This is a genomic window from Pseudoalteromonas sp. G5_S1_14_S5 (assembly GCF_054968605.1).
In genome coordinates, this window is sequence record NZ_JBQKUM010000017.1 from 1 (window position 1) to 57,671 (window position 57,671).

Annotated in this window: 53 protein-coding genes and 2 pseudogenes; 25 read left to right on the forward strand and 30 right to left on the reverse strand. The window is 43.2% G+C overall.

Features of this window, described 5'->3' with window-relative positions:
* Nucleotides 1-339 (forward strand): hypothetical protein (locus tag ACTRWI_RS07155; protein WP_499130116.1); only part of this gene is annotated, 339 nt, incomplete at its 5' end.
* Nucleotides 340-507: 168 nt separating this feature from the next.
* A complete protein-coding gene (locus tag ACTRWI_RS07160; protein ID WP_499130118.1) occupies nt 508-1,011 on the forward strand; it encodes a hypothetical protein in 504 nt (167 codons plus the stop codon).
* Between the two features lie 190 nt (nt 1,012-1,201).
* On the opposite strand, the gene ACTRWI_RS07165 is transcribed toward ACTRWI_RS07160, so the two are convergent.
* Nucleotides 1,202-1,456, reverse strand: coding sequence for a hypothetical protein (locus ACTRWI_RS07165; RefSeq protein ID WP_499130120.1), 255 nt, complete (start codon nt 1,454-1,456; stop codon nt 1,202-1,204).
* Between the two features lie 44 nt (nt 1,457-1,500).
* Nucleotides 1,501-2,232, reverse strand: a complete 732-nt coding sequence (locus ACTRWI_RS07170; protein ID WP_499130122.1) for an AAA family ATPase — start codon at nt 2,230-2,232, stop codon at nt 1,501-1,503.
* Nucleotides 2,233-3,384: 1,152 nt separating this feature from the next.
* On the opposite strand from ACTRWI_RS07170, the gene tpx reads away from it, so the two are divergent.
* Both tpx and ACTRWI_RS07180 read left to right on the forward strand, forming a co-directional pair.
* Entirely contained in the window at nt 3,385-3,888 is a 504-nt protein-coding gene (tpx, locus tag ACTRWI_RS07175; protein WP_499130123.1) for a thiol peroxidase, read from the forward strand.
* Nucleotides 3,889-4,497, forward strand: a complete 609-nt coding sequence (locus tag ACTRWI_RS07180) for a redoxin family protein (RefSeq protein WP_499130124.1) — start codon at nt 3,889-3,891, stop codon at nt 4,495-4,497.
* Between the two features lie 641 nt (nt 4,498-5,138).
* On the opposite strand, the gene ACTRWI_RS07185 is transcribed toward ACTRWI_RS07180, so the two are convergent.
* On the reverse strand, nt 5,139-5,708 hold the full coding sequence (locus ACTRWI_RS07185; RefSeq protein WP_499130126.1) for a porin family protein: 570 nt from the start codon (nt 5,706-5,708) through the stop codon (nt 5,139-5,141).
* A gap of 384 nt (nt 5,709-6,092) precedes the next feature.
* Between ACTRWI_RS07185 and ACTRWI_RS07190 the strand changes: the two genes are divergently transcribed.
* The 4 genes and pseudogenes from ACTRWI_RS07190 (at nt 6,093) to xthA (ending at nt 8,351) form a co-directional block, all read left to right on the forward strand.
* Nucleotides 6,093-6,383: a hypothetical protein gene (locus tag ACTRWI_RS07190; RefSeq protein ID WP_499130127.1), complete on the forward strand. Its 291-nt coding sequence runs from the start codon at nt 6,093-6,095 to the stop codon at nt 6,381-6,383.
* 397 nt (nt 6,384-6,780) lie between these two features.
* Nucleotides 6,781-6,921: pseudogene (locus ACTRWI_RS07195) on the forward strand (phage integrase); the annotation flags it as partial.
* 5 nt (nt 6,922-6,926) lie between these two features.
* A pseudogene (locus ACTRWI_RS07200) lies at nt 6,927-7,418 on the forward strand (tyrosine-type recombinase/integrase); the annotation flags it as partial.
* Nucleotides 7,419-7,544: 126 nt separating this feature from the next.
* Nucleotides 7,545-8,351, forward strand: coding sequence for an exodeoxyribonuclease III (gene xthA / locus ACTRWI_RS07205; protein WP_499130129.1), 807 nt, complete (start codon nt 7,545-7,547; stop codon nt 8,349-8,351).
* A gap of 72 nt (nt 8,352-8,423) precedes the next feature.
* On the opposite strand, the gene ACTRWI_RS07210 is transcribed toward xthA, so the two are convergent.
* The 4 genes from ACTRWI_RS07210 to ACTRWI_RS07225 all read right to left on the reverse strand — a co-directional run bounded on the left by ACTRWI_RS07210 (nt 8,424) and on the right by ACTRWI_RS07225 (nt 11,624).
* Entirely contained in the window at nt 8,424-9,089 is a 666-nt protein-coding gene (locus ACTRWI_RS07210) for an ABC transporter permease (RefSeq protein ID WP_499130130.1), read from the reverse strand.
* A gap of 14 nt (nt 9,090-9,103) precedes the next feature.
* A complete protein-coding gene (locus ACTRWI_RS07215; RefSeq protein WP_063524191.1) occupies nt 9,104-9,844 on the reverse strand; it encodes an ABC transporter permease in 741 nt (246 codons plus the stop codon).
* 79 nt (nt 9,845-9,923) lie between these two features.
* The gene (locus tag ACTRWI_RS07220; RefSeq protein WP_499130132.1) at nt 9,924-10,694 is read right to left on the reverse strand and encodes an ABC transporter substrate-binding protein; all 771 of its coding nucleotides are present in this window, start codon (nt 10,692-10,694) and stop codon (nt 9,924-9,926) included.
* A 159-nt stretch (nt 10,695-10,853) separates the two neighbouring features.
* Entirely contained in the window at nt 10,854-11,624 is a 771-nt protein-coding gene (locus ACTRWI_RS07225) for an ABC transporter ATP-binding protein (protein WP_499130134.1), read from the reverse strand.
* Between the two features lie 784 nt (nt 11,625-12,408).
* On the opposite strand from ACTRWI_RS07225, the gene ACTRWI_RS07230 reads away from it, so the two are divergent.
* From ACTRWI_RS07230 to ACTRWI_RS07255, 6 genes are all read left to right on the forward strand, one after another.
* On the forward strand, nt 12,409-13,950 hold the full coding sequence (locus ACTRWI_RS07230; protein WP_499130135.1) for a DUF3360 family protein: 1,542 nt from the start codon (nt 12,409-12,411) through the stop codon (nt 13,948-13,950).
* 308 nt (nt 13,951-14,258) lie between these two features.
* Nucleotides 14,259-16,535 carry a formate C-acetyltransferase gene (pflB, locus tag ACTRWI_RS07235; RefSeq protein WP_499130137.1) on the forward strand — a complete coding sequence of 759 codons (2,277 nt, stop codon included), beginning with the start codon at nt 14,259-14,261 and terminating at the stop codon, nt 16,533-16,535.
* A gap of 200 nt (nt 16,536-16,735) precedes the next feature.
* Nucleotides 16,736-17,737, forward strand: a complete 1,002-nt coding sequence (locus ACTRWI_RS07240; protein ID WP_499130138.1) for a lipid A deacylase LpxR family protein — start codon at nt 16,736-16,738, stop codon at nt 17,735-17,737.
* Between the two features lie 163 nt (nt 17,738-17,900).
* Nucleotides 17,901-18,641 carry a pyruvate formate lyase 1-activating protein gene (gene pflA, locus ACTRWI_RS07245; protein ID WP_499130140.1) on the forward strand — a complete coding sequence of 247 codons (741 nt, stop codon included), beginning with the start codon at nt 17,901-17,903 and terminating at the stop codon, nt 18,639-18,641.
* A 221-nt stretch (nt 18,642-18,862) separates the two neighbouring features.
* On the forward strand, nt 18,863-19,363 hold the full coding sequence (locus ACTRWI_RS07250; RefSeq protein WP_499130142.1) for a YfbU family protein: 501 nt from the start codon (nt 18,863-18,865) through the stop codon (nt 19,361-19,363).
* A 393-nt stretch (nt 19,364-19,756) separates the two neighbouring features.
* Nucleotides 19,757-20,326, forward strand: a complete 570-nt coding sequence (locus ACTRWI_RS07255; RefSeq protein WP_499130143.1) for an outer membrane beta-barrel protein — start codon at nt 19,757-19,759, stop codon at nt 20,324-20,326.
* A gap of 143 nt (nt 20,327-20,469) precedes the next feature.
* On the opposite strand, the gene ACTRWI_RS07260 is transcribed toward ACTRWI_RS07255, so the two are convergent.
* Nucleotides 20,470-21,225: a MipA/OmpV family protein gene (locus tag ACTRWI_RS07260; RefSeq protein WP_499130145.1), complete on the reverse strand. Its 756-nt coding sequence runs from the start codon at nt 21,223-21,225 to the stop codon at nt 20,470-20,472.
* Nucleotides 21,226-21,573: 348 nt separating this feature from the next.
* Here ACTRWI_RS07260 and ACTRWI_RS07265 point away from each other — a divergent pair, with 348 nt between their 5' ends.
* From ACTRWI_RS07265 to ACTRWI_RS07275, 3 genes are all read left to right on the forward strand, one after another.
* Nucleotides 21,574-23,508, forward strand: coding sequence for a PrkA family serine protein kinase (locus ACTRWI_RS07265; protein WP_499130147.1), 1,935 nt, complete (start codon nt 21,574-21,576; stop codon nt 23,506-23,508).
* Between the two features lie 101 nt (nt 23,509-23,609).
* Entirely contained in the window at nt 23,610-24,881 is a 1,272-nt protein-coding gene (locus ACTRWI_RS07270; protein ID WP_499130149.1) for a YeaH/YhbH family protein, read from the forward strand.
* Between the two features lie 11 nt (nt 24,882-24,892).
* Nucleotides 24,893-26,455: a SpoVR family protein gene (locus tag ACTRWI_RS07275; protein WP_499130151.1), complete on the forward strand. Its 1,563-nt coding sequence runs from the start codon at nt 24,893-24,895 to the stop codon at nt 26,453-26,455.
* 172 nt (nt 26,456-26,627) lie between these two features.
* On the opposite strand, the gene sohB is transcribed toward ACTRWI_RS07275, so the two are convergent.
* A complete protein-coding gene (gene sohB, locus ACTRWI_RS07280; RefSeq protein ID WP_499130220.1) occupies nt 26,628-27,689 on the reverse strand; it encodes a protease SohB in 1,062 nt (353 codons plus the stop codon).
* Between the two features lie 107 nt (nt 27,690-27,796).
* On the opposite strand from sohB, the gene ACTRWI_RS07285 reads away from it, so the two are divergent.
* Together ACTRWI_RS07285 and ACTRWI_RS07290 are read left to right on the forward strand one after the other, a co-directional pair.
* The gene (locus tag ACTRWI_RS07285; protein WP_499130153.1) at nt 27,797-28,573 is read left to right on the forward strand and encodes a YciK family oxidoreductase; all 777 of its coding nucleotides are present in this window, start codon (nt 27,797-27,799) and stop codon (nt 28,571-28,573) included.
* A 215-nt stretch (nt 28,574-28,788) separates the two neighbouring features.
* Nucleotides 28,789-29,028 (forward strand): OB-fold nucleic acid binding domain-containing protein, encoded by a 240-nt coding sequence (locus tag ACTRWI_RS07290; RefSeq protein ID WP_499130155.1) that lies wholly within the window; start codon nt 28,789-28,791, stop codon nt 29,026-29,028.
* A 380-nt stretch (nt 29,029-29,408) separates the two neighbouring features.
* On the opposite strand, the gene ACTRWI_RS07295 is transcribed toward ACTRWI_RS07290, so the two are convergent.
* Together ACTRWI_RS07295 and mlc are read right to left on the reverse strand one after the other, a co-directional pair.
* On the reverse strand, nt 29,409-30,350 hold the full coding sequence (locus ACTRWI_RS07295) for a chemotaxis protein CheV (protein ID WP_499130157.1): 942 nt from the start codon (nt 30,348-30,350) through the stop codon (nt 29,409-29,411).
* A gap of 166 nt (nt 30,351-30,516) precedes the next feature.
* Complete coding sequence (gene mlc, locus ACTRWI_RS07300; protein WP_499130159.1) at nt 30,517-31,734, reverse strand: sugar metabolism global transcriptional regulator Mlc; 1,218 nt, start codon at nt 31,732-31,734, stop codon at nt 30,517-30,519.
* A 319-nt stretch (nt 31,735-32,053) separates the two neighbouring features.
* Here mlc and pyk point away from each other — a divergent pair, with 319 nt between their 5' ends.
* Entirely contained in the window at nt 32,054-33,499 is a 1,446-nt protein-coding gene (pyk, locus tag ACTRWI_RS07305; RefSeq protein WP_499130161.1) for a pyruvate kinase, read from the forward strand.
* A 133-nt stretch (nt 33,500-33,632) separates the two neighbouring features.
* Here the strand turns inward: pyk and ACTRWI_RS07310 are convergent, their stop codons facing one another.
* Nucleotides 33,633-34,847, reverse strand: coding sequence for a patatin-like phospholipase family protein (locus ACTRWI_RS07310; protein WP_499130163.1), 1,215 nt, complete (start codon nt 34,845-34,847; stop codon nt 33,633-33,635).
* Nucleotides 34,848-34,888: 41 nt separating this feature from the next.
* Nucleotides 34,889-34,978, reverse strand: coding sequence for a cytochrome bd-I oxidase subunit CydH (gene cydH, locus ACTRWI_RS07315; protein WP_499130165.1), 90 nt, complete (start codon nt 34,976-34,978; stop codon nt 34,889-34,891).
* A 145-nt stretch (nt 34,979-35,123) separates the two neighbouring features.
* Between cydH and ACTRWI_RS07320 the strand changes: the two genes are divergently transcribed.
* On the forward strand, nt 35,124-35,717 hold the full coding sequence (locus tag ACTRWI_RS07320) for a hypothetical protein (RefSeq protein WP_499130167.1): 594 nt from the start codon (nt 35,124-35,126) through the stop codon (nt 35,715-35,717).
* 73 nt (nt 35,718-35,790) lie between these two features.
* Here ACTRWI_RS07320 and ACTRWI_RS07325 read toward each other — a convergent pair whose 3' ends face one another.
* The 15 genes from ACTRWI_RS07325 to yceD form a co-directional block, all read right to left on the reverse strand.
* Nucleotides 35,791-36,195, reverse strand: a complete 405-nt coding sequence (locus tag ACTRWI_RS07325) for a hypothetical protein (RefSeq protein ID WP_499130169.1) — start codon at nt 36,193-36,195, stop codon at nt 35,791-35,793.
* Between the two features lie 219 nt (nt 36,196-36,414).
* Entirely contained in the window at nt 36,415-37,845 is a 1,431-nt protein-coding gene (gene ptsG / locus ACTRWI_RS07330; protein ID WP_499130171.1) for a PTS glucose transporter subunit IIBC, read from the reverse strand.
* 444 nt (nt 37,846-38,289) lie between these two features.
* Nucleotides 38,290-39,057, reverse strand: a complete 768-nt coding sequence (locus ACTRWI_RS07335) for a TatD family hydrolase (protein WP_499130173.1) — start codon at nt 39,055-39,057, stop codon at nt 38,290-38,292.
* The gene (locus ACTRWI_RS07340) at nt 39,048-40,013 is read right to left on the reverse strand and encodes a DNA polymerase III subunit delta' (RefSeq protein WP_499130175.1); all 966 of its coding nucleotides are present in this window, start codon (nt 40,011-40,013) and stop codon (nt 39,048-39,050) included. Before ACTRWI_RS07340 ends, ACTRWI_RS07335 begins: the two co-directional genes overlap by 10 nt.
* Nucleotides 40,014-40,019: 6 nt before the next feature.
* Nucleotides 40,020-40,652 (reverse strand): dTMP kinase, encoded by a 633-nt coding sequence (gene tmk, locus ACTRWI_RS07345; protein WP_499130177.1) that lies wholly within the window; start codon nt 40,650-40,652, stop codon nt 40,020-40,022.
* Nucleotides 40,653-40,662: 10 nt separating this feature from the next.
* Nucleotides 40,663-41,679 (reverse strand): endolytic transglycosylase MltG, encoded by a 1,017-nt coding sequence (gene mltG / locus ACTRWI_RS07350; RefSeq protein WP_499130179.1) that lies wholly within the window; start codon nt 41,677-41,679, stop codon nt 40,663-40,665.
* Entirely contained in the window at nt 41,676-42,518 is an 843-nt protein-coding gene (pabC, locus tag ACTRWI_RS07355; RefSeq protein ID WP_499130181.1) for an aminodeoxychorismate lyase, read from the reverse strand. The genes mltG and pabC overlap by 4 nt, the downstream gene beginning before the upstream one ends.
* A gap of 102 nt (nt 42,519-42,620) precedes the next feature.
* Nucleotides 42,621-43,865, reverse strand: coding sequence for a beta-ketoacyl-ACP synthase II (gene fabF / locus ACTRWI_RS07360; RefSeq protein WP_499130183.1), 1,245 nt, complete (start codon nt 43,863-43,865; stop codon nt 42,621-42,623).
* A 93-nt stretch (nt 43,866-43,958) separates the two neighbouring features.
* A complete protein-coding gene (gene acpP / locus ACTRWI_RS07365; protein WP_004737381.1) occupies nt 43,959-44,192 on the reverse strand; it encodes an acyl carrier protein in 234 nt (77 codons plus the stop codon).
* 166 nt (nt 44,193-44,358) lie between these two features.
* Nucleotides 44,359-45,096, reverse strand: a complete 738-nt coding sequence (gene fabG, locus ACTRWI_RS07370) for a 3-oxoacyl-ACP reductase FabG (RefSeq protein ID WP_499130187.1) — start codon at nt 45,094-45,096, stop codon at nt 44,359-44,361.
* Nucleotides 45,097-45,117: 21 nt separating this feature from the next.
* Nucleotides 45,118-46,041 carry an ACP S-malonyltransferase gene (fabD, locus tag ACTRWI_RS07375; RefSeq protein WP_499130189.1) on the reverse strand — a complete coding sequence of 308 codons (924 nt, stop codon included), beginning with the start codon at nt 46,039-46,041 and terminating at the stop codon, nt 45,118-45,120.
* A gap of 80 nt (nt 46,042-46,121) precedes the next feature.
* A complete protein-coding gene (locus ACTRWI_RS07380) occupies nt 46,122-47,072 on the reverse strand; it encodes a beta-ketoacyl-ACP synthase III (RefSeq protein ID WP_499130190.1) in 951 nt (316 codons plus the stop codon).
* A gap of 5 nt (nt 47,073-47,077) precedes the next feature.
* Complete coding sequence (plsX, locus tag ACTRWI_RS07385) at nt 47,078-48,103, reverse strand: phosphate acyltransferase PlsX (RefSeq protein WP_499130191.1); 1,026 nt, start codon at nt 48,101-48,103, stop codon at nt 47,078-47,080.
* Between the two features lie 9 nt (nt 48,104-48,112).
* Nucleotides 48,113-48,283 (reverse strand): 50S ribosomal protein L32, encoded by a 171-nt coding sequence (gene rpmF / locus ACTRWI_RS07390; protein WP_004737376.1) that lies wholly within the window; start codon nt 48,281-48,283, stop codon nt 48,113-48,115.
* A 35-nt stretch (nt 48,284-48,318) separates the two neighbouring features.
* Nucleotides 48,319-48,846 carry a 23S rRNA accumulation protein YceD gene (gene yceD / locus ACTRWI_RS07395; protein WP_499130195.1) on the reverse strand — a complete coding sequence of 176 codons (528 nt, stop codon included), beginning with the start codon at nt 48,844-48,846 and terminating at the stop codon, nt 48,319-48,321.
* Nucleotides 48,847-48,995: 149 nt separating this feature from the next.
* Here yceD and ACTRWI_RS07400 point away from each other — a divergent pair, with 149 nt between their 5' ends.
* Complete coding sequence (locus tag ACTRWI_RS07400; protein ID WP_499130197.1) at nt 48,996-49,577, forward strand: Maf family protein; 582 nt, start codon at nt 48,996-48,998, stop codon at nt 49,575-49,577.
* A gap of 314 nt (nt 49,578-49,891) precedes the next feature.
* Here ACTRWI_RS07400 and rluC read toward each other — a convergent pair whose 3' ends face one another.
* Nucleotides 49,892-50,836 (reverse strand): 23S rRNA pseudouridine(955/2504/2580) synthase RluC, encoded by a 945-nt coding sequence (rluC, locus tag ACTRWI_RS07405; RefSeq protein WP_499130199.1) that lies wholly within the window; start codon nt 50,834-50,836, stop codon nt 49,892-49,894.
* Nucleotides 50,837-51,455: 619 nt separating this feature from the next.
* Here rluC and rne point away from each other — a divergent pair.
* Together rne and ACTRWI_RS07415 are read left to right on the forward strand one after the other, a co-directional pair.
* Nucleotides 51,456-54,614 (forward strand): ribonuclease E, encoded by a 3,159-nt coding sequence (gene rne, locus ACTRWI_RS07410; RefSeq protein WP_499130201.1) that lies wholly within the window; start codon nt 51,456-51,458, stop codon nt 54,612-54,614.
* 258 nt (nt 54,615-54,872) lie between these two features.
* Nucleotides 54,873-56,420, forward strand: a complete 1,548-nt coding sequence (locus ACTRWI_RS07415; protein ID WP_499130203.1) for a SulP family inorganic anion transporter — start codon at nt 54,873-54,875, stop codon at nt 56,418-56,420.
* A 102-nt stretch (nt 56,421-56,522) separates the two neighbouring features.
* Here ACTRWI_RS07415 and ACTRWI_RS07420 read toward each other — a convergent pair whose 3' ends face one another.
* Nucleotides 56,523-56,972 carry a low molecular weight protein-tyrosine-phosphatase gene (locus tag ACTRWI_RS07420; protein WP_499130205.1) on the reverse strand — a complete coding sequence of 150 codons (450 nt, stop codon included), beginning with the start codon at nt 56,970-56,972 and terminating at the stop codon, nt 56,523-56,525.
* An 84-nt stretch (nt 56,973-57,056) separates the two neighbouring features.
* Between ACTRWI_RS07420 and cobO the strand changes: the two genes are divergently transcribed.
* Entirely contained in the window at nt 57,057-57,662 is a 606-nt protein-coding gene (gene cobO, locus ACTRWI_RS07425) for a cob(I)yrinic acid a,c-diamide adenosyltransferase (RefSeq protein ID WP_499130206.1), read from the forward strand.
* The last annotated feature ends 9 nt before the right edge of the window (nt 57,663-57,671 follow it).

A 57,671-nucleotide genomic window follows, 5' to 3' on the forward strand; every position in this document is an offset into this window, starting at 1 on the left:
ACACCTATGTTGTCAAAGAGCCTTCCAGTTGTCAGTGTTTATTTCGACTTGAATAATGATGGGAAGTTTGATTCTTTAGAAGATCTTGTTTTGAAAACTAAACATATCAATGAATTTTCTAAGTTTGGTCAGTATGGGATCAAAGATTTTCATTTCACTAAAATAAATTACTCTTACGATGAAATGATGTTCTTTACCTTCAATTTCGATATGAAGGACAAGTCAAAAAACAAAGGAACACAGGCAGATAACACTTTTTCGGACGCGACAAATAACCCAATTCGACTTGGGCGTGATGACAAAGGTTTTCATTTTCAAATTAGCGACAAATTGGGCTGAGATCAGTTTCTACGAAGTATAAAGGCAATCTAGAGTTTTTTCAGTACAGATCCGTACCCAAGTGGGGTATCTCACCCTCACTATCCAGTAAAATTTTATTTCACGCCAACCCAGTCGTTCCTTGAACAATATGATTCCAAAATACCAGCTCCTTCAAAACACCCTGTAATGATACAGAATGCTGAGGGGGCTGAAGCCACACTTGATGGTTTTAAAGCATCTGAAAACCTGGGTTTAAATAAGACGCTATGGGAAAAACTCGTTCCTATCCCTTACCCTGATTTAAATAATTTATGTAGTGATGGTTATTCCAGCAGTTGCACAAAGTTCCCGTTTAATTTCTATTTCGCAACACAAAGCCAACGTGAACAATTGATAGGGATTTTAGGTCAACCAAAACACAGTTTGTATTATAACACTAATCAAAGTGGTGATTGGGTGCTAGGTTTTAAGAGCACTATATACACAAAAGCGGATGCACCTGCACCGTTTAAAGCTCTTGAAAACAAGGTTAAATCCATTCAAGATACAACGAACGTCAAAATCGTAATTGGTAACAATAAAAATGCTAATGATGAATCATATCAGTGGCACCAATTAGGAAGTAATCAAGGTATCTTTTATCCAGCCAACTCTATAGTTCGTGAAATAAAAGTAATGGTTAAAAAGTGAATTACCGATTCTCAACTCAAGTTATACGGCAACCAAAATTAAAGCTAAATCACCTGCGATTTTATATTAATTTCTAAGGTGTACAATGTGTAATAAGGCAGCATTTGCTGCCTTTTTCATACCCGTAATATACTCAGGTATAGAGTGTTTCGCGTTTATTTTGTATAAGGGTGATGAACCCAATTGCAGTCTAATCTTTACAAAGCTCAGTATTTACTTCTATAACATTACACGCACAAGGTGTCACTTGTAGCAACGAATATGCTCTATCAATTTCTTTGCTATTACTATGTTCTGATATTGTAATACCACTATCACTTTGCCTATGAGAACTTGAAATGGTTAAAACTTGCTCATTAACTAAGTGTATATTAATTTCTGATAAACTCAGTTTTATCTGTTCATTATTTTCACTTACATAGGAAACTGTGATTTTATTTTTCATTGACAAATCCATCTTTAAATTAGCTCATTGATTTAAGTAATAAACTACGGTTTCATTAATATATTCATCATCTGTTCATGACGCTCTAGGAAGTTTTTAGTAACAGCATAATGTTCAGTGTCTTCATAAGCCACTTCATATATTCCAGTTTCTGAAAACTGATATATTTTAGCTCTAGGGTACGCTAATAAAATTGGAGAGTGCGTAGCGATTATAAACTGAGAATGCTCTTCTACTAGTTGATGTATGGCAGATATCGCAGCCATCTGGCGTGCAGGTGATAGCGCAGCCTCAGGTTCATCCATGATGTATAAACCGTTACCACGGAGCTTATTTATTAGTGTTGCCATAAATGATTCACCGTGAGATTGCTGATGAAGAGATTTCCCCCCATAACCTGTTAAATACCCAGTTTCATCCATCAATGTAGCGACATTATAAAAGCTCTCTGCTCGAAGAAAATAGCCATCTCTAGGATGCTTAAAACTCTTTATAGATTTGATAAATTTGTGCAGTTGTGAATGTGTATGACTCGTCGAAAACGTTGAATTCTTAGTCCCTCCCTCTGGGTTAAACCCTTGTGCAACTGCGATCGCTTCGATAAGAGTAGATTTCCCTGTCCCATTCTCACCTACGAAGAACGTGACATCAGGATGAAATTCTAGATGGTCCAACTCCTTGACGGCTGGAATGCAAAAAGGGTAGTCATCAAAGCTATCAATATCATCTCGCTTTAACTGTATTTCCCTTAGGTAAGGTTTATCTTCTAAAAGCATTTTTTCCTTGAACCAAGTCCTATTCACTTGTTAGTTTATGTTGAGAACGCAGAGTTCAGCTTAATATTAATTTAAGTAGGCAAAACATTACATAAAATTCAACTTTCAACTACTCTTCCTTCTGTTATTTACACAGCTGAGGGCGTTGGATTTTTGGCGAATACTACATTGAAGTATATGTGTATTTGGAGGCTATGACATATGGTTTAACTCATGTCCTTTTGCACTTTATAGCTCCCGGCTGAGCTGCCGCATGTGTCTTCCACTTGAGCATTCTGTGTGATTTCATCCACTATCGCGTTGGCTATCACCTCCTCATCAACCCAACAGCTCAGAGAACCACGGTTGATTAAGGCTTTATGTACTGCTTCCAATGAGTTGTTTTGTATCGAGATTGAGGTATAAGGCTACGATGATTAACTAATATAGCCGATCAGATCGTAACTTCCTGATTTAGTTCCATCGAATTACTCATCAAAGCCCTTAACACTCACAAAGTACGAAGAATGAGTGTCAGTGTGCAATTCTTGACTCAAATGACCTCGCAAATTCTTGCCCTGTAAATCACTCAGAAAACGCCACAAAATTTCATGGCGAAATTGTACATACAGCCTTCAACAAGTGTTCAAAAGATTCGCTTAGAGTGCTCCAGACGCCTCACGGGTTGTTTTCGATAGCAAAATCTTATATTTGCCATAACAGGGAAAATGTATACCGAACTTTTTGTGGTTTGCTAAAGATTTTCTTTCAGGCTGATATGCAGTTTTACTGGTGAAGATTATCTTGGTGATAATCCAGAATGAGACAATAAACAGCTCCCCAAAGGGATCTGTTCTTCGGTATGGAGCCACGAAATTGAACGTAATAGGAATAATGTTCAACAAAAAAAGATGTCGATTTTTCCCGATATTGTAAAGTTATTCTCTCTATTGTGTATGTAAGCTTTTCTTTCCGAATTATACATCAAATCCATTTTCAATGGCTGAAGAATCACTTTTACCTAATAGAGATAATAAGTACATGTTTTTTAAGGTTTAAGCCAAGAGTGGTCTGATGTGTCGTTTTAAGTTGACACCAAATTAATATTAAGTTTTTATGATACGCCCCTAATGTATTTACATGGCTATTAAATAATAAACAAATAAGGCAGATATGATGCAAGTAACTTTCCAAGGAAACCCAGTAAAAGTTGTAGGTTCGATCCCAATGACAGGTGAGAAGGCTAAAGAGTTCACTCTAACTGCTTCTGACTTATCAGATCTGACACTTTCATCACTAAAGGGCCAGAACGTGATCATCAACATATTCCCAAGTATTGATACACCTGTTTGTGCTGCTAGCGTTAAGAGATTTAATGAAGAAGCTTCGAAACTTGAAAACACAACTATTTTGTGTGTTTCAGCTGACTTACCCTTTGCTGTAGGCCGCTTCTGTGAAATTGAGGGAATCGCTAATGTTCAACATGCGTCTACTTTCCGAAGTGAAGGTTTCGCAGAGTCATACGGAGTGGCTATTCCTGAAGGCGCTTTGAGAGGTTTAACAACCCGTGCAATAGTATGTGTGAATAATGAGGGTGTAGTCACTCACAGTGAGTTAGTATCAGAGATTACAAATGAACCAAATTACGACGCTGCAATCAAAACATTGGTACAATAAATGAACAAGTTATTATTAGCAGCATCTTTGGTTATTTCAACAAATGCTTTTGCACAATTTAGTACTACAGATTCAAATGCTGAATTTGGTAAAGACCAGGTAGTAACTTTAGAAAAAACAAATAAGTTCAGCTTGTCTGGTGAAGGTATCAAGGTCGGAGATTACATGCCATCAATTCAATTGGTGACATCTGAGTTAAAGCCATTTGATACTAGCTCGAACAATAAATCTGTGAAGATTTATAGCGTATTGACCTCAGTAGACACGCCCGTTTGTGTTCAACAAGCTATTGACTTAGATAAGTACTTTTCAGAAAATCAAACTGACTTGAGCGGTATTGAACTATTTGCAATTAGCGCTGACACACCATTTGCTCAACAGCGTTTTCTTAAAGACCATGATTTACAAGGTATTACATACCTTTCTGACTCGTCAAAGCATCAGTTTGGTTTGAAAACAGGTTCTCAGATTGAACAATTAGGTTTGTTAACACGAAGCATTATTGTTGTTGATAAATCCAATAAAGTTGTTTATACGCAAAGGGTTCCAGAGCTGACTACAATTCCGGACCTTAAAGAAGCGGTACGAGCAGCAAAGGCATACTTATAAGCTGATATCATAGTACTCATTTATATGGGTTGTGAGCGCAAAAACCACTCTTATATGAGAGTGGTTTTTTCATTTCTGTATACCTTAAATGATTCAAGAATTGCTATTATAATACTTTTCGAAAACAACTTTAGTCTAAAGACGTGCTGACGCCGATCTCGGCAAACACGTCTTTACCTCATTATTGCTTTCGCCCAAACGCCTACGCCATCTACTGGGTGAATCTTGACCATACATAAATAATCCGACACCCCAAACTCATAAAGAATGAAAAATGGTTATCAGAGTACAGTTCTTTGCTCAAATGAACTCGCTTAGAGCCTTTGAGGCAGTCTGAGATTTATTTTTGGTGGCAAAGTCATACTCTTTTCATAATAGGGATTATGAACAACGTTTTTTAGCGACTGAAAGCATTTGCCCTTTAGTCTGATGTCCGGTTTCACTGGTGCAGAGCACCCACGTATAAGTAGCCATTTGGGTTGTCCAGAAAGGTATGATGGTCTTAGGAGTTGAAACACGCAGATATAAAAATCGGCCTCAACAATGCTGAGGCCGATTATGAAATCTTTTGAGGCTTGCTCAAATACTTGAAACGTTCGGCAGTAACCAATAGGTTGCCTTTTCACGCCCTAAACTTCTCATTAGAAGTTGTAGCTAGCACCAAAGTAGACGGCATCAACGGTATAGTCTTGGGTGTAGTAACCCGTTGTTTCTACCTCAAACGTATCTGCTTCGTACGCGAGGCGCAAAGTTAAACCATCTATAGACTTAGGCGAATATTCAACACCCAGGCCAGCATGGACACCCGTTCCCGTATCACTGTCAAAGCCTGCTGATTGTTTTGTATCTAGATCAACTGATGACAAACCAATAATCGCAAACGGGCGCCATCCGCTGTCGAAGGTATAACCTAGGTTAGCAGATAGAGAAATACTGGTAGGTGAGGCCGCGGTTTGACCTCCTTGCTTATAGTTCAGATCGCCGTAATAGTTATAAGCCATCTCTGCACTCACGATTCGGTTGAACTGGTAGCCACCGTACATCTTCAGTGCAGTACCGTCAGGTTTAACGTTGGTTTCATAACCGTCAATGTCAAAGCCTGTGCTACCCACACCACCACCAAGATACCAGCCCTCAGCTAGTTCGCTTGAGTTAGCAAAAGATGAAATTGACGCAAGTGCCAAAGTTACGAGTACTACTGCTTTTTTCATTAGAGATCCTCTTGAAGTAACATTATTTAACCATATGTTATGGTGCGTAGCATTCTATTCACTGTACACATAAATGCAAGTGAAAGCACAAAGCGAAACGTATCTAATTAAATTTAGTGTAATTTGTGATCCTAACGTTGTCTGTCAGACATATTTCACTCAATACGCACCTAAAGCAAACTCTTTGCTAGTGCGATCATTTTCTAGCTCAAAAGCACCCATTCCTTCTTAGCGCGAGAATCAACTCATACTCAATAGCTAAAAATAAGCTATTGAGTATTGGTTGAGATTTCATTGAAAAGGCTGCATTGTAGAATCACAAGTGACGGCGCAAAATCGTATAGCAAGCGTTATGTTTTCGTAGCAAATAAATTTGGAGCTTTGATGATTGAAATTGATTACTTGGTTCATGTGGTTGAAATTCCAGACGATTTGATAGAAGCGTCGAGGGATACCAATTCAGATTTATATCGAACTTATAAGATTTATGAAATTCTTGTTCAATCGAATTTATTATGGCGAGTTTGGTATATCGATGAGTATGGGAAAATATGGCTTGAAGTAAACTTAGTCAATGATGACGGTGACTCAGAATTTCATACGATAGCTTTAGATGAAGGTACTTACTTAAAAGTTAGCGCTGAATGTTATGAGGCTTTAGATGAATTAAAATAGTGCCAAACATACAAGCGTTCAAGGCACTTTTTCTAATCTAAATTACCCACGTTAAAAACCATACTCTGACGTGTTTTTGTCCAAAAACTTGCTAGAGAACGATCATACTAAGTGTGATCACACTTAGTTTACCAGCGTGCAAGAACTGTTCAGCATGGCCCCCGCAAAGCAGCTGTCGTGTAAAATTCACGAGAGCCCTTCAATTAGCATTGTTTGCATATAAGTATTTAAAACATTACCTATAAAAACCACCCGAATTGAACTGTGTTTATAACCAGTTTTTTCGGACTTTTTATGTCTATCAGAAACCTAAAAGGCGGCAGCAAGAAACCTAAAAGGCGGCAGCAAGAAACCTTGGCTTTGCGAGTGCAACCCCCAAGGCCGTAAAAGCAGCCTTTCCATCAGCTCAAACAATGGTGATATTGCCTGGTTAAAGTCTATATTCAACAAGTTAATCAAGTTCAAGGAATGGAAGTTACCTAACCCTATTGATGGTGTAGAGCCCATTAAAAGAGCAGAATCTGAAGTTACTTTTTAAGTGAAGAGCAAATCATGCACTTGTTTGAAGTTATTAAAGAAAGCAAAGTCAGTGAAGAGCTCACTACCATTTTCAAAACCTGTTTAGCGACTGGGGCACGTATCAATGAGGTAGTCGAAATGAGAGGAAGCCAATTGCTTAAGCACAAGCTGACTTTCACTCATACTAAAGGTCAAAGAAACCGAACCGTTCCAATATCAAACAAGCTTTACAAAGAGCTTCACAAGCCAACAAATGATAAGCTTTTTAGCTGCGGTTATGGTGTCGCGCATAAGTGGCTAACAAAAGCCCTACCCGACTTACCAAAGGGTCAAGCCACTCATGTTTTGCGCCATACTTTTGCCAGCCATTTTATGATGAATGGTGGTAATATTTTAGTTTCGCAAAATATTCTGGGGCATCAAAAAATTGAGAAAACCATGATTTATGCTCACTTTTCCCCGAACCATTTAAGTGACGCAATCACCTTTAACCCCGTCACTCAATACAGCCTATAGCACCCTCAAAAAGTGGCGATGGAATTTACTAAGCATGGTTAAATACGGTTAACCATGACATTCACTAAATCAACAAACCCTTGATAAATAAGTAATCATAAGGGTTTGCAAGAGGTATAAGAATAAATGAAAGTAATTAGCTTCAACATCAATGGCCTAAGAGCGCGCCTTCACCAACTGCAAGCGGTTATCGACAAACACCAACCTGACGTGATTGGTTTACAAGAGATCAAAGTACACGACGAGGCCTTCCCAATTGCAGATGTAGAAGCAATGGGCTATAAGGTCTACTTCCATGGCCAAAAAGCACATTACGGTGTCGCGATGCTGTGTAAGCAAGAGCCTATCTCTGTGCAGAAGGGTTTCCCAACAGATAATGAAGACCATCAAAAACGTATGATCATGGCGACGTTTGAAGATGAAAATGGCGAAAAGGTTACTGTGCTCAATGGCTACTTCCCTCAAGGGGATAACATCAAGCATGAAACCAAATACCCATACAAGCGTGAATTCTACAAAGACTTGATGACCTACCTGAACGACAATCACAATAAAGATGAGCAAATCATCGTGATGGGTGACATCAATATTAGTCCTATCGACGCAGATATCGGTATCGGTGAACCAAACGCTAAACGTTGGTTGAAAACAGGTAAGTGTTCGTTCCAACCAGAAGAGCGTGAATGGCTAAAAACATTGATGGATTGGGGTTTTGTGGACAGTTTCCGTTTACTGCACCCTGAAGTTAATGATCAATTCTCGTGGTTTGATTACCGTTCAAAAGGCTTTGTAGACAACCGCGGCCTCCGTATTGACGTGGTACTAGCAACTCAAAAACTTGCTGATAAGTGTACTGAAGCAGGCATCGATTACGAACTCCGTGGTATCGAAAAACCCTCCGATCACGCACCGATTTGGTCAACGTTTAAGTAACCAGTTAAACGAACTCTTATAATAAAAACGGCGCTTCAATAAGCGCCGTTTTGTTAACTATGCAGAATGCTATTAACTAAGTGGTCTTAGGTAGGCGAGGAAACGTTTCTCTGCATATTTGAAGATAGCAATGATAATAAACGTTAGCGCCATGTAGAATAGACCAGCTGTTAAGAACGACTCAAATGGAGCATAGTAGCGTGAGTTAACCAAACGCGCTGCGCCTGTTAAATCCATGATGGTTACGATACCTGCTACCGCAGAGCCGTGAAGCATGAAGATAACTTCGTTACTGTAAGCTGGCAGTGCACGACGTAAAGCACTCGGTAGAATGATACGACGGTAAGTCTTCGGTGTACTCATGCCATATGCTTTTGCCGCTTCCACCTCACCTTTAGGTAAGCCGTTGATTGCACCACGGATAATCTCAGCCGTGTAAGCAGAAGTATTCAGGATAAATGCCACCAACGCACAGAACCAAGCGTTTTCCCACAAGGTGTCTTTCACTGGGAAGAACTGATCCATGCCGTAATAAATCAAGTAAAGCTGTACCAGTAAAGGGGTGCCACGGAAGAAATAGATAAACGACCACGCAGGTGCGTTAATCAACATATTGTGGCTGTTGCGAGCGATAGCTAATGGTATGGCAACAAACAAGCCAATAATTAAAGCGACGCAAACCATCCAAGCCGTTGTCCATAGACCACCAAGGTAAATCGGTAGGCTTTCAATTATCAATGAAAAGTCCATAACTACCTCGCGTGGATGCTAAATTTGCGTTCAACAAGTTTAAGTAAACCAGTCGATACACTAGTGAAGAACAAGAAGATAAGTGCCACTGCCATGTAGAAGGTAAATGGCATCTTAGTTGAACCGGCAGCTAGTGCGCTAACACGTACCATATCTTCTAGGCCAATAATGGAAACCAAAGCCGTGGTTTTAAGTAAAACTAACCAGTTGTTACCAAAACCAGGTAAAGCGTGACGAATCATTTGTGGTAGCAGAATACGACGAAAAGCTAACACAGGGCTCATACCATAAGCCTTTGCTGCTTCCATTTCACCGCTGTCGACAGCCATGATCGCACCACGGAACGTTTCTGCCATGTAGGCGCCAAAGATGAAGCCTATGGTTAAGACACCAGCAACAAAGGGGCTGACATCAATATAATCTGGTAAGTAAGAGGTCCACTCATGGTTAGGATCACTGGACGTGAACCACTCATTGAGCCACTCATTGATGGAATACAAACTGTTGTTTAAAAGGATCTGTCCACCAAAGAAAATCAGCATCATCAACACGAGATCGGGAATGCCTCGAATGACGGTTGTGTATAGAGTTGCAATAGCACGAGCCCAGCGATATGGCGCAAGCTTTGCCAAGGCTCCTAACATACCGAGCACCATAGCTAAAATGAGCGACAGCAAAGCAACTTCGATTGTAAGCAACGCCCCTTTCAGGATCGATACTTCATATCCTTGTAAATCAAACATAATGAATTCCAACAGAACTGCGAAAAAGTTGGTAAGACAGGGAGAGGATTGCCTCTCCCTTAAGAATTGACGCTAGGGATTACTGACCGTATACGTCGTAGTTGAAGTATTTAGCCGCGATATCTTGGTAGATGCCTTTTTCACGCAGAGAAAGGATTGCCGCATCTAGCTTCTTGGTTAGGTCTTTATCTTGCTTACGTAGAGCAATACCAAAACCTTCACCGAACCACTTAGGATCGGTTAGTGATGGACCAACAAACTCGTACGCTTCACCGCCCGCTTTGTTCAGTACACCTTCTTCTAGAGCAGAAGCATCACCTAGTACAGCGACAACTCGGCCGTTTGCTAGATCAAGGTAAGCTTCGTCGAAAGAACCGTAACGAACGATTTCAACCGTGTCACCGTAGTTGTCTGTTAGGTATTTATCGTGAGTTGTTGCACGTTGAACGGCAATTTTTTGACCGCTTAGGTCATCGAAGTTAAGGCCTGCACCTTTCTTAGCGATGAACTTGTTTGGAATAAGTGCATATTTGCCAGTGAAGTCGATTTTCTTCTTACGCTCTTCAGTGATAGACATTGCCGCGATGATCGCATCATATTTACGAGCAAGTAGGGAAGGGATGATACCATCCCAGTCTTGTGCAACGATCTTACATTGCACCTGCATTTCAGTACAAAGCGCGTTAGCCATGTCTACGTCGAAGCCTTTTAGTGAACCATCTGCTTCTGTCCAACTAAATGGAGGGTAAGCACCTTCAATACCAAAGCGTACTGTTTTCCATTCTTTCGCTTGAGCTACACCTGTTGCCGCTGTTGCAGCAAGTGCCGCGACTAATAACCACTTTTTCATATCCCTACTCCTGTGATTTAGGTTTTTATGTTTTGCTAGTTTTAATATTGTTTTGCGTATTGAACTGTGTTGTTGTGTTTCATTGTTTACATAACTGCCATTCACCTTAGCAGTAATGTTTCAATTCTGTTCTATTTCGCCTTTCACTGCCAAGACCAATTAATAGATCGAGGAGATAAATTGTTGTAATCGCTCAGACTCTGGGTTCGTAAACAGTTTAGCTGGATCGCCCTGTTCTTCCACTAAGCCTTGATGTAAGAACATCACATGGTTTGACACGTCACGAGCAAAAGCCATTTCATGTGTTACCACAAGCATGGTTCTTCCTTCTTCTGCTAGATCACGCATTACGCCAAGCACTTCCCCAACTAATTCAGGGTCAAGTGCAGATGTTGGTTCATCAAACAGCATTACTTCAGGATCAACCGCTAACGCTCTTGCAATCGCAGCACGTTGTTGTTGTCCACCAGATAAGTGACCCGGATAGTAATCTTTACGCTCATACAGGCCTACTTTCTTAAGTAGTAGCTCTGCATTTTCAATAGCTTGTGCTTTAGGTACACCCAATACTTGGACAGGTGCTTCAATAACATTTTCGAGAACGGTCAGATGAGACCAAAGGTTGAAGCCCTGAAAAACCATCGCCAAACGAGAACGGATTCGTTGAACTTGTTTTTCATTAGCAGGGACAGATACACCTTGGCGGTTATTTTTCATCTGAATTACTTCACCATTAACCCAAATCTCGCCTGCTGTAGGTGTCTCTAGAAGGTTGATACATCTAAGGAAAGTACTTTTACCCGAACCTGAAGATCCGATAATCGATACCACATCGCCTTTATGCGCAGAAAGTGAAATTCCCTTTAAAACTTCATTTTGACCAAACGTTTTGTGTAGATCCTTTATGTCCAGCGCCGGTACATCTTTCATGCGCTTTCTCTCCCAAGTTTGTGAAAATGCAAGGTACTCCGACCTTTTCATGCGATACAAATTAGCACCACACGGATTAACATGCAACAAATTATTAACCTAACAATTGAGAATAAATAGCACTTAATCCTGACTAACTATGTAAAAGACAGCGCTTTCAGCTCAATTTTATGAATATATTCTATCAACAAGCTATAAATCCGACGCTTACATTGTTTAAATAAAGTTAACCAAAATGAGATTCTCGTAACCCAATGTCTCACAAGAAAAACAAGTTTGGTGAACAAAGAAGTGTCGTTGAAAGCGAAACCATAAATGCGGATTCAGTAAGCGACACACTCTATGAGCCACAATTATTTTAACGCTCCCGTATTGTAAACGGTTGACCTAGGTATGGTTGAAGTAATTAAAAATGAAATAACTCAATAATAACCAGTCAGGCACTCCGCCAATAGCTATGCTTTATAAAAGGAAGGAAACATCAATTTATGAAAATAAATTACACGATTCATCAAAATTACGTTAATTGAACACTGCATTCTGTAGCTTTCTTTCATAAATACTCATAAAGTGATCAAGATCAATCACCCTAAAGGGTAAGCTTGTTAGACTCCTCAACACACAATAAGGCATCAAAAATGCCATACATCTCTATTAACTTAGCTGCATAAATCACATCAACACCGTGTAATAAATGTTAATGAGTTACAACTAAGAAATAACACCATTACGCGAAATTATAGAATTCAATTTTGAATTACTAACATAAAAATATGAGGAATCTATGTCAGACGTTGTCAATAATTCGAACTCTGAAGTAGATGAGAAAAGCTATAAAGAGCTACACCGTCCTGCTTCTGAATTTGAGAACCGCTCAAATTATCTAGATCACGAACTTCAAATCATGAAGCCTCGTCGCTTTGGCCTAAACCTTCCAGGCCGTGATTTCCGCTTTGAACTCGAAGACCTTATTCCTGCACTGGCTGGTACCATTGGTATCATCGCGATGTACTCTGCAGTAATGATGTCTTGGGCCGAAGGTCTAACTCAAGCTTGGGATCACGTAAACCTTGGTAAAGAGTTTGCTATCGAAGTTGCTCGTGTAGAAATGCTTATCCCTGCACTGCTATTTTGTATTCTTGCTTCTGGTTTCTTCAACCCTAAAGCAAACCTCGCCGGTAACCACGGCCCAATGATTCCTCTTATCGGTACCATCGCTCTCGCTGGTGCTCACCCTCTTGCATTGGCAATCCTAATCGGTGTCTTCGGTCTTATCCTAAGCTTCCTTAAAGGTGGGTCTAAGCTCGTCAACCTGACTTCTGAAGGTACTGCGGGTGGCTTGCTCATCTTCTTGGGTCTAACCGGTACAATGAGCCAAATCAACTCAATTCAAGCTTGGGCAGTTGATCTTCAGTCTGACACTGTTGCCGCTGGTAGCATGGGTTACATTGGTTTGATTGTTCTTGCCGTTACCATCGGCCTTTACGCATTCCTTGCTAAAGTAAACAAGCGTTGGTTAGCAATCCCTGTTTGTGCTTTCACTGGTCTAGCTATTGCTTTAGTACTTGGTGCTGGTTTCGATATAAAATTCGTAACTGAAACAGGTATTCCAAACTTAAACCCAATCTACTGGTGGGGTTCGACTGAAGAAGGTTGGATGCTTGGTTTACCAAACGTTGAGCACTTCATCGCTTCTCTACCATTTGCAATCCTAGCGATAGCAATGTGGTCACCAGACTTCCTAGGTCATCGTATCTTCCAAGAACTGAACTACCCTAAAAAGTCTGAAAAAGTTCTGATGGATGTTGATGACACAATGACTATGTGTTCAGTTCGTCAAGTGGTAGGTACAGCAGTTGGTGGTGGTAACATCACTTCATCTTGGGGTACTTACATGATCCCAGCGGCTATCGCGAAACGTCCAATCCCTGGCGGCGCAATCTTGCTTGGCTCTCTATGTATTATTGTTGCGATTCTTGGCTTCCCAATGGACGTAGCAGTATGGCCACCAGTGATGCGTGTTGCTCTACTTGTAGGTGTATCCCTACCTTTACTTGAAGCGGGTATGCAGATGGTTAAAGATTCAAAAGATTCTCAAGCAGCTGGTATCTGTATCTTCGGCTCTGCGGTCGTTAATCCTGTACTAGCATGGGCACTGACTATGCTCCTAGATAACAACGGTCTAATTGGTGATAAGGAGCGTGCTAAGCGTCTATCATTCGTAGACAAGATTGTTATCCCAGTTAGTGTTTTGGTTATCTGTCTAGTAGCAATGCTTGCAGTTGGTATGCTAGAAAACCAATATGGTCTAAAAGCTTGGCTATAATCTCCTTTACTACACAAAAGTAGTAACCGGATTAAAAAAAAGTTTGGGTGCCCCCCCCCCTGTCACTCAAATTTTTTTAACTTTCTTTAGCATTTATTGATTTAGTTTAAGGTTTGCAGAAATTTTTTAGCGTAGTCTTGATTACATAGAGTAAAGACAACATATAAAAAGTAGTGACAATATATATAACCATATGAAGCACATATGCTCATATATATTGTTATTAATAGAGTGTACTACCCTTACGAGGGGCGCTGGCTCAACAGTGTTAATGTACGTGTTTTTTCTACTAAAAAGGTAGGTATGTCATGGCAGAGCAATTTGCTAAAGCTTGGGAAGATTTTGCTGCAGGTGAGTGGCAAAGCGAAGTAAACGTTCGTGATTTCATTCAAAAGAACTACGCGCCGTATGAAGGCGACGAGTCTTTCCTAGTTTCTGAAGGTACTGAGGCTACTAACAAGCTTTGGGCTTCGGTAATGGAAGGTATCAAACAGGAAAACGCAACTAAAGCACCTGTAGATTTCGATACTTCTGTTATCTCTACCATCACTTCTCATGATGCGGGTTACATCGAAAAAGATCTAGAAACTATCGTTGGTCTTCAAACAGAGAAACCCCTTAAGCGTGCGATCATCCCTAACGGTGGTATTCGTATGGTTGAGGGTTCTTGTAAAGCATACGGTGAAACTCTGGATCCAGCTGTTTCTAAAATCTACTCTGAATACCGTAAAACACACAACGCGGGTGTTTTCGATATCTACACACCTGACATCCTAAAATGTCGTAAGTCTGGTGTTCTAACTGGTCTTCCAGATGCTTACGGCCGTGGTCGTATCATCGGTGACTACCGTCGTGTAGCTCTATACGGTATCGACTTCCTAATGAAAGACAAGCAAGCTCAATTTGCTTCTCTTCAAGAGCAATTCGAAAGCGGCGAAAACCTAGCAGAAACAATGCAACTTCGTGAAGAGATCTCTGAGCAACACCGCGCTCTAGGTCAAATCAAAGAGATGGCTGCTAAATACGGCTTCGATATCTCTAAGCCAGCTCAAACTGCTCAAGAAGCTATCCAGTGGACTTACTTCGGTTACCTAGCGGCTGTTAAGTCTCAAAACGGTGCTGCAATGTCTCTAGGTCGTACTTCGACTTTCCTAGACATCTTCATCGAGCGTGATATCGCTGCAGGCAAGATCACTGAAGTTGAAGCTCAAGAGATGATCGATCACTTCGTAATGAAGCTACGTATGGTTCGTTTCCTACGTACTCCTGAGTACGATGAGCTATTCTCTGGTGACCCAATCTGGGCTACTGAGTCTATGGGTGGTATGGGTATTGACGGTCGTACACTTGTTACACGTACTAATTTCCGTTTCCTAAACTCTCTATACACAATGGGGCCTTCTCCAGAGCCAAACATCACTGTTCTTTGGTCAGAGCAACTACCTGACGGCTTCAAGCGTTTCTGTGCGAAGGTATCTATCGATACTTCTTCTATCCAGTACGAAAATGATGACCTAATGCGCCCTGACCTAGAGTCTGATGATTACGCTATCGCTTGTTGTGTATCTCCAATGATCGTTGGTAAGCAAATGCAGTTCTTCGGTGCTCGTGCTAACCTCGCGAAAACAATGCTTTACGCAATCAACGGCGGTGTAGATGAGAAGCTTAAACTTCAAGTAGGTCCTGTTTCTGACAAGATCACTGACGAAGTTCTTAACTACGATGACGTAATGGGTCGCCTAGACACATTCATGGACTGGCTAGCTAAGCAATACGTGACTGCACTAAACAGCATCCACTATATGCACGACAAGTACAGCTACGAAGCGTCTCTAATGGCTCTTCACGACCGTGACGTTCGTCGTACTATAGCTTGTGGTATCGCTGGCCTATCTGTTGCGGCTGACTCTCTGTCTGCAATTAAGTTTGCTAAAGTTAAGCCAATCCGTGACGAAGACGGCATTGCAATCGATTTCGAAATCGAAGGCGATTACCCTAAATACGGTAACAACGACGCTCGTGTAGATGATATCGCTTGTGAACTAGTTTCTACGTTCATGAACAAGATCCGTAAGCTTAAGACTTACCGTAACTCTATCCCTACACAGTCGGTTCTTACTATTACATCTAACGTTGTATACGGTAAGAAAACAGGTAACACTCCAGACGGTCGTCGTGCTGGTGCTCCTTTCGCTCCTGGTGCTAACCCAATGCACGGTCGTGATGAGAAAGGTGCTGTAGCGTCACTAACGTCTGTAGGTAAACTACCGTTTGCTGATGCACAAGATGGTATTTCGTACACGTTCTCTATCGTACCTAACGCTCTTGGTAAAGATGCTGAAGGTCAGAAAGCGAACCTTGCAGGCCTAATGGATGGTTACTTCCACCACGAAGCTGGCATTGAAGGTGGTCAACACCTTAACGTGAACGTTCTTAACCGCGACACTCTAGAAGACGCAGTTAAGCACCCTGAGAAATATCCTCAGCTAACAATCCGTGTATCTGGTTACGCTGTTCGCTTTAACTCTCTAACTGCAGAACAACAAGCTGACGTAATCGCACGTACATTTACTGAATCTCTATAAGCTCATGCACGATACACAGTAAATAACAATTAGCCTCGCCAATGTGCGGGGCTTTTTTATATCTGATACTAATTCCAGTATCTTCAACATTCTCCCAAAATGTTCGATTGAACCAAAAAGGCCTTTTCCGTTCACTTTTTTCTACAAATCCGTACAAATTACGGTAATATCGCGGTTCATAATTTAAGAGTAACTGCTCCATGAAATACCTTCGTTGTTTACCCCTGATTCTTCTCTCTTTTTCATCTTTGGCGTCTGAACGCTCTACGGTCACTTTCGCACTAGACAATGATGGCGTTTTTGGCGTTGACCAAGACTATACCAACGGACTGTTTCTGGGTTACACATCATCAAGCATTACGCCATACGATTGGGTAAAACCCTTGAGTCTTTCTTACTGGGGCGCAAGCTCTTTAGATAAATGGGAAATCACCCTTGGCCACAAAATGTACACCCCTTCTGATATCGAAGTAGAAACGCCATCAGCGAATGACCGCCCATACGCAGGTTACTTGCATTCAGAATTCAACTACATCAGTTTGAGCCCACAACAAGCTCAGCGTTTTAACATCACTTTTGGTACCACCGGTGAACGAGCGCTTTCTGAAGATGCTCAAAAACTGGTTCACTCAATCACTAAATCAGATGAGCCTCTGGGTTGGGAATACCAAGTTGATGATGAGTGGGCAGGCAGCGTTGGTTACCTAAGCCACTTCAATCTCATGCGTAATCAAGCGTTAGCGAATACTGATTTCGAGATTTCTAACGTTTCAGAAATTAACGTGGGTAACTTTAGAAGTGATATTTCAACAGGATTTATGTTCCGTTGGGGTACTGACCTAGGTGGTAACCTTGGTGCGGCTAATATCACGAGCGAAAATCCATTTAGACCAGGTATGATCGGCGCATCGAACAGCGGTTGGTTTACTTATGCAGGCCTCGAAGGTCGCTACCGTTTCAATGACTTAACCATTGAAGGGGATCGCTATGGTGTTGATGAATACGCAAATAAAAATAATGAAAGTCCAGCTATCTACGATGTGACTCTAGAGAACGTTCAAGCGACAGCTGTAATGGGTGTGGCTTGGTACAATCAATACGTTGGTGCCTCCTTCGCGCTAACCGCAAAAACGCCAGATTACAAAGAAGCGAAAGAGTCTATCTACACCACCGGTGGCATTACGATGTTCGCGTTCTTCTAGCGAATCATTCAAGCTTTCACATTTACTTTTCAAGTGTGGTAAAGGCAATCATCTTCAGTGGTGATTGCCTTTGTTTTTAAAGGTCTCGTTAGGATTTGACCCTATTTTATGTACCGTTTTTGTAATAAAATAAAGGGCATAAATTCCTCTACGAGAATAGCTCATGTCTACAACTGGTCGCATTCACTCATACGAATCTTGTGGTACTGTCGATGGCCCTGGTATCCGCTTTATTGTATTTCTTCAAGGCTGCTTAATGCGTTGTATGTACTGCCACAACCGCGATACATGGGACCTTCATGATGGCAAAGAAGTCACTGTAGAAGAAATCATCAACGAGGCGAAATCTTACCGTCACTTCATGAAAGCTTCTGGCGGTGGCATCACCTGCTCTGGTGGTGAAGCAATGCTACAGCCTGAGTTTGTCCGTGACTTCTTTCTAGCTGCTAAAGCTGAAGGTATCCATACTTGCCTCGATACCAATGGCTATATTCGTAAGCACACAAAAGTGGTTGATGAAGTATTAGACGCCGCTGATCTTGTGATGCTAGATCTGAAACACATGCGTGATGAAATTCACCATGATTTCATTGGTGTATCTAACAAGCGTACTCTCGATTTTGCCCGTTACCTTAATAAGATTGGTAAAACGACTTGGATCCGTTACGTGATTGTTCCTGGATACACAGACACACCAGAAGATGCACACCTACTTGGTGAGTTCATTAAAGACATGGATAACATCGAAAAAGTAGAGCTACTTCCTTACCACAAACTGGGCGCGCATAAATGGGAAGCTCTTGGTTTGGACTACCCTCTTGAAGGCGTAAACCCGCCAATTAAAGAGACAATGGATGAAATTGTTGCTGTTCTGAGCCAATATCACTCTAACGTAAAATATTAATCCCAACAGTATTCAACGCCTGTTTCAAACGCCTCAATTTCGATTGGGGCATTTTCTTTTGTTGGCTAGACATTCCTTTCACTTTTCTTTACAGCTTTTGTTTATCAATTAAAAAAATCATATTAAATCCGTGTTGAGATCATGTTTCCACTCGTAGGAATGCTGTTACTCTTACTTCAAAAAAAGAATACAACATTTAGTTTTTTAGTGAGGCTTCTCCCATGGAAATGACCAATGCTCAGCGTCTAATTCTATCAAATCAATACTACCTAATGTCTCAAATAGAACCTGAGAACTCTGCTAAATACCAACGTTTACAAACGATTGTAGAGCGTGGCTATGAACTCCAAATGCGTGAGCTTAACAAAGAGTTTGGTTGTTTGACTGAAGTAGAATGTCGCGAAATTATCGACATCATGGAGATGTACCACGCAATGCAAGAGTCGAACAAAATGCTTGAAGAAGATGAGCGTAAAGAGGTTGATCAGCGTCGCCTACAGTTCTTAGGTTTCGACATTGCATCTGAAGTAAAAATCGTACACTACGTACGTTTCCTTGTTGACTCTGAAGGCCTTTACCCTCAATTCGATAAAGCGGATCACCACTTCAATAGTCAAATGCCAATGCTAAACAAATACCGTCGCATGCTAACAACATGGCGCAACTGCCCTCGTCAGTACCACCTATGTGCGACAGAGCTATCTCAAATCTTTAGTGCTTAATGCATAAAAAGATAAGCCTCAGCTTGGCTTAAAAAGTTTCAGGAAAGGGTTGCTCATCACGAGTAACCCTTTTTTACTGCCTATACATAAAGAGAGAAAACGGAAACTATTTAGCAACGTGGATATGAAGTGAACTTTGCCCACAGAAAATGGTAATGAAACATGCAGATAAGATATTAAACATCGAGCCGTTTACCATTAATTTCTCTGATATAGTCCATTAACTAATGAGCGTAAACCAATAACTTGTAAGCATAAGGTCATTCATCTTTATTAATTCTATATCGAGGCTTTTAATACAAATTAAAAATCATCACACTCATTTGAACCGTGTATTTTACTCTAAAGATGTCGCTAGAATACTCACAGAAATTATTAACCAGAGCGATAAAAATGAGAAAATTCATCCTTGTATCACTAGCTATTCTATCGGCTTCATCTTTCGCAGCTAACGACATGTACGTACTTGGGGGCGTTGGCATTAACAAAGATGACGGAGGTCTACAATTCACTGCTGGCTCACAGATTCTTGATACCAATTTTCATCTTGAATCAACAATGAATTACATTGATTCCGATAGTAAAATGGTTTTGCAGGACATACACGGTGACCTAACTAAATACAAAGACAATTTCAAACACTTCAAAATGTCTTTAGCCCCAGTATATAAATATAGCTTCGATCAGTCTTTTGCTATCTACGGTAAGGTTGGTCTTGCGTACTCTAACTTCAATTCTAAATCAACGAGAACCGATAGAGATGGTTCAGTGACTAGCAAGTACTCAGATAGCGAATGGGGGGCAACTTACGGCATCGGTGCTGAGTTTAAATCTATACAACCAATGTTCGGTAACTCGAAATTCATGGCTCGTGTTGGTTTCGATTTCTACGACTACAAATCAGGTGGCCTAAGCCTAATCAATGAGGGGACTCTTGGCCTACAAGCTGGATTCACTTTCTAAGGTATTAAGTAAAAAGTTTTACTGTCGTTGAACAAGTTATCGTAATTAAAATTTTTGGTATCTTAACCTTAACCGCGCTGTACCTCACACAAATAAAAGGGCAACTCATCATGAGTAACCCTTTTGTGTTTTCTTCTTTTTAACTAGAAAACGTAAGCAACACCAACGTTTGCCGCCATATTAATGCCGCTATCTAAGATTGGACTGTTCTCGATATCGCCCTCTAGGTTAGTGTAACGAACACCCCCCGTAAGTTGGATACTTGGCGTTACATGTAGATAACCACCCAGACTAATAAAGTACTGGCCATCCCAACCAGCATCAAATTTGTTTAAATTCGTTTTTGCAGCTTCTGCTGAACTCACACCGTATAAGTGATTATTTAAACGTTCACCATTATAAGCATAACCAATTGAAGGCGTAATCGCCCAACCACTACGGCGAATAGGTAAACGCCATGCTGCCTCTGCATAAAGCCCATTGTGTTGAAAGCCAATGTCTGAACCAGCTGTCGCTTCAAACATTCCAACAAGAGTAATCAACTGATAGCTTATCCCGCCTAGTACTGAAGCTTTGCGCTCATCTAGGTTCTGGATATCAACGTTGCTAGAGTCACTGGGCTTCAAGGTTCTTGGGTCATAAACAGCTCGTAATACAACATTTTGTGGTGAGCCTGCTGGTAATAAACGATAACCAGCACTAAAGCCACGCATAAAAAAGTACTCACCTTCATAACCTATCATTGGAATAACCGCACGATTTGACGGCGTATCTCTATAGACAGCAGGAGAGTAAGAGGCTGCAACCCCTAAGGACCACTGTGATATTTGCGCATGGGCAGCTGTCGTCCCCAATGTTGTAGTAGCGATAGCGATGACTTTGAGCCAATGACTTTTCACATGTTTTCCGAATAATGAGCAAGTTTAACAAGATAGTACATTGTACAACACCGCTATTAACAAAAATAATAACAATAAACAATCGGTTTAATGAGCAATAATTCACAACAAGAATCTAATTTCCACCCAAATCACCAAAAATGACTAGCAAACCTCTAATACAAGAAACTTCAATCCGATTTATCTCCAGTTATTCATTGCTATCTCAAAATTTTTTTCGTGAAAAATTGTAAATAAACACATAATTGTTAAGCAAAATTGTGGAAGCAGGTCTAACCTTAAAATGTAGGGAGAGCCTATTTTTCAATCGCTCGTCAGTTTTGACTGGTTAACAAGGGGAATGTGACTATGAGTATATTTGACCACTATCAATCACGTTATGAAGCAGCCAAGGAAGAAGAGCTGACACTACAAGAGTTCTTGGCGCTGTGTAAAGACGACAAAAGAGCTTACGCCAACGCCGCGGAGCGCTTACTTCTGGCTATTGGCGAACCTGAGGTTATTGACACCGCGCAAGACCCTCAACTAAGTCGTATTTTCTCAAACCGAGTTATATCTCGTTACCGTGAATTCGAAGATTTTTACGGTATGGAAGATGCGATTGAACAGATTGTTTCTTACCTAAAACATGCTGCGCAAGGCCTAGAAGAACGCAAACAGATCCTCTACTTACTGGGTCCTGTGGGCGGCGGTAAATCATCGCTTGCTGAAAAACTAAAAGCTCTGATGCAAAAGCTACCTATTTACGTACTTTCTGCTGACGGTGAACGAAGCCCAGTAAATGACCATCCATTCTGTCTATTTGACGTCAATGAAGATGGTGACTTATTGAAAAACGAGTATGGCATCGAAAAACGCTATCTTCGTTCGATTATGTCTCCATGGGCTGCAAAACGCCTGCATGATTTCGGCGGCGACATTTCTAAATTCAAAGTCATCAAGCTACGCCCTTCTATCCTCGACCAAGTTGCGATCGCGAAGACAGAGCCTGGTGATGAAAACAACCAAGATATCTCTTCTCTAGTTGGTAAAGTAGATATCCGTAAATTAGAGCACTTCTCTCAAGATGACCCAGATGCCTACAGCTACTCTGGTGCGCTATGTAAAGCTAACCAAGGCCTGATGGAATTCGTAGAGATGTTCAAAGCACCGATTAAGGTACTTCACCCTCTACTAACAGCAACTCAAGAAGGTAACTTCAACGGTACTGAAGGGCTTTCTGCGCTGCCATTCGACGGCATGATTCTAGCTCACTCAAACGAATCCGAGTGGCAGACATTCCGCAACAATAAGAACAATGAAGCCTTCCTAGACCGTGTTTACATTGTAAAAGTACCTTACTGTCTGCGCGTTTCTGAAGAAGTTAAGATCTACAAAAAACTGCTTGAGCACAGTGAACTGTCGAACGCACCATGTTCACCAAGCACACTCGACCTGCTATCCCAATTCAGTATCCTATCGAGACTGAAAGAGCCTGAGAACTCGTCTCTGTTCTCGAAAATGCGCGTTTACGATGGTGAAACCCTTAAAGACACCGATCCAAAAGCGAAGAGTTATCAAGAGTACCGCGACTACGCAGGTGTAGATGAAGGTATGTCTGGTCTATCGACTCGTTTCGCCTTTAAGATCTTATCTCGCGTGTTCAACTTCGACCAAGCCGAAGTGGCCGCAAACCCAGTTCACCTGTTCTACGTCATTGAACAACAAATTGAACGTGAACAATTCCCTCAAGAAAATGCCGAAAAGTACCTTGAATTCTTGAAAGGATATCTAGTGCCACGCTACGTAGAGTTTATCGGCAAAGAAATTCAAACCGCATACCTGGAGTCTTACTCTGAGTATGGTCAGAATATCTTCGACCGTTATGTAACCTACGCAGACTTCTGGATTCAAGACCAAGAATACCGCGATCCAGAAACAGGCCAGCTATTTGACCGTGCTTCTCTAAATGGCGAGCTAGAGAAAATTGAAAAAACAGCCGGTATCAGTAACCCTAAAGACTTCCGAAATGAGATTGTGAACTTTGTGCTTCGTGCTAAGGCAAACAATAACGGTCAAAACCCAGTTTGGACCAGCTACGAGAAATTGCGCACTGTGATTGAGAAGAAAATGTTCTCCAACACAGAAGAGCTACTTCCTGTTATCTCGTTCAACGCAAAGACCTCAACAGATGATCAGAAAAAGCACGACGACTTCGTTGCTCGTATGATGGAAAAAGGCTACACCGAGAAACAAGTGCGCCTGCTATCTGAGTGGTATCTAAGAGTTCGTAAATCCTCATAACTAAACGGTATAGAGCTGCTCAAATGGGCAGCTCATACCAAACAATAACTCTTATACCCGTGCAAAAGTAGGATCGTGACATCAGCTGAGAGGGAGTTCTTATGGCACAATTTATCGATCGGAGGCTCAATGGCAAGAACAAGAGTGCTGTAAACAGACAGCGCTTCTTACGACGCCATAAAGAGCAAATCAAAGAATCTGTGGCCGATGCAGTCAACCGACGCTCAATCACCAACACTGAAACTGGTGAGGACGTCACTATTCCTCACAAAGACATAAAAGAACCAAGCTTTCACCAAGGCCAAGGTGGCGTGAGAGAGCGCGTGCATCCTGGTAATGACCAATTTATCACTGGCGACAAAATCGAGCGTCCGAAAGGTGGCGGTCAAGGTGGTGGCTCAGGCCAAGGGGATGCAAGCCCCGATGGCGAAGGTCAAGATGAGTTTACTTTCCAAATATCAAAAGACGAATACCTTGATATTCTTTTTGAAGATCTCGCTCTACCTAATCTAGAAAAAAATCAGGTCAACAAGATCACTGAATGGAAAACCCACCGCTCTGGTTACCAAAGCGCAGGTATTCCATCCAACATCGCGATTGTTCGTTCACTGCAACAGTCACTTGCTCGTCGAACCGCAATGACAGCAGGCCGAAAACGCGATTTGAAAACGCTAATGGACCAGCTCGATCAAGTTCAAATGACCGAGCCTGCTCAACCGTTTGAAGAAGCTCGAATCAAGGAAGAGATTGCCGAGCTACGTAAAAAGATCGATAGCGTGCCGTTCATCGATACCTTCGATTTACGTTACAAAAACTACGAGAAACGCCCTATTCCATCTAGCCAAGCAGTGATGTTCTGCTTGATGGATGTATCTGGCTCAATGGACCAAGCCACTAAAGACATCGCAAAACGTTTCTATGTACTGCTGTATCTATTCCTTAATCGCACCTACGAAAATGTCGATGTGGTGTTTATTCGTCACCATACTCAAGCCAAAGAAGTCGACGAGCATGAGTTTTTCTACTCGCAAGAGACCGGTGGCACCATTGTATCGAGCGCCTTGAAGCTGATGAAAGAAATTGTTGCTGACCGTTACCCGGCTAATGAGTGGAACATCTATGCAGCGCAAGCTTCTGATGGTGATAACTGGGCAGATGACTCACCACGCTGTAAAGAGTTACTGGTCAACACGCTTCTGCCAACTTGCCAATACTACTCGTACATCGAAATCACGCGTCGCTCACACCAAACGCTCTGGCATGAGTATGACAAGTTAGAAGCGAGCTTCGACAACTTCGCCATGAAAAACATCAAAACAGTGGATGATATTTTCCCTGTGTTTAGAGAACTGTTCCAGAAAGAGACAGCGTAAGGGGGCTTACCATGACAGCGAAATCAAACGTTGCAGAGAAAGACAAAGCTGCACAAAAAAACAACGACAAGATGCTGCCTGATGGTCCAGATTGGACGTTCAACCTCTTAGAGCGATACCACGTGGAAATTAAGCGTGTGGCGCAGCATTACCGACTAGACACTTACCCTAACCAAATAGAAGTGATCACTTCTGAACAGATGATGGATGCGTACTCGAGTATCGGTATGCCTATTAATTACAACCACTGGTCATTTGGTAAGAAGTTCATTCAAACAGAACAAAATTACAAGCATGGTCAAATGGGGCTAGCGTATGAAATCGTAATCAACTCGGCCCCTTGTATCGCCTACCTAATGGAAGAGAATACCGTGACGATGCAAGCGCTAGTAATAGCGCACGCCTGTTACGGCCATAACTCTTTCTTTAAAGGGAACTACCTATTCCAAACGTGGACAGATGCAAGTTCAATCATCGACTACTTGTTGTTTGCTAAGAAGTACATCAATGATTGTGAGGAGAAATACGGCGTTTCAGAAGTCGAACAACTGCTCGATTCTTGCCATGCGCTAATGAATTACGGCGTTGACAGATATAAGCGCCCAGAGAAGATCTCCATCGCGGAGGAAACCGCTCGCCAAGAAGAGCGTGAGGCTTACCTGCAATCTCAAGTTAACGAACTGTGGCGCACTGTGCCACAAAACCGCGATAAAGAGGAAGAGCAAAAAGTACGTTTCCCAAGCGAGCCACAAGAGAACATTCTTTACTTTATAGAGAAGAATGCGCCTCTACTGGAACCATGGCAGCGTGAATGTGTACGTATTGTTCGTAAAGTCAGCCAGTACTTCTACCCTCAGAAACAGACTCAGGTAATGAATGAGGGCTGGGCAACCTTCTGGCACTACACCATTCTTAACCATCTCTACGATGAAGGCTTGGTGAGTGATAAGTTCATCTTAGAATTCCTACACAGCCACACTAGCGTGGTCGCACAACCCGCCTACAACAGCCCTTATTTCAGTGGCATAAACCCATACGCGCTTGGCTTTGCGATGTTTAGAGACATCCGTCGTATCTGTGAAGAGCCGACCGATGAAGACAGAGAGTGGTTCCCTGAATTGGCTGGGTCAGATTGGCTAGAATCGGTCCACTTTGCGATGCACAACTTCAAAGATGAAAGCTTTATCAGCCAGTATCTTTCTCCAAAAATCATTCGAGACTTTAAGTTGTTTGCCGTGCTCGATGACGATCGAAAAAACACCATTGAAGTGAGCGCAATTCATGATGACCCGGGCTACCGCCTGATCCGTGAAAAGCTCGCCGCGCAATACAATCTCAGCAACCTTGAACCCAACATTCAGGTGTTCAATGTAGATGTACGCGGCGATCGTTCAATGACACTCCAATATATCCCTCATGACCGCATCCCTCTTGATAAAGGTTACGACGAAGTGATGAAGCACTTATATCGCTTATGGGGCTTTGATGTGATTTTAGAAGAGGTCAAAGACACAGGTCATCGAGAAATTCTGACTACTTGCCCGAAACGCAATGATTACGGAGCAAAAATCTAATACCCATCGCTGTTAATAGGTGATGAGTATAAGACTCCGCTCCCCCTACAACATAGTGGTCACCCGCTCGGAAGTGGAGCAACAAAAAAGCGCATAAGTCGTCTTATGCGCTTTCCTTTTAAGCTTCTTTTAGCTCTTGCCTCTTGAACTCTAACGTCTTAAACGAACACTATTAAACAATCGGCTTTTGACCGCGTTCAATCAGCTTCATCAGCACGCTGTCTGCGGATTTACCTGCCACGCCTGCTAGCTTGTCTGATAGCTTTTTCTTCTGTATATAGTGAATCGCTAGCACTGTCTTGTCTTTGCATGCTTCAACAACCAGGTCATCAGAAGTGCGAATCTCATCCACCAGCCCAAGTTCATGAGCTTGCGTACCAAACCAGTGTTCACCCGTCGCCACTTTATCAAGATCAAGTGCTGGGCGATGGTCGCGAATGAAGTCTTTGAATAGACCATGTGTCTCTTCTAGCTCTTCTTTAAACTTCTCACGTGCTTTATCGCTGTTCTCACCAAACATAGTCAGTGTGCGCTTGTACTCACCTGCTGTTAGCTGTTCGAACTCGATATCGTGCTTCTTAAGCAATTTGTTAAAGTTCGGCAGTTGAGCGATCACACCAATAGAGCCAACGATAGCGAAAGGCGCTGACACAATTTTGTCTGCAATACATGCCATCATGTAACCGCCGCTTGCCGCCACTTTGTCTACCGAGATAGTCAGAGGTAGGCCTGCTGCTTTGATACGATCAAGTTGAGAAGACGCCAAACCGTAGCCGTGAACCATGCCACCACCAGATTCAAGCTTTAGTAATACTTCATCGCCTTCACGAGCAACAGCCAGAACCGCCGTTACCTCTTCACGTAATGAAGCCACTTCTTTCGCATCAATGCTGCCGTTAAAATCAAGAACGAATAGATGTGGTTCACGCTTGCTATCAAGCTCGCCCTCTTTCGCTGCTTTTTTCACTTCTTTACCGCGTGATTTTACTTTCTCTTTTTCCGCTTTCTTTTCTGCTTTATCACGGGCTTTGATGAAAGCATCATCGTGTAGATGGTGCTCTAATTGTTCGATTGTCTGTTTATGGTGTTCAGATAGGTTCGTGATTGCCAGCTCACCTTTAATCGCGCTTGATTTTCCACCCACAGATTTAGCAATAACTAAAATTGCGATGATGGCGATTACAACGGTCGCAATCTTGGCTAAAAACAAGCCGTAGTCCAACAAAAATTCCAATGTCATATCCCCTAATGTATGAATTAGTGTATTGTAACCATCTTGTCACGATTACCAAGAATTTCTCATCATTCCGGCGGTTATCTGTGTGATTAAACATCAATGGAATGGCGAACATAATAAAAGAAAGAAGGATAAGCACAGTGGATTACCCAATCTCTACAGATGCCCTCAAAGATAAAGTAATTTTGGTTACTGGTGCTGGTGCCGGTATTGGACGCCAAGCAGCACTAAGCTTCGCTCAACATGGCGCGACAGTTATTCTGCTAGGCCGCAATGTTAAAAACCTTGAATTTATTTACGATGAAATCGAAAGTGCTGGTTACCCACAGCCTGCGATCATCCCATTAGATCTAAAAGGCGCGACAAAGCAGAACTACATTGATATGGCTGAAACCATTGAGTCACAGTTCGGTCGTTTAGATGGTCTACTACATAATGCTGGCGTTCTCGGTACTCTGAGCCCGTTTGAGCAGATTGATGAAGAGACTTTTGATGATGTTATGCAGATCAATGTGAAGTCTGAATTCTTGATGACTCAAGCACTTCTGCCTGCTCTTAAGAAAGCGGAAGCAGGTCGTATCGTATTTACCTCTTCTACCGTTGGCCACTCTGGCCGTGCATTCTGGGGCACTTACGCGATCTCTAAGTTTGCTACCGAAGGTATGATGCAAATCCTATCGGATGAGCTTGAAGACACCGACATCCGTGTTAATGCGATCAACCCGGGCGGCACTCAAACACGCATGCGTGCAAAAGCGTATCCTGGTGAGGATGCCAACAAGCTGAAAACACCACTAGACATCATCCCACTGTACCTACACTTAATGAACCCAAGTGTGACAGACATTAATGGCCAATGTATCGACGCTCAACCTAAGTAGTTGATATTATAACCAATCGTAAAAAGTCGCTTCAATAGCGGCTTTTTTTAGGTTCATCGATGATAGCTTTGGAAAGGGTAATGACGAACAAGGATTGCAACAACCCAGCGAGATGCAGGATTTACTTGAGGATTTCACCAGTGTTGGGATCTCCTTGAATAAGCCCCCCATCACGTTACTGGAAGTAGGCCAACCGATTAGGTCGAATCACTCATATGAAAGACTTAAAACAACAACGACACAAGTCCATGGTCACCGTCGTTGGTCTTGTAATTGGCAAGCAATCACCCGGAACCGCAGCTGGCGTCATCTTTGTCACACTGGAAGATAATACAGGCAATATTTACGTGATGGTATGTGAAACCACAGCACGCGCTCAACAGCAAGCGTACCTCACAGCTAAGGCGTTAAAGGTGCAAGGCATCCTAGAAAAGAAGATGAAATGGTACATGTGATTGCTGGGAAGCTGATCGACATTACCGATGAAAACGTTGGCTTAAAGAACAAGTCGCGAGACTTTCATTAATAACTCAGTCCGCTGTTTTATATCGCTTAGTAAAAAACGAAAAAGGGAAGAATCTGCCTCCCTTTATTTCAAATTGTTGAGTTATACCTCAACGTCAGCTTCCGTACGTCTTCTCTTAAATTCCCCATATAGTAATAAGCTTAAAGTCATAACAACTTTAGACGTTAACCATATCATTAAGAGGAACGACCTTAGATTGTGCGTGAAAAGTTACGTTAGTCGAAATGCATATTTCGTGACGATTAATACACTGCATCAATAATAGCAAACGTTCCCTATCAGTTTACTCAAAACGAATGACGGTATGATTTACAAAATCTGACGCATACGCTCTTGAGTTACCTCAACCAACAAGTCTGGTTGGAACTTAGAAATGAAGCGGTTACACCCTACTTTTTCCACCATCGCCTCATTAAAACTTCCGCTTAATGAAGTATTTAGCGTAATAAATAGGTCATGCATTCTCGGGTCAGAGCGCACTTCATGAGTCAGTTTGTAGCCATCCATCTCAGGCATTTCAGCATCAGTGATCATCAACAGTATTTCTTGATTGATGTCTTTGCCCTCATCACACCAGCCCTTAAGTAAATTCAGGGCTTCTAAGCCGTCACAACATTCGATAATGTTCAAACCCAATTGCGACAAGGTGCCTTTAATTTGATTACGCGCGGTAGAAGAGTCATCAACGATCAGCACATTACGTCCTATCATCTCTTGAGCTAACTGCTCATCTAAGACACCTTCAGAGATCGATACATCGTAATCGATGATCTCAGCCAACACCTTTTCAACGTCTATGATCTCAACGATCTTGTGCTGATCTTCTTCTTGAATGTGCGTGATAGCGGTTAAGTAATTGCCGCGACCCGTTGTCTTTGGTGGCGGCTGAATCTCTGTCCACATTGTATTGACGATATTGCGAACCTGCCCAACCAAGAAGCCTTGTACAGTTCGGTTGTACTCCGTAATGATCAAGTTACTCTCTTGCGATTCAGCACGCGATGGCGGAAAACCAATGGCGCTGCGCAGATCAATTACAGGCACAGATTCGCCTCGCAAAGAAGCTACACCCGTAATGTGATGATGAGACCCAGGTAAACGAGTAAGTACCGGCACTTTGAGTACTTCTTTAACTTTAAATACGTTAATTGCAAATAATTGACGACTATTTAAGCTGAATAATAAGAGCTCCAGACGGTTTTCACCAACCAGTTTCGTTCTCTGATCAACCGAATTTAAAACGCCAGACATACAACACCTTAGTGACAAATAATAACTGTGGCTACAATAGCCTACTTCAATAGGTTAAAGCAAAGCGCTAATGCACAGAATACTTAAACTAAGTACAACAAATGCTGTTATACAAAGCTTAAGAACATGGAAAGATTCGGAGGAAGGCCAAAAGAAGAGAAAAAAGTTAGCCTTCAATAACTTTCATTAACAACTGACCGTCGTAAAGTGCTTGCTTGATAAGCGCAGCACCAGGCATCGTTGCTTGTTTGTAGAATCGAGATTCCACCAGCTCTAAATCTTGGTGGTAAACTGACAAGCTCTGCTCTTCAATACACTTCTGAATCGCAGGATACAGAACGCTCTTAGCTTGGTTAATTACACCACCGACTAAGATTTTTTCTGGGTTGAACAAGTTAATCACAATGGCAATCGCTGAGCCTAGGTAACGGCCTAACTGCTCAATCACTTCTACCGCCAGTGGATCACCATCAGCCGCAGCAGCACAGATTTGCTCGATCGTAACATTTTCAAAAGCAGTCAGCGTCGATGCCTCACCATTGGCTAAACGCTCTTTCACTTGCTCACGAATCGCCTGTGAACTCGCGACCGTCTCTAAGCAACCTCGGTTACCACAATGACACATCTTGCCTTCCTTATCGATCTGGATATGACCCAATTCACCGATATTGCCGTGACGGCCTTGCAAAACGCGGCCATCAAGAATAATCCCGGCACCTAAGCCGTGGTGAATGGAGATTAAGACAGAGTTATCATTGCCTTGAGAGTTGCCAAACAGCTTCTCCGCCAGTGCCCATGCGCGAGTATCATTGGCAATAAAAACCGGCAAGCCCGTCTCTTTATAAATCTCAGGGCCCAAAGCCAAGTTTTCGACATTGTAATGCGGCATTTGCAATACAATACCCTGCTCTGAATTCACAAGGCCAGGGAGCGTGATCGCAATACTGGTTACCCTGTCGAGCTGCTCAGCATAAGTTTGGAAGAATTCGTCAATTTCGTGAAGAAGACGCGCAAGCACATCATCTTGGTCACGTTCGTGAATGTCGATCTTAGTATCGATAAGTACATCGCCACCCAATTCATGAAGCGCGATAGTAAGATACCCACGTCCAAGACGCATCGACAAGAACTGCCAACCTTCGTTATTAGTTTGCAAGCCCACAGCAGGACGTCCACGAGTTGTGGCTTCTTGAACCGTCGTTTCGTGGATAAGGTGAGCTTCCATGAGTTCACGGGTAATTTTGGTAATACTCGCCGGAGCCAACTCACTTTGTTTGGACAAATCGATACGAGAAATAGGACCTTTAAGGTCAATTAGTTTATATACACGACCAGCATTGACCTGTTTGACATGATCAATATGGCCCGGTTGAGCCATGTACATTTTACGCTCCAGAAATCATCAACGGGATAATTTTTTTACTTTGCGAAGTAATTGTGAAGTCACTTGGTATATCGCCGTGACCAGTATCACGTATATACATGAATCTTTGTGTATCTAGTCAAATAGTTTAAGAAAAGTTAACACCCACATCGATGAATTGAGACTTAATTTTCATAAAAAAACATTGCGTTTGAGTCCTGAATTCAATAATTAAAAGGATATCAATAAATATCCTCCTAGCTCCCAATAAATTATCAATTAATGCATATACTTAATTCAGTCTTTTAAAAAGATTACTGGCATCACTCTAGGAGCATTCATGACAGCTGAATTAAGAAAAACGAAAATCGTCACAACGCTAGGCCCCTCTACCGATAAAGGCAACGTGCTTGAAGAGATCATCAAAGCCGGTGCCAATATTGTTCGTATGAACTTCTCCCACGGCAGCAGCGACGACCATATACAACGTGCAGAAAAAGTCAGAGCAATCGCAAAAAAACTGGGGACACAAATCGCTATTCTCGGCGACCTTCAAGGTCCCAAGATTCGTGTGTCGACATTCAAAGATGACAAAATTCAACTTGCTGTTGGCGATGAATTCACCCTCGACAGCAGCTTCGGTTTAGGCGAAGGCAACCAACAAGCCGTTGGCCTCGACTATAAAGAACTACCGAACGATGTATCAGCCGGTGACATCCTGTTACTTGATGATGGTCGTGTGCAACTCAAAGTCACCAAGGTCGAAGGTTGTCGTGTTCATACCGAAGTCATCATTGGTGGCCCGCTATCCAACAACAAAGGCATCAACAAAAAAGGCGGTGGGCTCTCTGCAGAAGCGCTGACCGACAAAGACAAACGAGACATCGTCACCGCCGCCCAAATCCAAGTCGATTACCTCGCTGTCTCTTTCCCTCGTAACGGCGAAGACATTCACTACGCTCGCCAACTTGCGCGCGAAGCAGGCTTAGAAGCTCACCTAGTAGCCAAAGTAGAGCGAGCAGAGACGGTATCGACCGTTGAGAACATGGATGACATCATAATGGCTTCAGATGTTGTCATGGTAGCTCGTGGTGACCTCGGAGTAGAAATTGGTGACCCTGAGTTGGTCGGTGTACAAAAACAGCTTATACGCCGCGCTAGAGCCCTTAATCGCACTATCATCACTGCAACTCAGATGATGGAGTCAATGATCTCCGCTCCAATGCCTACCCGTGCTGAAGTAATGGATGTTGCCAACGCAGTACTTGATGGCACTGATGCAGTAATGTTGTCTGGTGAAACCGCTGCCGGACAATACCCAGTAGAGACAGTAAAATCGATGGCTGAAGTGTGTGTTGGTGCTGAAAAAATGGCGAACGTCAATCAGTCCAACTACCGAATTGACCGCACTTTCGTGACAGCGGAAGAAACAGTATCAATGGCAACCATCTACTCTGCTAACCACATGGAAGGTATTAAAGGCGTAGTCACGCTGACTGAGTCTGGGCGCACTGCTTTGATGATGTCTCGTTTGAGTGCTGATATGCCTATCTTCGCCCTGTCTCGTAATGAAGGAACACTAAACCGTTGTACCTTGTATCGAGGCGTAACCCCTATCTATTTTGAGACAGAAGCCAAAGACAGCTTTGACATTGCGCGATCAACACTTGATTGCCTTAAAGAGAAAGGACACCTCAAGTTTGGTGATCTCGTAATCATTACTCAAGGCGATATCATGGACGTGGCTGGCTCAACCAACTGTATGAGAATCCTACCTGTCACCTAGCTAAAAGCAGATAAAGCCAATAAACGACGATAAGATGAGATAAAAGTAAAAGGGTTATCGGACTAAGTTCAATAACCCTTTTTTCATTTCAATGATGTTATCTCACAAGACTAACTATAGCTTTGCAGCCGCATTATTTATCAATAACAATACTTGTCAGTTGCGGCATGTGGGAACTGCGAGCGTTCTCTGTTGTGGTATAAGTTTCAACGAATCGATAGCCGGCCTCTAAACCCAATTCGTAATCATGGAGCAAATCTTCTTTGTCACTCATTAAAGAGCTAGATTTTAACGGTTTACTTGGCGCGATCTGCACCACAAAGGCATCATCCGGAGGAGAATTCAAAAAGTCTTGAGTCAACGAGTAGGTTTGGTAGTGCACCATCAACATGTCGGCCAACCCAGAATCAAACTTATCACCAATTAAATGGCTTAAACGGTAAATATCATCAGCGCCAAACAACCATCGACCACCATTTAGTAAATCTAAATGCCCACGGTCACGCTTCTGTTCTTTAGAGCGTAGGATCTGCTGCTGGAAGAAAGAAGTCCAGTCCATTTTCCATTGCTCCACTTTTTGTTGCCAATGGCCTTGAACACTATCGAACGACTCTCGGAACCACTCCAGCTCCTCGGCAGTTACCGGTTTCGGTGCTCGGGTTTTCTGTTGCTGCTGCGGCGCTTGAACTGGCGGTCTCCCCTCTTCAACCGTTACTGGTTCGGTACGAATTACGACAATAGAACGAGCTTGCCTACGCCACGCTTCTTGAACGGGAATAGAGGCAGACACACCGCCATCCACATAAGCGTTATCACCAATCAAGATCTCATCATTGTACAAGCGAGGGATCGCACAAGTCGCAATCATCACCTTGTACCAATCGTCTCCCAACAGAGGAAAGTAGTGATCTCGTAAATCTTTAGAATCCGTTACCGCCGCGTAGAAGTGGCGTTCACCTAAGGTTTGCCGCCCTAAATCAAGATCGATCTTATAAGGGTAAGCCATGATTTGCTCTAAGGCCCACTCAAGCCCTAAATTCTTCCTATGCCGTATGTAAGAGAACAGATTAAAGAACTCTGGAGACGTGGTCAGGTCAAGGACAAAAGAACGCCCTAAGCCTTTATCACGGCACAAATAGGCACATAAGTTAAGCGCACCTGCCGATGTACCAAAGAATTCATCGAAAGGGTCAAAATTAGAAAGGAGAAAAGCGTCAAGAACGCCTGAGGTAAAAATACTTCTCTGCCCGCCGCCTTGAGCGACCAGTGCTGTTTTACCAGCAATAAACTTAGCGTAATAATCTAATTCTATTGCTGTATCAATATTGGTTACAATCCCACTATTCATTATTCCCTGAGTATAAAAACTCAGCCTCGTAATAAATGGTACTAACTGCCAATAGCAATAAAGCCAAATGAAAGAATGATGAAGTAAACAAACGCTGTAATTTGTAGGGCATTTTTCAGATTATGTTCCATAGACACCTCTGGCTTATTATTAATTTGTCGAGTCTCTATTTAAGTACTATCAGGTGTGTGAAGTATCTTCAAGAATCGTCGAGATTAGTCGCACGATATTGATGTAACCATCACAATTAGTGGGTGTATGGATCAGGATATACTCATGAATAACAAAGTAAATATGACGATGTTGGTTGCGCTTCTCTCGGCTTCGAGTGTTTATGCCTCACCGGAGATCATTATTACTCCGATGGTTGGCTATACCGGTGGTGGTAGTGTCGAAGATCAAGATGGCAAAACCTATGACATGAAAGGATCTGAAAACTACACTTTTGCGATTGAGACACCACTTGAGAAGGGGCGTGTTGGTTTCTTTTACTCAAACCAAAGCTCTGAATTAGAAACGCTAAACCTGAGCTCCTCGACCCAATATCTGCACTTTCAAAGTAGCATTTACTACCCGGCTTCCTCGGTATTGTCTGGATACCTAGGCTTAGGCCTTGGCGCCTCTTATGTCGATGTAGATTGGGCGAAAGATAAATACAGCTTCTCTACATCAATCTTTGGCGGCTTAGAATATAAATTGAGCGATCGCTTAGTGCTTAATACCCAAGTTCGTTGGTTAGGATCGGTAGTTGATAACGACACTACTGGTGTATGTAACATCCCAAGCAATGGGCAAGACTGCATTATTCGTTTTGATACCGACTGGATGAATCAATTCCAAACTAATGTAGGGTTAAGTTTTACTTTCTAGATAGTAATAAATTCAAAAAATGAAAAGGCCAGCGATGGCTGGCTTTTTGCTGTAGCTCGTTTGAAGTTCAACCTTAGAATTTGTAGGTAACACCCAGAGCACCACCTAGTTGTAGTTCAACGCCTTTGTACATGTCGAGTTCTGGGTGAAGTTGTGCGTACGCATTCCAACCTTCATAGAAGTTCACTTTGACACCTAACGGTAAACGCAGACCAAAGTCGTCATTCCACTCTGCCCATGCACCCGCACCAACATACCAGCTCAATGGCGCTTCTGTCTCAAACTGACCACGCTTCCAAATATAATCAAATGCAGCACCGTCATTGCCAACAGTGACACGGTATTTCTGGTCAAACTCAACAACGGCACTCAGATCTTGGTCAACGGATAAACCAACTTCTAACGCAGGAGCTTCAGAAGCATGAGCAAACGAGGTGAGGCTACCGCACATAAGGCCAATCAAGTAACGATGTTTCATAGTATTCTCAAACTGTTTCAGAAAGCGGTAGGTTAATTAAAAATCAACACCATTTGTCATCATAAAGTTAAAGATAGCAGACTATTAAAGGTGATGAGCATAGGTGATCAGTTTCAAAAAAATGGTAAATAACTGAGAGATAAAAGAATAAGCCTGATGAAACAGTAGAAACAAAAAAGGAGGCCTTTAGGCCTCCTTTCAATTTATTGAATCAGTGCATTAACCGTTGTTGCGGATCCACTCATCCATGTCTGTTTTCAGGTTGTCAGATTTAGTACCGAAGATAGCTTGTACGCCACCCGCTACTACTACAACACCTGCAGCACCAAGTTTTTTCAGCTTGTCTTGGTCAACAACTGCTGTATCAGCAACTGCAACACGTAGACGAGTGATACAAGCGTCAAGACCAGTGATGTTAGCTTTACCACCGAATGCAGCAACTAGCTCACCAGCAAGTTCAGAACCAGTCGCAGCGGCTTCGTCTTCTGACTCGTCTTCACGGCCAGGAGTTTTAAGGTCTAGAGCTTTAATCACAGTGCGGAATACGATGTAGTAAATTGCAGCGTAAGCAATACCACAAACAACCATTAGGCCCATCTTAGACGCGTGACCAGATAGAACTAGGAAGTCGATTAGACCGTGTGAGAAAGATGTACCGTGTACAAAACCTAGAGTGTTCGCAAGAACGTAAGCAGAACCCGCTAGTAGAGCGTGGATTGCGTATAGTACTGGAGCAACGAATAGGAATGAGAATTCGATTGGTTCAGTGATACCCGTTAGGAATGAAGTTAACGCAGCAGAAGCCATGATACCCATTACTTTTGCGCGATTTTCAGGTTTAGCTGAGTGTGCAATTGCGATTGCAGCAGCAGGTAGACCGAACATCTTGAACATGTAACCACCAGCTAGCTGACCGAAGCCATTGCCCGCAGCACGAGATGCGTCATCAGCAACTAGGTAACAAGTAAGAACACCGTTTTGAGTTTCGCCAGCAGCGTTTACACAAGTACCAGCTTCGAAGAAGAATGGTACGTTCCATACGTGGTGAAGACCAAATGGAATTAGAGAACGCTCAACGATACCGTAGATACCAAACGCAACTTGTGGGTTTTGGTGAGCAGCCCAATCAGAGAACGCAGAGATAGCGCCGCCAACTGGTGGCCATACTACAGATAGTAGGATTGCTAGTCCGATCGCAGAGAAACCTGTGATGATTGGCACAGCACGCTTACCAGCGAAGAAACCAAGGTACTCAGGAAGTTGAATACGGAAGAAACGGTTGAATGCCCAAGCAGCAACACCGCCGACTAGGATACCACCTAGTACACCAGTGTCGATTTTTTCAACGCCCATTACACCAGCCATTACGCCTAGTGTAGCAGTCATGATGCCGTAACCAACAATTGCTGCTAGACCAGCAACACCGTCGTTGTTAGTAAAGCCAAGTGCAACACCTACTGCGAACAGTAGTGCCATTTGACCAAATACTGAACCACCAGCTTGTTCCATTAGGTTTGAAACAATTTCTGGAATGAAAGAAAGATCTGCTGCACCGACACCTAGCAAAATACCCGCAACTGGTAAAACTGATACTGGAAGCATCAGAGACTTACCAACTTTTTGCAGGCTAGCAAAAAGGTTCTTAAACATGTTTATGCTCCTGATAAAGATAAAATAATTATATGGGTTCTAACGGCACACCCCCGTAGCCTAAATGTTAGCACCCAGTGAAAATGTAACCATGTATTGCATTATATTTTCTGCCGCTAAATATATATTGATGGGTAACAAACTTTCTAGTGACTTACGAAATTTAGTTTCAAAACACGTCTTGGATCACATGTCAAATTTAGAAATGCAATCCTTTACAAAAACATAATGCATTGATATTTATTGATATTTTTTATGACCACCATTATTTTACTGGGTAAATAAAATAAGAGCGAATGTTATTTTTAGTAACAAAATTACAAGTGTTATAATTAGTGCTCCCAAGTTCAACATAATTAGTAAACATTAAAAAAAAACGTGTTTTTGGTGATAAAAAACACAAAAAGGGAGCTTTCGCTCCCTTTTATTTGCTTAGTTCATTTTTTATCGCAAAAAAAGTTTCTGGTAATTTTTGGTCGTTTGTTCAGCAACCTCTTTCATCGAAACCCCCTTCAACTGCGCAATATAGGCTGCCACCTCGACTACATATGCAGGCTGATTCTGCTTCCCACGATATGGGATTGGCGCCAAGTATGGGGAGTCCGTTTCAATTAGTAGCCTATCTAACGGTAGGTTTTTAACAACCTCTTTAAGTTCTGTTGCTTGCTTAAAGGTCACAATGCCTGAAATTGAAATATAGAAACCTAATTCCATAGCCGCTTCAGCAAACGCCTGATCTTCAGTAAAACAGTGGATAACACCACCGCACTTCTCAGCGCCACCGTCACGAAGAATCGCAAGTGTATCTTCACGAGCATTACGGGTATGAATGATCAAAGGCTTGTTCAATTCTACCGCTAGTTCAACATGCTGTTTGAATCGCAGTTGCTGCAATTCCGCAGTTTCAGGTTGATAGTGGTAATCTAAGCCGGTTTCACCTATCGCAACCACTTTAGGGTTGCTCGCGTATTCACGCATTCTTTCAAGGCTGAAATCACTATCAACATCAAGAGGATGAACGCCACAAGACGCGTTAACGTCATCAAACGGCGCTATCATTTCGAGCATGTTTTCAAACGAATCTAATGTCACACCCACAGAAAGTAGTTGGTCAACATTAGCTGCTTTCGCTTTGTTAACGACATCTTCTACACTGGTGTGTAAATCTTGGTAATCTAGCTTATCTAAATGACAGTGGGAATCTACGAACATGTATCCTCGCAAGTGGCTATCAGCCAATTCATTATGAGTAGCTCCGTATTGAGCCCAGGGTTTTGTTTCAACTGCTCAATCAGTATCAATAGTTTATGTGCTGCAATATAGGCGCTTTGGTAAGACATCACCTCACACAGCGCGTTAGCACTTGGGGTTATAGCATTATTTGCCAAACCGAAATGCAACTTCTGTACATCTGAAAGTAATTGCCACAACCAACCAAGCTTTATCAAAGGATCTTTAGCAAGTTCAGTCGAGAACTTAAGCATGTCAGGCTGAGTGCCTTTAACGATGTTAACGAAACCATCGAATACTTTCTCGCAAGCCTCTACACCGCCTTCTTCAAACATCGCTTTCGCTTTCAACGGCGCATTATCGTTAAGTGCCAAAATATACGGTGGCACAGCCTTACCTACTTCCCCATCAAGCCAAACTGAGCCAGCTTCCAATTGTGGGCTAACCACATTGAATTGCTGACAACGACTTATGATGGTTGGCATTAGGCGATTGCTGTTACGAGTCGACAGAATGAAAATACACTGGCTTGATGGCTCTTCGAGAGTTTTCAGCAAAGCATTGGAAGCCGACTCATTCATCGCCTCAGCAGGTTCAAGTAAGATAACACGTAAACCGCCCAACTGAGATGATTCTTGAGCCCAGCGATTACTTGTACGTACTTGGTCAACCGTGATCGATTTGCCTTCTCTCTCTGGTGAGATGACATGAAAATCCGGATGGCTACCCGATTTCATCAATTCACAGCTATGGCAAAACCCACACGCCTCACTTTCATAGTTCGTGCACATTAATGCATCAGTAAGTTGGCTAATGAGAGCATCAACGCCCAACCCTTCCGGCGCATTAACAATCACAGAATTCGGAAAACGCTCAGCATCGAGGCTTTTTTTCCACTCACTCCAAACTGGCGTGAGCCAAGAATACACTTCCGCCATGACTACCTACTGTTGGTCTAACCACGAACTAAGCGCTTGCTTAATATCCGCGGCGACTTGTTCTATTTTTTGCTCTGCATTGATCACAATAACCGAGTCATCTTGTGCAGCTATCTCAAGGTAACGTTCGCGCGTGCGATCGAAGAAAGAGATATCCATCTTTTCAATTCTATCTAGCTCGCCACGACCACGTGCGCGTTCAAGCCCTACTCTAGGATCTAAGTCCAAGTATAAAGTTAGATCAGGCTTAAAATCGCCTAGCGTGGTTGCTTTCAATGACTCCATTGTTGCGCGAACGATCTGACGACCACCACCTTGATACGCTTGAGAAGACATATCATGGCGATCACCTAATACCCACTTACCGCTATCTAAAGCCGGCTTAATCACGTTTTCGACTAATTGAACACGTGCAGCGTACATCAGCAGTAACTCAGTCATGTCTTGAAGCTTTTCACCTTCGTGCTCTTCTTTGACCAGTGAACGCATCTTTTCTGCCAGCACGGTGCCGCCTGGTTCACGAGTGTTTACGAGCTCTTCAACACCAGATGCTTTCAATGTCTCAACGATGGCATTGATAGCTGTGCTTTTACCCGCACCTTCAAGGCCTTCAACCACAATAAATTTCGACTGATTCATAATTCGTTCTTTATTTGTTTTTTCTTAATTGTTTTAAGTAAGCTCGTACTGCACGGTTGTGCTCAGCCAAACTCTTTGAAAATACGTGCCCACCTGTGCCACTCGCGACAAAATAGAGGTAGTTACTTTTTTCTGGATTCAGAGCCGCATTAATTGACGCTCGACCCGCCATAGCAATCGGCGTTGGCGGCAGGCCACTCATAGTGTATGTGTTGTATGGCGTTGGGGTTCTTAGATCTTTCTTACGGATATTGCCATCGTAGCTATCGCCCATTCCGTAAATTACTGTTGGATCCGTTTGTAGACGCATACGCTTGTTCAAACGGTTAACGAACACAGACGACACACGTTCACGCTCTGAAGCAACAGCAGTCTCTTTCTCAATAATGGATGCCAGAATCAGCGCTTCATAAGGTGACTTAAGAGGCAGCTTGTCCGCTCTCTTTTCCCACTCATCGTTCACAACGTTCATGAGATCGCGATGTGCTCGCTTAAGCAAATCTAAATCTGTAGTGCCGTAGGTGTAGTGGTAGGTCTCCGCTAAGAACAGACCTTCTAGCTTCTCATTTTCAATACCCAGCTTTTCAGCGATCTCTTTTTCAGACACACCATCAAGCGTTTGTTGAATAAACTCATTGTTCTTTAACTGAACAAGCCACTCGTCAAAACGACTGCCCTCAACAAAGGTGATAGTAAACTGATGCTCTTTACCCTCTACAAGCACTTGTAGCGCTTGCTCAAGCGTTAAACCCGGCTCTAGCAGGAATGTACCCGCTTTAACATCAACAAGCTCTGGATGTAGCTTGCGGATTAGTTTCTCATAAGGAGATGCCTCAAATTGGCCTTCATTAATCAGCTGCGCAAGTACACGATTAAAACTGCTACCAGAGGCGATGGTAACCACCTGCGGCTTTTCTAATTGAATAACTTGTTTGAGGTTAGCTTGCGCTTGGTTGTAAACGTAGAACCCAGCAGCGCCCGCTGCGATTAAGCACAAGATAATAAAAATAAATAACTTTTTGATCACGAGTTTAGTTGTCCTTGAAGGCTACGAGTAACGGTTCCAATGTTAAATTGGGTTTCACTAATACGGGTAACAGGAGCAACCCCCAAAATGGAGTTGGTAATGAAAACCTCGTCAGCTTGCATGACTTGAGTTAAGCAGTAGTCAGCAATAGTAACGGAGAGTTCAGTTTGATTCAGCGTCGTTAACACTTGCTTACGCATAACGCCTGCAACACCACTTTGGGTAAGCTGCGGAGTATAAATGACCTCACCTTGACGCCAAAATAGATTGGCCATGGTGGTTTCAATCACATTGCCTGAGATATCAAGAACCAAACCGTCAACTTCACCAGCCTGATCCATTTCATCCTTCATCAATACTTGTTCTAGGCGATTGTTATGTTTGTGACCAGCAAGTAATGGACTCAAACCTAGTGCTTGGCGACAAACTCCGAGCTCAACTCCGTTGTCTTGCCATTCTGCATAGTGGCTTGGGTAATCAAACGTACTAATAGTAATGGTTGGCTTAGCAATGTTCTTGGTACTGTAGCCTCTCCCACCAGCACCACGGCTAACATGCAGCTTTATTCCGGCCTTGCTGCTATTAGAATTGTTTGCACTTTCGTGGTGGCAGTTTTGGATGTGTTGAATTGCACTAGTTAACCACGCGTTAACCACATTCCAATCTAATGCAGAAATACGTAACGCTTTTAGACATTCATCGACACGATGCTGATGGTCATGAAAATGCTCAATCTCACCATTTGAGACAAGCATAGTCGTAAAACAGCCGTCTCCATATTGAAACGAGCGATCCAAGATGTCGATAGTTTGCTGGCTTTCTCCGTCAACCCAAAACATGATTTTCCCCATAAAAAGAAACGGCTCAATGCTAAGCATCAAGCCGTTTAAAAACAAGTCTAATTATGACTATCTACGACGTTTAAGTCTTTTATAAGATGATTAAATCTTTTTGAAGATCAAACAGCCGTTTGTACCACCGAAACCGAAAGAGTTACATGCAGCATATTCCATGTTGCTAACGTTACGTGCGGTGTGAGGTACTAGATCAATGTCTAAGCCTTCTTCAGGATCATCTAGGTTGATTGTTGGTGGAACAATTTGGTCAACCAGAGACATAGCCGTGATGATAGCTTCAGCAGAACCTGCAGCACCTAGAAGATGGCCGGTCATTGATTTCGTAGAAGAAACCAATACTTGCTTGCTGCCAGCTTCACCAAGTGCACGTTTGATACCCTTAACTTCTGCTACGTCGCCAGCAGGAGTCGATGTACCGTGTGCATTCACATAACCGATTTGTTCACCAGTAATGCCAGCATCACGCATCGCCGCTTCCATTGCTAGAGCGCCACCAGAGCCATCTTCACTTGGAGATGTCATGTGGAAAGCGTCACCCGACATACCGAAGCCAACTAGCTCACAGTAAATCTTAGCGCCACGAGCTTTCGCATGTTCGTACTCTTCAAGAACCATCATGCCTGCACCGTCACCAAGAACGAAACCGTCACGGCCTTTGTCCCATGGACGAGAAGCTTTTTGAGGCTCGTCGTTGCGAGTAGATAGTGCTTTGGCTGCACCAAACCCCCCCATACCTAGTGGTGTAGATGCTTTTTCAGCACCACCCGCTAGCATTGCGTCAGCATCGCCGTATGCAATCATACGTGCCGCGTGACCAATGTTATGTAGGCCAGTTGTACATGCAGTAGAAATAGCGATGTTAGGACCGCGTAGACCACGCATGATAGACATGTGACCAGCAATCATGTTCACGATCGTTGACGGAACAAAGAATGGGCTAATTTTACGAGGGCCTTTTTCAGTAAGCGCTTGGTGACCAGCTTCGATCAAACCAAGACCACCAATACCTGAACCGATAGCCACACCAATACGTGGTGCGTTCTCATCAGTAACAGTTAGACCAGAATCATCAAGTGCCTGAACACCTGCTGCGACGCCGTATTGGATGAATAGATCCATTTTACGAGCATCTTTTTTAGACATGTACTCTTCGCAGTTAAAGTCTTTAACTAGACCTGCAAAACGAGTTGAGAAATTGGTTGCATCAAAATGCTCGATATTAACGATACCACTTTGACCAGCTAGCAGGGCTTTCCAAGAAGATTCTACAGTGTTGCCTACCGGTGACAACATACCCATGCCAGTGACAACTACACGACGCTTGGACACGATTTTACACTCCGGAGATTGAGATGATTTAAGATGAGGATAGATGAGTTAGATAAAACACAGGCGGTCGAGGTGACCGCCTGGGAGAGATTATTACTGAGCGCTAGTTACGTAATCGATAGCTGCTTGAACAGTAGTAATTTTCTCAGCTTCTTCATCTGGGATTTCAGTGTCGAATTCTTCTTCTAGAGCCATTACTAGCTCAACTGTGTCTAGAGAATCTGCACCAAGGTCATCAACGAAAGAAGCTTCGTTTTTAACTTCAGCTTCGTCTACACCTAGCTGTTCAACAATGATTTTCTTTACGCGTTCTTCGAGGTTGCTCATTTTTTCTTTTCCTTTACAGAGTTCGCTTTATGCGATGTTTTCCGTAGTTTATTCAATCTATTGAAAGTTGCAAGGTCAACTTTTCTGGTCAAACCACAATTTTCACGATTTTAACCGAAATTACGTATGATCTTGACTTAAATCATGCACAAATGTTGCACATAATTTAAACCATGTACATACCGCCATTGACGTGAAGTGTTTCACCTGTGATATAAGCTGCCGCAGGCGACGCCAAAAATACCACAGCTTCAGCGATTTCGCGAGGGTCACCTAGTCGACCTGCTGGTACATTCGCCAAAGTTACTGCACGTTGGTCATCATTTAGCGCTTTAGTCATGTCAGTTTCGATGAAACCGGGAGCAACAGTGTTTACTGTAACGCCGCGAGACGCAACTTCACGAGCCATTGATTTAGTAAAGCCAATCACGCCAGCTTTCGCCGCCGCGTAGTTTGCTTGGCCAGCGTTCCCCATGGTACCGACCACAGAGCCAACGTTTACGATACGGCCTTCACGCTTCTTCATCATGCCACGTAATACAGCTTTAGACATGCGGAAGATAGGTGTTAGGTTAGTGTCGATGATGTCATTCCATTCGTCGTCTTTCATACGCATTAGTAGGTTGTCACGAGTGATACCTGCGTTGTTGACTAGAATGTCAATCGCACCGAACTCATCATTGATGGTTTTCAGTGTAGCAGTAATTGAGTCAACATCAGTTACGTTCAGAGCAAGACCTTTACCGTTCTCGCCAAGGTACTCACTGATTGCAGCAGCGCCGCCTTCAGATGTAGCCGTACCGATAACTTTAGCACCACGCTCAACTAAAAGTTCAGCGATTGCACGACCGATACCACGGCTTGCGCCTGTAACTAGTGCAACTTTGCCTTCTAAATTCATCATAACTTCTCTATTAAGTGGTTATTACTTAGCAGCTTCTAGTGATGCAGTGTCGTTAACTGCAGCAGCTGTCATAGTTTTTACGATTCGTTTTGTTAGGCCAGTAAGAACTTTACCAGGACCTAATTCAAGTAGCTTCTCAACGCCTTGCTCGTTCATCGCTTGTACACCCTCAGTCCAACGTACTGGGCTGTAAAGTTGACGAACAAGTGCATCTTTAATTTTTGCTGGGTCTGTTTCAGCAACAACATCAACGTTATTGATAACAGGTAGCGCTGGCGTGTTGAACTCTAGAGCTTCTAGAGCCACTGCTAGCTTGTCTGCTGCAGGTTTCATTAGTGCACAGTGAGACGGTACAGATACTGGTAGAGGAAGTGCACGCTTAGCGCCCGCTTCTTTACATAGTACACCAGCGCGCTCTACTGCCGCTTTGTTACCCGCGATAACAACTTGACCAGGAGAATTAAAGTTCACAGGAGAAACAACTTCGTCTTGTGCCGCTTCTGCACACGCTTTAGCAATCGCTTCATCATCTAGACCGATGATTGCGTACATAGCACCAACGCCTGCAGGAACTGCTTCTTGCATTAGTTGACCACGTAGTTCAACTAGCTTGATCGCTTCTTTAAAGTCGATAACGCCAGCACATACTAGTGCAGAGTATTCACCTAAGCTATGACCCGCTAAGTTTACAGGTTGCTCTAGGCCAAGCTCTTGCCATACACGCCAAATTGCAACAGACGCTGTTAAGAGAGCCGGTTGAGTGCGGAAAGTTTCATTTAAATTTTCAACTGGGCCATCTTGAACTAATGCCCATAGATCGTAACCAAGTGCTTCTGAAGCTTCAGCAAATGTTTGTTTAACAACATCATACTGTTCGCCTAGGTCTGCAAGCATACCGATAGCTTGAGAGCCTTGGCCCGGGAATACGATAGCAAACTTGCTCATTGTAATTTTCCTTTAAGCAAAGCAAAAAATTGAATAAGGCACATAAGTTATGTGCCTTGTTTGTAGGTTTTCGCTTAGGGTTAGAATTTAACTAACGCAGAACCCCAAGTGAAGCCGCCGCCAAATGCTTCCAATAGAAGTGTTTGACCGCGTTTAATTCGTCCGTCACGAACAGCCTCATCTAATGCTGTTGGTACGGTAGCCGCTGACGTGTTGCCGTGTTTATCAAGGGTGATCACCACTTGATCAAGTGACATTGTCAGTTTTTTCGCCGTTGCCGAAATAATACGGTAATTAGCTTGGTGTGGGACTAACCAGTCAAGCTCAGACTTATCCATGTTATTTGCAGCTAATGTGTCTTTAACTAGCTTAGATAGCTGAGTTACCGCCACTTTGAATACTTCGTTGCCTGCCATGTGCAGCCATTTGTCAGCGTCACCGCCACGCTCTGGTACTTCAAGGCTTAGAAGCTCAACGTATTTACCGTCAGAGTAAATGTGAGTCGACAAAATACCTGGCTCTTCGCTTGCGCCTAAAACCACCGCGCCTGCTGCATCACCAAATAGGATGATCGTAGAGCGGTCAGTCGGATCACAGGTTTTTGACAGTGCATCGGCACCAATCACCAAAACGTTCTTACACATGCCTGATTTGATGTGCTGATCTGCAACAGACAAAGCATAGACAAAACCAGAACACGCTGCAGCCAAATCAAACGCAGGGCAACCTTTGATACCAAGCTTACCTTGTACCTGACACGCCGAAGACGGGAATGTGTGGCTACTACTGGTGGTCGCAACGATGATTAAATCAATCTCTTCTTTGTCGATACCCGCCATGTCAATGGCATTTTCAGCAGCGTAAAACGCCATATCTGCAACGGTTTCGTTTTCCGCTGAAATACGACGCTCTTTAATACCTGTTCTAGCAACGATCCACTCGTCGCTAGTCTCTACCATTTTCTCTAAGTCTGCGTTAGTACGCACCTGAGATGGCAAGTAGCTGCCAGTACCTAAAATTTTGCTATACATGAAGACTAATAATGCCTCTCGAGTAAAACCGCTTCCAAACGATCGCTAATGCGGCTGGGGACTTGTCGTTTGACTTCGTGTACTGCCTCGCCAATCGCGTTGACAACTGCAGATACATCAGCACTTCCATGACTTTTAATGACAATACCGCGCAATCCTAACAAACTTGCGCCGTTATACTGGTCGGGGTTCAAGGTTTTTAATTCAGTAAATAGCTCAGAAAACAACATTCTGGCTATCCAACCCTTTATATTTGAAGCCATCATGCGCGTTTTTAGCTTATCAATAAAGAGCTGAGCCGTACCTTCGCACGTTTTTAAGCAGATATTGCCCACAAAACCATCACATACGACGACATCAGCAGCATCTTGAAGGAGTTGGTTACCTTCAATATAGCCTATGAAGTTCACAGACTGAGTATTCGACAACATTTCAGCGCATCGTTTTACAAGGTCATTACCTTTAATTTCTTCGGCACCGATATTTAAAATAGCGACACGTGGAGCGCGACCTAAATGTTGTTCCGCTAATGCACTGCCCATCACAGCAAATTGGAAAAGCGAATCTGCATCACTAGACACATTTGCCCCTAAATCAAGCATCCATGTACGATTCCCTGAAGCGGTAGGCAAAGCTGAAACCAATGCGGGCCTATCAATGCCAGGGAGGAGCTTAAGTCGAAAACGGGACAGAGCCATCAATGCGCCGGTGTTGCCACCACTCACACAAGCATCAGCTTGAGAGTTGGCGACCAAATCAATAGCAGCACGCATGGAGCTACCCTGACTGTTACGCAGGGCTAGTGAAGGTTTTTCAGAATTGGAAATAACTCGAACGCAATGCTGAATACTCAGACGAGAGTCAGGCACTCGACCTAATGAAGATAATTGAGATGTGATCGCGTTTCGATCACCTATGAGAATGACTTTTAGCTCTGGGAAATACGACAGTGCCTGCACGGCGGCAGGCACTGTTACACGAGGACCGAAGTCCCCGCCCATTGCATCAAGCGCAACGGTTAGATTTTGCAAAGGTCAACCTTACTTGTTGATAACCTTTTTGCCGCGGTAGAAACCTTCCGCAGTCACGTTGTGACGTAGGTGAGTTTCACCTGAAGTTGCGTCTACAGAAAGTGCAGCTGTAGTTAGCGCATCGTGTGAACGACGCATGCCACGCATTGAACGTGATTTCTTGCTCTTTTGTACGGCCATTGACCCTACTCCTATGTAAATTCTTAAAGAAGCAGTTACTTCTTCAAGCTTTTTAAAACATCAAATGGATTCGGCTTCTTCTCTTCCTCAATTTCTTCAGGAAGTTCACCAAACACCAAGTTATTTGAGTTAACGCTACATTTCGCATTATCGTGCATTGCTATTTGCGGCAATCCAAGGATGAACTCGTCTTCAACTAGTTGAATTAGGTCTAACTCACCGTACTCGTTCAGATCTACCAAATCGTACTCTTCCGGTGCTTCCTCTTCACTTTTCTCATTATAGTAAGGAGTATAAGTGAATTGGACATCGCACTCATGTGCGAAAACCTCATTACAACGCTGACACTCTAAATCGACTTCGACGTTAGCTTTACCAGAGATAACGACTAATCGTTGTTCATCAAGCCCAAATGACAATGAGACTTGCGCGTCACGTTTTACGCCTTCAGTTGCGTCAGCTAAACGCTTAAAAAGACTGGTTTGGATGATGCCATCTAAATCTAGTCGTTTCTGAGCCGTTCTTGCCGGATCAACTGTACGCGGTATTTTTACCTTTTGCATAGGGCGCGAATCTTATCTTCCAAATCGAGTTTAGTCAAAGGAAATGGCAAAAAAAGTACACTTTTTTACCTTTCCCATACAGAGCATTATGAATAGCGGGATAACTTCCTATATCCTACTGTAAATGCTTCTATGAATTGTAAATTAAAATGAAAAATTACCAACTAGTTTTAGCCTCTACCTCACCATTTAGGCAAGAGATCCTCAAAAAACTACAAATTAGCTTCATTACAGCCAAGCCTGACTGTGACGAAACACCGATTTCAGGGGAGACTCCACAAGAGTTGGTCATGCGCCTTGCTGAAACCAAAGCTAAGTCTTGCGTTGTTGAGCAGCCAAGTTTGGTGATTGGCTCGGATCAAGTCTGCGTGATTGACGGCGAGATCATAGGTAAGCCTCACACTCGTGAAAAAGCGATTGAGCAGTTATCTCGTCAAAGTGGCAAGAACATCACCTTCTATACAGGCGTCACTGTATGGAATAGCGAAACCCAACAAGCTGACACGCGTCTCGACACTTTTATTGTTCACTTCCGTGATTTAACCGAGCAAAAAATCATCTCTTACGTTGAAAAAGAAGAACCGTATTGGTGTGCAGGCAGCTTCAAGTGTGAAGGACTAGGTATCGCTTTGTTCAAACAAATGGAAGGTAAAGATCCGAACACGCTTATTGGTCTACCGCTTATCGACCTAGTCGATATGTTGGATGCGCAAGGAGTGAGTGTGCTTTAACTCGCGCTTATCACTCTTACATAGATTCCCTACTCCTTCCTTCGTCAGTCTAGGGAATAATGAAGTTGTCTCATGAATACTGCGGAAGACAGTAAACCAAAGGTTTTTCGACTGAGGTAACACGTAAATACAAGGTACTATTTTACTCGAATAGCAAAAAGTATCGTCATCCCAAGAGTGAGGGACGAGCGAGTTGGGGATCTCCTACAACAAGCACAAACAAAAAAGGTTGACGAACTTCGTCAACCTCTCTCATTTTCAGATAACTGATACTAAATCCAAAAAGAGTGCTCCCCTTCGTATTTTGTATCTTCTCAAAGCTTACGTAATCCAGCGAGCGCTTTTTCTAGCCTCGCTTCCATCGGAGCTGAAATATCCATCTTCTCCTCACTACCTGGGTGCGTGAACTTGATGTTTGCTGCATGCAGGAACAAACGGTCCAAACCGACCTTTCCAGTGTAAGCGTCAAAACGACGATCACCATAGCGGTCATCCCATGCAATTGGGTGGCCAGTGTATTGAGTGTGTACACGGATTTGGTGCGTACGGCCAGTAATAGGACTTGCTTGAATCAGTGTCGCATCTCTGAACTTCTCTAAAACCTTAAAACGAGTTTCAGAGGCTTTACCATTAGGGTTAACACGAACGATGCTGTTTACTTCATTTTTTAGCAAAGGCGCATTCACCACCTTACAACTGTTCTTCCACTCGCCCATCACTAAAGCGAAGTAGTATTTTTGAACCGTTTTTTCACGGAACTGTGCTTGAAGGTGTCTTAGCGCCGAACGCTTCTTAGCAACAAGCAAGATGCCAGACGTATCTCTATCGATACGGTGCACTAACTCAAGAAAGCGAGCTTCAGGACGAAGTGCACGCAATGCTTCAATTGCGCCAAACTTAAGTCCACTACCACCATGAACGGCAGTGCCTGATGGTTTGTTTAGAATCAGCATGTGATCATCTTCATAAATGATGCACTGTTCCAATTCTGAAACCTTATTGAGTTTCGTGCTTGGCACGTTCTCTTCAACTTTCTCTTCAATGGTAACTGGCGGGATACGAACTAAATCACCAGCTTTTAGTTTGTACTCAGCCTTGATGCGTTTTTTGTTTACGCGGACTTCGCCTTTACGCACGATTCGGTAAATCATGCTTTTCGGGATGTTTTTTAATTGGTTGCGTAAGAAGTTATCAATACGCTGACCAGCCATATCTTCGTCAATATCGACAAATTGGACTTGGGTTCTAATTTCGCTCATTGCGCTATTGTATCACTGTCACTTTTGATAATTGAGGTTTTCTTAGGTCTATTCTGAACTAATTTACTCTTAATTCTTGATCGTCTACCACCAAATGGTCGCTGAAGTTCTATATTTCTTTGATTCTTCGAACAAAAAAGCATCAAGATTGCTGCAAATTAAAATATCAATTGATAAATTATTTATAGACAGTGAGTTAGAGCTATCAAAACACAAACAAAAACTGTTTTTTTTACAGCATTCCGACAAAGCAGATTGCTGTGTTTACCGACCACTGCTATAGTTCACAGCTGCTACCAACGGTTTGGCTAAAATTCAAACAGGCAATCGTTCATAAGCAAGTAAATGAGTAGATAACTCAGATTAGACAGTGCTGCAATTGGCGTAAGACACAGTTAACTGAGTCCCCTTATCGCTCTACTCACGTACGCTCATGTTGAGTATTCACCGCCACATCGCGGATCATAGGCTAACTCCCTATGATGACTGACGTGCCCCAGAGCATCCCTCTCCAGCCGGGAGGCTGCACCGATAAAGCCATGGGATCTGGCACCATGAGAAACGAAATAAAGCGATAAGAACAATGATGAAAATAAGAAAAGACAACGAGTATTTCTAAATGAAAAGAATGTTAATTAACGCAACTCAAAAAGAAGAGTTGCGTGTCGCTTTGGTTGACGGCCAGCGATTATTCGATCTAGATATCGAAAGTCCAGGTCACGAGTCAAAGAAAGCGAATATCTACAAAGGACGTATTACCCGTATTGAACCAAGCCTAGAAGCGGCATTCGTTGATTACGGCGCAGAACGTCACGGTTTCCTCCCTCTTAAAGAAATTGCCCGCGAATACTTCCCTGAAGGTTATACATACCAAGGCCGTCCTAGCATTAAAGAAGTGCTAAAAGAAGGCCAAGAAGTAATCGTACAAGTAGAGAAAGAAGAACGTGGTAGCAAAGGTGCTGCACTGACAACTTTCATCTCTTTGGCAGGTAGTTACTTAGTTCTTATGCCAAACAACCCTCGTGCCGGCGGTATTTCTCGTCGTATCGAAGGTGATGAGCGCACCCAACTGAAAGCAGCATTGAGCACTCTTGAGCTTCCTCAAGGTATGGGCTTAATCGTTCGTACAGCGGGCGTAGGCAAAAGCGCAGAAGAGCTAGAGTGGGATCTAAACGTTCTATTGAATCACTGGGGCGCTATCAAGCAAGCTTCTGATTCAAATGCAGCTCCTTTCCTAATTCACCAAGAAAGTAACGTTATTGTTCGCGCAATTCGTGACTACCTACGTCGTGACATCGGCGAGATTCTAATCGACAGCAACACTATTTTTGAACGTGCTCAAGCGCACATTCAACTAATACGCCCAGATTTCATGAATCGCGTTAAGAAGTACGATGGTGAAGTACCACTATTCAGTCACTACCAGATTGAAAGCCAGATCGAATCGGCTTTCCAACGTGAAGTTCGTCTCCCATCTGGTGGCTCTATCGTGATCGATCCAACAGAAGCGCTAACTTCTATCGATATCAACTCAGCTCGTGCAACAAAGGGCGGCGATATCGAAGAGACAGCACTGAACACTAACTTAGAAGCAGCCGATGAAATTGCACGTCAATTACGTCTGCGTGACCTAGGTGGTCTTGTTGTTATCGACTTTATCGATATGACTCCGGTTCGCCACCAACGCGAAGTTGAAAGCCGCCTACGTGATGCCGTTCGTCTAGACCGTGCTCGTGTACAAATTGGCCGTATTTCTCGCTTTGGTCTTCTAGAGATGTCTCGTCAACGTTTGAGCCCATCACTAGCAGAAGCAAGCCACCACATTTGTCCTCGTTGTACAGGTACTGGTGTTGTTCGCGATAACGAATCTCTAGCACTGTCTGTTCTACGTTTGATTGAAGAAGAAGCTCTGAAAGACAACACAGCGCAAGTACTTGCTGTTGTGCCTGTTCCTATCGCGTCTTACCTTCTGAACGAAAAACGTCGCTCAGTAAACCACATCGAGAAGAACCAAGAAGTTAAGATCACTGTTGTTCCTAACTCTGACATGGAAACACCGCACTTTGAAGTTATCCGTGTACGTGAAGGCGAAGAGTTCGATCTACTTTCTTACCTACTTCCTAAGAAGCTAGATGCTCTAAAAGAAGCAGAAAGCAAAGAACCTGCAGAACAAGCAATTCGTTCTAAGAAGATCGAAGAGCCAGCTCTTAAAGGCTTCGCTGCTCCAGCTCAATCAGCTCCAACTCCTGCGCCAGCACCAAAAGCAGCACAAGAGAAGAAAGCTGAACCAGTAGCACAAGAATCTGGCCTAATTGGTCGCTTCTTTAAGGCTATCGGTAGTTTCCTTTTTGGCTCTTCAACTCAAGAAGAGAAGCAAGAAGAGAAACAAACTGAAGAGAAGCCTAAGAACAACCGCAATGGCAATCGTCAACGCCGTGACCGCAACGATAACCGCCGCCGTAACCAACGTGGTGAGCGTGGTGACAACCGTAACGATAACCGTGACAACAAACGCCGTCGCAAAACTGCACGTGATGAGAAGTCTGAAGAGCAGAAAGATGCAGCTCCACAGCAAAATCGTCAACCTCGCAAGCCTAAGCAAGATCGCCGCAACAAGCAGCGTGATGAGCAGAAGCAACGCGAAGAGCAAGCACCATCTAAATTAGCAGAAGAAGGCCTACAGCTAGCGGCAGACGCACAAGCTGGTAAGTCAGATGCGCCAAAGGCTAAGCCTGAAGCGAAAGCAGCTAAGATTAAAGAGCGTCGTCAACGTCGTAAGATGAACAAGCAAGTTCGTGTTAAAGACCAGCAAGCTCACGCAGAAGCGACTGAAAGCTCAGTTAAGGAACAAAAAGCACCATCTGTTTCTAAAGAGCAAGCAGCAGCGAAAAACAAATCAGTAGCGCAAGAGCAAAAAGTTGCAGAGCAAGTTGAAGCAGCTCAAGCAAATTGCGAGAAATCTGAACAGGAAGAACCGAAACAACGTCGTAACCGTCGCTCTCCACGTCACCTACGTGCAAGTGGTCAACGTCGTCGTCGCGGTCGTGACCGTCGCCCTAACCCATTCCGCCTTCGTAAAGGTGGTGTAGCTTCTCCAGAGATGGCTATGGGTAAAGTGATGCCTCGCTTCATTCCGAAGCCTCACCACAAACAGGCAAAACCTGAAGTGGCTGAAGTAGCAGTTAAAACGCAAACAGTGGTTAATACTCAAGAGCAAAATGTCGCTCAAGAGACAGTACCACAAAGCAGCGTTGTAATGGCTGGCGGTTTTGCATGTCCTGAACTGGCTATGGGTAAAGTGATTATCCGCCGTGAAGAGACAGCTGAAACTCAAGCAGCAGTTGCTGAAGCTATAGTAACTGAAGTTCCTGTTGTTGAAGAAGTTCCAGTGGTTGTCGAAGCGAAAGTTGAGGCACCTGTCGTTGAAACTCTAGAAGTTGAAGCACCAGTTGAGACGGTGAGAACTGAGGAAGCCGTTGCTGAAACACCAGCAGTTGAAGCTGAAACGGCTGTCGTTGAACCAGCAAAATTCGTTGAAGCACCGAAAGCTGAAGTGAAAGTTGAAGAAGCGCCTGTTGTAAAAGAAGAGACGCCAAAAGCAACGGTTGCGAAGAAGCAAGCGGGCTCACCAATGACTAAAGCTCCAGGCCCTCAAGAGATCAAAGAGATTGAAGTGGTTGCAGCACCGTTCCGCACTGAACGTTTTGTACCAAAAGGTGCAGGTAGTCAAGTAGCGTCAAACAAAGCTGGCTCAGGCATGACTAAGCCAAACTACTAGTGATTACTACTGAGTAATCATTAGAAAATCGAATCAAAGGCTGCTTATTTAAGCAGCCTTTTTCTTATCTGCTAATCGAATAAAAATTAATAGATATATTACTCAAAATTGGGTTCTACCTTGAACTTAGTCACAATTTTGGGTAGCATTCGCGCACTTATCTTTTCGACACTTAGCTATTGCCGCTCTTTTTCATCACTGTTTAGCTACGCAATACACTCGTGTCGGTAAATCCATTTTAAGCATAGCTGAGCACACATGTTCGAATTCCCACAATTTTCTAAGCACTCTGTAAAGAATGACGTACTGTCAGGCCTTACCGTAGCACTTGCTCTGGTACCTGAAGCTGTAGCATTCGCCTTTGTTGCTGGCGTTGACCCAATGGTTGGTCTCTACGCAGCATTCATCGTAGGTTTTATCACTTCAATCTTCGGTGGCCGCCCAGGCATGATTTCTGGTGCGACTGGCGCGATGGCTGTTGTAATGGTAAGCCTAGTTGCAACTCATGGTGTTCAATACCTATTCGCGGCAATTATGCTAGCTGGCCTTCTGCAAATTGCAGCGGGTGTCCTCAAGCTAGGTAAATTTATCCGTATCGTTCCACACCCAGTAATGATTGGTTTCGTGAACGGCTTGGCTATCGTTATTTTCCTAGCTCAACTTGGTCAATTCAAAGCACCAGACCTAACAGGTGCATTAACTTGGCTACCAAGCGACCAAATGACTCTAATGTTAGGCCTAGTGGCACTCACTATGGCTATCATTTACTTCCTACCAAAACTGACGACAGCAGTACCATCTTCACTGGTTGCTATCGTAACTGTGACGGCATTGGTTGTAGGTCTTGATCTTGAAACTCGCACTGTTGTTGATTTCCTACGCACTATGTCTGGTGACGAAGCGGCAACGCTAGCGGGTTCTCTACCGACTTTCTCTATTCCAGCAGTACCGTTTAACCTAGAAACGCTATACATCATTCTGCCTTACGCAGTGATCCTTGCAGCGATTGGTCTAATCGAATCACTACTGACGCTCACAGTACTAGACGAGATGACAAATACTCGTGGTCAATCTAACCGTGAATGTGTTGGTCAAGGTATGGCTAACGTAACGTGTTCAGTATTTGGTGCGATGGGTGGTTGTGCGATGATTGGTCAGTCAATGATCAACGTAAACTCTGGTGGTCGTGGTCGTCTATCGGGCATCGTTGCTGCTGTTGCATTGCTAATGTTCATCCTATTCGGTTCAGCACTTATCGAAATGATCCCGCTAGCGGCGCTAGTTGGTGTAATGTTTATGGTTGTAATTGGTACATTCGAATGGGCAACCTTCAAGCTTGCACGCCGTGTACCTAAGCAAGACTTTTTCGTTATCGTTCTTGTTACGGTTGTAACAGTAATGACTGACCTAGCAGTAGCGGTATTTGTAGGTGTAATTGCATCTGCACTGATGTTTGCATGGCAACACGCTAAGCACATCTACGCTGATACTTTCATCAACGAAGCTGGTTCAAAAGAGTACAAAGTAAACGGTCCAATCTTCTTCGGTTCAACAGCAAACTTCCTTGAATTGTTTGACGCTCATGAAGATCCACAAGATGTTATCGTTGATTTCGCGAACTCTCGCGTAACCGACCACTCTGCTATTGAAGCAATTGATACTATTGCTGAGCGTTACGCTGCACAAGGTAAAACGTTGCACCTGCGTCATCTAAGCCAAGACTGTGTTGCTATGCTGCACAAAGCAGGTAGCTTAGTAGAAGCAAACGTAGCCGAAGATCCAATCTACAAAGTCATGTCTAAATAATCTTAAACATCACTTTACGCTAGATATAGAAAGGCCGACATTCAATGTCGGCCTTTTTTATACTTCGCGTTCAAGCGTTCTACAACTCTTATATTCTCGAGATCAAATCGATCTTAATATCGCTTCGCTAGATTCTTCGATTAAGTCCAAAACCAGTTCGAACCCATCACCCTCTCCATAATACGGATCAGGCACCTCTTGATACTGCGAGTCACCGAAACTTAAAAACAACGCCAGTTTGTACTGCAAGTGTGCTGGGCATTGGCTCATTAAGTCAGTCAAATTAAATCTATCTGCTGCGAGTATTAAGTCAAACTCTTCGAAATCATTTGCGACGACTTTTCTTGAAGTAATGCCTTTAAAGCTATAGCCTCGCTTCTCTCCTGCCACTTTAGAGCGCGAGTCTGGCGGATTACCTTGATGGAAGCCTATCGTCCCCGCTGAGTCGACTAGAACATCAATATTGAGCTGCTGTGCCTTCTTTCGTAATACCGCTTCACCTGTTGGCGAACGACAAATATTGCCCATGCAAACCACGAGTATCTTTTGCATCCGTAATCACCTGTTCTTCCGATGGTTTTTGCTATCGTTAAGTTAGGCTATGATAGGCGCAATCACAACTTAAAAGGATTTGTTATGTCGACTGAAGACAACAAAGAACAACGTCATAAAGTAAGACAGCAGAAAGTAAAAGAACAAGTCGATGCTCGTGTCGCTGCAGCACAAGAAGTAAAAGGCCTGTTACTGGTCATCACTGGTAATGGCAAAGGCAAATCGACCTCTGGGTTTGGCACCATAACTCGTGCAGTAGGCCACGGTAAGAAATGTGCAGTTGCTCAGTTTGTTAAAGGCACTTGGGATAACGGTGAGAAAAATGTCCTGCAAAAGCTAGATGTCGAGTTCCAAGTAATGGGTACTGGTTTTACGTGGGAAACACAAAATAAAGCGCAAGATATTGAAGCAGCACAACGCGTATGGAAAGAATGTAAACGCATGCTGGCTGACGAGTCGATTGATGTGATTTTGTTTGATGAGCTGACTTACATGGTGAGCTACGGCTACATTGAGCTAGATGAAGTCGTTGATGCGCTTAACAACCGTCCGAAGATGCAATCAGTGATCATTACAGGCCGTGGGGCGCACCGCACACTGACTGAAATGGCAGACACCGTATCAGAGGTACGTAATGTGAAGCACGCTTTCGAATCTGGTGTTAAAGCACTACAAGGCGTTGACTGGTAATCACCTTCA

Excerpts from the sequence above, each read along its gene's own strand:
- ACTRWI_RS07160 (WP_499130118.1), top strand. The coding sequence starts at position 508 with ATGATACAGAATGCTGAGGGGGCTGAAGCCACACTTGATGGTTTTAAA.
- ACTRWI_RS07165 (WP_499130120.1), bottom strand. The coding sequence starts at position 1,456 with ATGAAAAATAAAATCACAGTTTCCTATGTAAGTGAAAATAATGAACAG.
- ACTRWI_RS07170 (WP_499130122.1), bottom strand. The coding sequence starts at position 2,232 with ATGCTTTTAGAAGATAAACCTTACCTAAGGGAAATACAGTTAAAGCGA.
- tpx (WP_499130123.1), top strand. The coding sequence starts at position 3,385 with ATGATGCAAGTAACTTTCCAAGGAAACCCAGTAAAAGTTGTAGGTTCG.
- ACTRWI_RS07180 (WP_499130124.1), top strand. The coding sequence starts at position 3,889 with ATGAACAAGTTATTATTAGCAGCATCTTTGGTTATTTCAACAAATGCT.
- ACTRWI_RS07185 (WP_499130126.1), bottom strand. The coding sequence starts at position 5,708 with ATGAAAAAAGCAGTAGTACTCGTAACTTTGGCACTTGCGTCAATTTCA.
- ACTRWI_RS07190 (WP_499130127.1), top strand. The coding sequence starts at position 6,093 with ATGATTGAAATTGATTACTTGGTTCATGTGGTTGAAATTCCAGACGAT.
- xthA (WP_499130129.1), top strand. The coding sequence starts at position 7,545 with ATGAAAGTAATTAGCTTCAACATCAATGGCCTAAGAGCGCGCCTTCAC.
- ACTRWI_RS07215 (WP_063524191.1), bottom strand. The coding sequence starts at position 9,844 with ATGTTTGATTTACAAGGATATGAAGTATCGATCCTGAAAGGGGCGTTG.
- ACTRWI_RS07220 (WP_499130132.1), bottom strand. The coding sequence starts at position 10,694 with ATGAAAAAGTGGTTATTAGTCGCGGCACTTGCTGCAACAGCGGCAACA.
- ACTRWI_RS07225 (WP_499130134.1), bottom strand. The coding sequence starts at position 11,624 with ATGAAAGATGTACCGGCGCTGGACATAAAGGATCTACACAAAACGTTT.
- ACTRWI_RS07230 (WP_499130135.1), top strand. The coding sequence starts at position 12,409 with ATGTCAGACGTTGTCAATAATTCGAACTCTGAAGTAGATGAGAAAAGC.
- pflB (WP_499130137.1), top strand. The coding sequence starts at position 14,259 with ATGGCAGAGCAATTTGCTAAAGCTTGGGAAGATTTTGCTGCAGGTGAG.
- ACTRWI_RS07240 (WP_499130138.1), top strand. The coding sequence starts at position 16,736 with ATGAAATACCTTCGTTGTTTACCCCTGATTCTTCTCTCTTTTTCATCT.
- pflA (WP_499130140.1), top strand. The coding sequence starts at position 17,901 with ATGTCTACAACTGGTCGCATTCACTCATACGAATCTTGTGGTACTGTC.
- ACTRWI_RS07250 (WP_499130142.1), top strand. The coding sequence starts at position 18,863 with ATGGAAATGACCAATGCTCAGCGTCTAATTCTATCAAATCAATACTAC.
- ACTRWI_RS07255 (WP_499130143.1), top strand. The coding sequence starts at position 19,757 with ATGAGAAAATTCATCCTTGTATCACTAGCTATTCTATCGGCTTCATCT.
- ACTRWI_RS07265 (WP_499130147.1), top strand. The coding sequence starts at position 21,574 with ATGAGTATATTTGACCACTATCAATCACGTTATGAAGCAGCCAAGGAA.
- ACTRWI_RS07270 (WP_499130149.1), top strand. The coding sequence starts at position 23,610 with ATGGCACAATTTATCGATCGGAGGCTCAATGGCAAGAACAAGAGTGCT.
- ACTRWI_RS07275 (WP_499130151.1), top strand. The coding sequence starts at position 24,893 with ATGACAGCGAAATCAAACGTTGCAGAGAAAGACAAAGCTGCACAAAAA.
- ACTRWI_RS07285 (WP_499130153.1), top strand. The coding sequence starts at position 27,797 with ATGGCGAACATAATAAAAGAAAGAAGGATAAGCACAGTGGATTACCCA.
- ACTRWI_RS07290 (WP_499130155.1), top strand. The coding sequence starts at position 28,789 with ATGAAAGACTTAAAACAACAACGACACAAGTCCATGGTCACCGTCGTT.
- ACTRWI_RS07295 (WP_499130157.1), bottom strand. The coding sequence starts at position 30,350 with ATGTCTGGCGTTTTAAATTCGGTTGATCAGAGAACGAAACTGGTTGGT.
- mlc (WP_499130159.1), bottom strand. The coding sequence starts at position 31,734 with ATGTACATGGCTCAACCGGGCCATATTGATCATGTCAAACAGGTCAAT.
- pyk (WP_499130161.1), top strand. The coding sequence starts at position 32,054 with ATGACAGCTGAATTAAGAAAAACGAAAATCGTCACAACGCTAGGCCCC.
- ACTRWI_RS07310 (WP_499130163.1), bottom strand. The coding sequence starts at position 34,847 with ATGAATAGTGGGATTGTAACCAATATTGATACAGCAATAGAATTAGAT.
- cydH (WP_499130165.1), bottom strand. The coding sequence starts at position 34,978 with ATGGAACATAATCTGAAAAATGCCCTACAAATTACAGCGTTTGTTTAC.
- ACTRWI_RS07320 (WP_499130167.1), top strand. The coding sequence starts at position 35,124 with ATGAATAACAAAGTAAATATGACGATGTTGGTTGCGCTTCTCTCGGCT.
- ACTRWI_RS07325 (WP_499130169.1), bottom strand. The coding sequence starts at position 36,195 with ATGAAACATCGTTACTTGATTGGCCTTATGTGCGGTAGCCTCACCTCG.
- ptsG (WP_499130171.1), bottom strand. The coding sequence starts at position 37,845 with ATGTTTAAGAACCTTTTTGCTAGCCTGCAAAAAGTTGGTAAGTCTCTG.
- ACTRWI_RS07335 (WP_499130173.1), bottom strand. The coding sequence starts at position 39,057 with ATGTTCGTAGATTCCCACTGTCATTTAGATAAGCTAGATTACCAAGAT.
- ACTRWI_RS07340 (WP_499130175.1), bottom strand. The coding sequence starts at position 40,013 with ATGGCGGAAGTGTATTCTTGGCTCACGCCAGTTTGGAGTGAGTGGAAA.
- tmk (WP_499130177.1), bottom strand. The coding sequence starts at position 40,652 with ATGAATCAGTCGAAATTTATTGTGGTTGAAGGCCTTGAAGGTGCGGGT.
- pabC (WP_499130181.1), bottom strand. The coding sequence starts at position 42,518 with ATGTTTTGGGTTGACGGAGAAAGCCAGCAAACTATCGACATCTTGGAT.
- acpP (WP_004737381.1), bottom strand. The coding sequence starts at position 44,192 with ATGAGCAACCTCGAAGAACGCGTAAAGAAAATCATTGTTGAACAGCTA.
- fabG (WP_499130187.1), bottom strand. The coding sequence starts at position 45,096 with ATGATGAATTTAGAAGGCAAAGTTGCACTAGTTACAGGCGCAAGCCGT.
- fabD (WP_499130189.1), bottom strand. The coding sequence starts at position 46,041 with ATGAGCAAGTTTGCTATCGTATTCCCGGGCCAAGGCTCTCAAGCTATC.
- ACTRWI_RS07380 (WP_499130190.1), bottom strand. The coding sequence starts at position 47,072 with ATGTATAGCAAAATTTTAGGTACTGGCAGCTACTTGCCATCTCAGGTG.
- rpmF (WP_004737376.1), bottom strand. The coding sequence starts at position 48,283 with ATGGCCGTACAAAAGAGCAAGAAATCACGTTCAATGCGTGGCATGCGT.
- yceD (WP_499130195.1), bottom strand. The coding sequence starts at position 48,846 with ATGCAAAAGGTAAAAATACCGCGTACAGTTGATCCGGCAAGAACGGCT.
- ACTRWI_RS07400 (WP_499130197.1), top strand. The coding sequence starts at position 48,996 with ATGAAAAATTACCAACTAGTTTTAGCCTCTACCTCACCATTTAGGCAA.
- rluC (WP_499130199.1), bottom strand. The coding sequence starts at position 50,836 with ATGAGCGAAATTAGAACCCAAGTCCAATTTGTCGATATTGACGAAGAT.
- rne (WP_499130201.1), top strand. The coding sequence starts at position 51,456 with ATGAAAAGAATGTTAATTAACGCAACTCAAAAAGAAGAGTTGCGTGTC.
- ACTRWI_RS07415 (WP_499130203.1), top strand. The coding sequence starts at position 54,873 with ATGTTCGAATTCCCACAATTTTCTAAGCACTCTGTAAAGAATGACGTA.
- ACTRWI_RS07420 (WP_499130205.1), bottom strand. The coding sequence starts at position 56,972 with ATGCAAAAGATACTCGTGGTTTGCATGGGCAATATTTGTCGTTCGCCA.
- cobO (WP_499130206.1), top strand. The coding sequence starts at position 57,057 with ATGTCGACTGAAGACAACAAAGAACAACGTCATAAAGTAAGACAGCAG.